Origin of the sequence: Maridesulfovibrio pacificus (SeqCode) (assembly GCF_048612815.1) — a bacterium.
Lineage (GTDB): Bacteria > Desulfobacterota > Desulfovibrionia > Desulfovibrionales > Desulfovibrionaceae > Maridesulfovibrio > Maridesulfovibrio pacificus.
On the sequence record NZ_JBLZNE010000001.1, the window covers coordinates 971,101 to 1,028,771 of the forward strand.

The 57,671-nt window shown below is 46.8% G+C and carries 52 protein-coding genes (2 of these 52 only partly in view); 41 read left to right on the forward strand and 11 right to left on the reverse strand.

The genetic code is table 11. The annotated features are described in order from the left end of the window. The 10 genes from tsaD to ACNI23_RS04700 all read left to right on the forward strand — a co-directional run. On the forward strand, positions 1-334 hold the end of the coding sequence (gene tsaD / locus ACNI23_RS04655) for a tRNA (adenosine(37)-N6)-threonylcarbamoyltransferase complex transferase subunit TsaD (protein WP_420247047.1). It extends 737 nt beyond the left edge of the window; only the last 334 of its 1,071 coding nucleotides appear in the window; its start codon lies beyond the left edge, outside the window; it ends in the stop codon at positions 332-334. A gap of 215 nt (positions 335-549) precedes the next feature. After that, a complete protein-coding gene (trxA, locus tag ACNI23_RS04660; RefSeq protein ID WP_015851695.1) occupies positions 550-870 on the forward strand; it encodes a thioredoxin in 321 nt (106 codons plus the stop codon). Between the two features lie 3 nt (positions 871-873). After that, on the forward strand, positions 874-1,794 hold the full coding sequence (gene trxB, locus ACNI23_RS04665; protein WP_420247048.1) for a thioredoxin-disulfide reductase: 921 nt from the start codon (positions 874-876) through the stop codon (positions 1,792-1,794). Then, positions 1,794-2,525, forward strand: coding sequence for an outer membrane protein assembly factor BamD (locus ACNI23_RS04670; RefSeq protein ID WP_420247049.1), 732 nt, complete (start codon positions 1,794-1,796; stop codon positions 2,523-2,525). Before trxB ends, ACNI23_RS04670 begins: the two co-directional genes overlap by 1 nt. Positions 2,526-2,608: 83 nt before the next feature. After that, positions 2,609-3,409, forward strand: coding sequence for a hypothetical protein (locus ACNI23_RS04675; RefSeq protein ID WP_420247050.1), 801 nt, complete (start codon positions 2,609-2,611; stop codon positions 3,407-3,409). Between the two features lie 26 nt (positions 3,410-3,435). Then, positions 3,436-5,484 carry an elongation factor G gene (gene fusA / locus ACNI23_RS04680; RefSeq protein WP_420247051.1) on the forward strand — a complete coding sequence of 683 codons (2,049 nt, stop codon included), beginning with the start codon at positions 3,436-3,438 and terminating at the stop codon, positions 5,482-5,484. 19 nt (positions 5,485-5,503) lie between these two features. After that, the gene (locus ACNI23_RS04685) at positions 5,504-6,007 is read left to right on the forward strand and encodes a DUF2062 domain-containing protein (protein ID WP_420247052.1); all 504 of its coding nucleotides are present in this window, start codon (positions 5,504-5,506) and stop codon (positions 6,005-6,007) included. A 204-nt stretch (positions 6,008-6,211) separates the two neighbouring features. Continuing rightward, positions 6,212-8,407, forward strand: a complete 2,196-nt coding sequence (locus ACNI23_RS04690) for a chemotaxis protein CheA (RefSeq protein ID WP_420247053.1) — start codon at positions 6,212-6,214, stop codon at positions 8,405-8,407. Next, the gene (locus ACNI23_RS04695; RefSeq protein ID WP_420247054.1) at positions 8,407-9,294 is read left to right on the forward strand and encodes a CheR family methyltransferase; all 888 of its coding nucleotides are present in this window, start codon (positions 8,407-8,409) and stop codon (positions 9,292-9,294) included. The genes ACNI23_RS04690 and ACNI23_RS04695 overlap by 1 nt, the downstream gene beginning before the upstream one ends. Positions 9,295-9,296: 2 nt before the next feature. Then, positions 9,297-10,367 (forward strand): protein-glutamate methylesterase/protein-glutamine glutaminase, encoded by a 1,071-nt coding sequence (locus ACNI23_RS04700; RefSeq protein WP_420247055.1) that lies wholly within the window; start codon positions 9,297-9,299, stop codon positions 10,365-10,367. Positions 10,368-10,375: 8 nt separating this feature from the next. Here the strand turns inward: ACNI23_RS04700 and ACNI23_RS04705 are convergent, their stop codons facing one another. Next, entirely contained in the window at positions 10,376-10,723 is a 348-nt protein-coding gene (locus ACNI23_RS04705; RefSeq protein WP_420247056.1) for a DUF190 domain-containing protein, read from the reverse strand. A 33-nt stretch (positions 10,724-10,756) separates the two neighbouring features. Beyond that, a complete protein-coding gene (crcB, locus tag ACNI23_RS04710; protein ID WP_420247057.1) occupies positions 10,757-11,137 on the reverse strand; it encodes a fluoride efflux transporter CrcB in 381 nt (126 codons plus the stop codon). A gap of 69 nt (positions 11,138-11,206) precedes the next feature. Here crcB and ACNI23_RS04715 point away from each other — a divergent pair, with 69 nt between their 5' ends. The 4 genes from ACNI23_RS04715 to aat all read left to right on the forward strand — a co-directional run bounded on the left by ACNI23_RS04715 (position 11,207) and on the right by aat (position 15,421). Beyond that, a complete protein-coding gene (locus ACNI23_RS04715) occupies positions 11,207-11,782 on the forward strand; it encodes a class IV adenylate cyclase (protein ID WP_420247058.1) in 576 nt (191 codons plus the stop codon). Positions 11,783-11,907: 125 nt separating this feature from the next. Further along, on the forward strand, positions 11,908-12,216 hold the full coding sequence (gene clpS / locus ACNI23_RS04720) for an ATP-dependent Clp protease adapter ClpS (protein ID WP_015851707.1): 309 nt from the start codon (positions 11,908-11,910) through the stop codon (positions 12,214-12,216). A 1-nt stretch (position 12,217) separates the two neighbouring features. Continuing rightward, the gene (gene clpA / locus ACNI23_RS04725; protein WP_420247059.1) at positions 12,218-14,527 is read left to right on the forward strand and encodes an ATP-dependent Clp protease ATP-binding subunit ClpA; all 2,310 of its coding nucleotides are present in this window, start codon (positions 12,218-12,220) and stop codon (positions 14,525-14,527) included. Between the two features lie 171 nt (positions 14,528-14,698). After that, entirely contained in the window at positions 14,699-15,421 is a 723-nt protein-coding gene (aat, locus tag ACNI23_RS04730) for a leucyl/phenylalanyl-tRNA--protein transferase (RefSeq protein WP_420247060.1), read from the forward strand. Between the two features lie 86 nt (positions 15,422-15,507). Here the strand turns inward: aat and ACNI23_RS04735 are convergent, their stop codons facing one another. Next, entirely contained in the window at positions 15,508-16,005 is a 498-nt protein-coding gene (locus ACNI23_RS04735; RefSeq protein ID WP_420247061.1) for a hypothetical protein, read from the reverse strand. Positions 16,006-16,104: 99 nt separating this feature from the next. Between ACNI23_RS04735 and uvrB the strand changes: the two genes are divergently transcribed. From uvrB to ACNI23_RS04760, 5 genes are all read left to right on the forward strand, one after another. Further along, complete coding sequence (uvrB, locus tag ACNI23_RS04740) at positions 16,105-18,111, forward strand: excinuclease ABC subunit UvrB (RefSeq protein ID WP_420247062.1); 2,007 nt, start codon at positions 16,105-16,107, stop codon at positions 18,109-18,111. A 35-nt stretch (positions 18,112-18,146) separates the two neighbouring features. Beyond that, positions 18,147-19,184: a potassium channel family protein gene (locus ACNI23_RS04745; RefSeq protein WP_420247063.1), complete on the forward strand. Its 1,038-nt coding sequence runs from the start codon at positions 18,147-18,149 to the stop codon at positions 19,182-19,184. Positions 19,185-19,372: 188 nt separating this feature from the next. Further along, entirely contained in the window at positions 19,373-21,217 is a 1,845-nt protein-coding gene (locus ACNI23_RS04750; RefSeq protein ID WP_420247064.1) for a BRCT domain-containing protein, read from the forward strand. A 46-nt stretch (positions 21,218-21,263) separates the two neighbouring features. Further along, complete coding sequence (gene dapB / locus ACNI23_RS04755; RefSeq protein ID WP_420247065.1) at positions 21,264-22,046, forward strand: 4-hydroxy-tetrahydrodipicolinate reductase; 783 nt, start codon at positions 21,264-21,266, stop codon at positions 22,044-22,046. A gap of 232 nt (positions 22,047-22,278) precedes the next feature. Continuing rightward, positions 22,279-23,310 (forward strand): metallophosphoesterase, encoded by a 1,032-nt coding sequence (locus tag ACNI23_RS04760; protein ID WP_420247066.1) that lies wholly within the window; start codon positions 22,279-22,281, stop codon positions 23,308-23,310. 42 nt (positions 23,311-23,352) lie between these two features. On the opposite strand, the gene ACNI23_RS04765 is transcribed toward ACNI23_RS04760, so the two are convergent. Continuing rightward, positions 23,353-24,057 (reverse strand): SDR family NAD(P)-dependent oxidoreductase, encoded by a 705-nt coding sequence (locus tag ACNI23_RS04765; RefSeq protein WP_420247067.1) that lies wholly within the window; start codon positions 24,055-24,057, stop codon positions 23,353-23,355. 190 nt (positions 24,058-24,247) lie between these two features. On the opposite strand from ACNI23_RS04765, the gene ACNI23_RS04770 reads away from it, so the two are divergent. Next, positions 24,248-26,317, forward strand: a complete 2,070-nt coding sequence (locus ACNI23_RS04770) for a sensor histidine kinase (RefSeq protein ID WP_420247068.1) — start codon at positions 24,248-24,250, stop codon at positions 26,315-26,317. After that, a complete protein-coding gene (locus ACNI23_RS04775) occupies positions 26,310-26,963 on the forward strand; it encodes a response regulator (protein WP_420247070.1) in 654 nt (217 codons plus the stop codon). Before ACNI23_RS04770 ends, ACNI23_RS04775 begins: the two co-directional genes overlap by 8 nt. Before the next feature lie 42 nt (positions 26,964-27,005). Here the strand turns inward: ACNI23_RS04775 and ACNI23_RS04780 are convergent, their stop codons facing one another. Further along, positions 27,006-27,803, reverse strand: a complete 798-nt coding sequence (locus tag ACNI23_RS04780) for a substrate-binding periplasmic protein (protein WP_420247071.1) — start codon at positions 27,801-27,803, stop codon at positions 27,006-27,008. 271 nt (positions 27,804-28,074) lie between these two features. Here ACNI23_RS04780 and ACNI23_RS04785 point away from each other — a divergent pair, with 271 nt between their 5' ends. The 6 genes from ACNI23_RS04785 (at position 28,075) to ACNI23_RS04810 (ending at position 31,964) form a co-directional block, all read left to right on the forward strand. Then, positions 28,075-28,389 carry a putative quinol monooxygenase gene (locus ACNI23_RS04785; protein ID WP_420247072.1) on the forward strand — a complete coding sequence of 105 codons (315 nt, stop codon included), beginning with the start codon at positions 28,075-28,077 and terminating at the stop codon, positions 28,387-28,389. A 61-nt stretch (positions 28,390-28,450) separates the two neighbouring features. Continuing rightward, the gene (locus ACNI23_RS04790) at positions 28,451-29,023 is read left to right on the forward strand and encodes a flavin reductase family protein (RefSeq protein WP_420247073.1); all 573 of its coding nucleotides are present in this window, start codon (positions 28,451-28,453) and stop codon (positions 29,021-29,023) included. Positions 29,024-29,036: 13 nt separating this feature from the next. Beyond that, positions 29,037-29,528, forward strand: a complete 492-nt coding sequence (locus ACNI23_RS04795; protein WP_420247074.1) for a flavin reductase — start codon at positions 29,037-29,039, stop codon at positions 29,526-29,528. Between the two features lie 30 nt (positions 29,529-29,558). Then, positions 29,559-30,383 (forward strand): nitroreductase family protein, encoded by an 825-nt coding sequence (locus tag ACNI23_RS04800; RefSeq protein ID WP_420247075.1) that lies wholly within the window; start codon positions 29,559-29,561, stop codon positions 30,381-30,383. 195 nt (positions 30,384-30,578) lie between these two features. Next, positions 30,579-30,995 (forward strand): DUF5675 family protein, encoded by a 417-nt coding sequence (locus ACNI23_RS04805; protein ID WP_420247076.1) that lies wholly within the window; start codon positions 30,579-30,581, stop codon positions 30,993-30,995. Between the two features lie 75 nt (positions 30,996-31,070). Then, entirely contained in the window at positions 31,071-31,964 is an 894-nt protein-coding gene (locus ACNI23_RS04810; RefSeq protein WP_420247078.1) for a M14 family metallopeptidase, read from the forward strand. Positions 31,965-32,034: 70 nt separating this feature from the next. On the opposite strand, the gene ACNI23_RS04815 is transcribed toward ACNI23_RS04810, so the two are convergent. The 5 genes from ACNI23_RS04815 to ACNI23_RS04835 all read right to left on the reverse strand — a co-directional run bounded on the left by ACNI23_RS04815 (position 32,035) and on the right by ACNI23_RS04835 (position 39,569). After that, positions 32,035-33,054 (reverse strand): substrate-binding domain-containing protein, encoded by a 1,020-nt coding sequence (locus ACNI23_RS04815; RefSeq protein ID WP_420247080.1) that lies wholly within the window; start codon positions 33,052-33,054, stop codon positions 32,035-32,037. 59 nt (positions 33,055-33,113) lie between these two features. Beyond that, positions 33,114-34,946 carry an SLC13 family permease gene (locus tag ACNI23_RS04820; RefSeq protein WP_420247081.1) on the reverse strand — a complete coding sequence of 611 codons (1,833 nt, stop codon included), beginning with the start codon at positions 34,944-34,946 and terminating at the stop codon, positions 33,114-33,116. Between the two features lie 112 nt (positions 34,947-35,058). Next, the gene (locus tag ACNI23_RS04825; RefSeq protein ID WP_420247082.1) at positions 35,059-35,871 is read right to left on the reverse strand and encodes a ZIP family metal transporter; all 813 of its coding nucleotides are present in this window, start codon (positions 35,869-35,871) and stop codon (positions 35,059-35,061) included. Between the two features lie 343 nt (positions 35,872-36,214). After that, positions 36,215-36,823 (reverse strand): hypothetical protein, encoded by a 609-nt coding sequence (locus ACNI23_RS04830; RefSeq protein WP_420247083.1) that lies wholly within the window; start codon positions 36,821-36,823, stop codon positions 36,215-36,217. A 229-nt stretch (positions 36,824-37,052) separates the two neighbouring features. After that, positions 37,053-39,569: a sigma 54-interacting transcriptional regulator gene (locus ACNI23_RS04835; protein ID WP_420247084.1), complete on the reverse strand. Its 2,517-nt coding sequence runs from the start codon at positions 39,567-39,569 to the stop codon at positions 37,053-37,055. Between the two features lie 345 nt (positions 39,570-39,914). Between ACNI23_RS04835 and ACNI23_RS04840 the strand changes: the two genes are divergently transcribed. Further along, positions 39,915-41,453 carry a sensor histidine kinase gene (locus tag ACNI23_RS04840; protein WP_420247085.1) on the forward strand — a complete coding sequence of 513 codons (1,539 nt, stop codon included), beginning with the start codon at positions 39,915-39,917 and terminating at the stop codon, positions 41,451-41,453. A gap of 80 nt (positions 41,454-41,533) precedes the next feature. On the opposite strand, the gene ACNI23_RS04845 is transcribed toward ACNI23_RS04840, so the two are convergent. Further along, the gene (locus tag ACNI23_RS04845; protein ID WP_420247086.1) at positions 41,534-44,554 is read right to left on the reverse strand and encodes a hypothetical protein; all 3,021 of its coding nucleotides are present in this window, start codon (positions 44,552-44,554) and stop codon (positions 41,534-41,536) included. Between the two features lie 267 nt (positions 44,555-44,821). On the opposite strand from ACNI23_RS04845, the gene ACNI23_RS04850 reads away from it, so the two are divergent. The 13 genes from ACNI23_RS04850 to ACNI23_RS04910 form a co-directional block, all read left to right on the forward strand. Continuing rightward, the gene (locus ACNI23_RS04850) at positions 44,822-45,238 is read left to right on the forward strand and encodes a response regulator (protein ID WP_420247087.1); all 417 of its coding nucleotides are present in this window, start codon (positions 44,822-44,824) and stop codon (positions 45,236-45,238) included. Between the two features lie 42 nt (positions 45,239-45,280). Beyond that, entirely contained in the window at positions 45,281-46,180 is a 900-nt protein-coding gene (locus ACNI23_RS04855) for a response regulator (RefSeq protein ID WP_420247088.1), read from the forward strand. 32 nt (positions 46,181-46,212) lie between these two features. Then, the gene (locus ACNI23_RS04860; RefSeq protein ID WP_420247089.1) at positions 46,213-48,063 is read left to right on the forward strand and encodes an SLC13 family permease; all 1,851 of its coding nucleotides are present in this window, start codon (positions 46,213-46,215) and stop codon (positions 48,061-48,063) included. Positions 48,064-48,115: 52 nt separating this feature from the next. Continuing rightward, positions 48,116-48,268 carry a hypothetical protein gene (locus ACNI23_RS04865; RefSeq protein ID WP_420247090.1) on the forward strand — a complete coding sequence of 51 codons (153 nt, stop codon included), beginning with the start codon at positions 48,116-48,118 and terminating at the stop codon, positions 48,266-48,268. Positions 48,269-48,277: 9 nt separating this feature from the next. Further along, positions 48,278-48,829 carry a hypothetical protein gene (locus ACNI23_RS04870; protein ID WP_420247091.1) on the forward strand — a complete coding sequence of 184 codons (552 nt, stop codon included), beginning with the start codon at positions 48,278-48,280 and terminating at the stop codon, positions 48,827-48,829. Between the two features lie 106 nt (positions 48,830-48,935). Further along, a complete protein-coding gene (locus ACNI23_RS04875) occupies positions 48,936-49,319 on the forward strand; it encodes a response regulator (protein ID WP_420247092.1) in 384 nt (127 codons plus the stop codon). Between the two features lie 15 nt (positions 49,320-49,334). Further along, positions 49,335-51,905, forward strand: coding sequence for a PEP/pyruvate-binding domain-containing protein (locus ACNI23_RS04880; RefSeq protein WP_420247093.1), 2,571 nt, complete (start codon positions 49,335-49,337; stop codon positions 51,903-51,905). After that, positions 51,902-53,584, forward strand: coding sequence for a sensor histidine kinase (locus ACNI23_RS04885; RefSeq protein WP_420247094.1), 1,683 nt, complete (start codon positions 51,902-51,904; stop codon positions 53,582-53,584). Before ACNI23_RS04880 ends, ACNI23_RS04885 begins: the two co-directional genes overlap by 4 nt. Continuing rightward, positions 53,572-53,985, forward strand: a complete 414-nt coding sequence (locus ACNI23_RS04890; RefSeq protein WP_420247095.1) for a response regulator — start codon at positions 53,572-53,574, stop codon at positions 53,983-53,985. Before ACNI23_RS04885 ends, ACNI23_RS04890 begins: the two co-directional genes overlap by 13 nt. Further along, on the forward strand, positions 53,966-54,880 hold the full coding sequence (locus tag ACNI23_RS04895; protein ID WP_420247096.1) for a sensor histidine kinase: 915 nt from the start codon (positions 53,966-53,968) through the stop codon (positions 54,878-54,880). Before ACNI23_RS04890 ends, ACNI23_RS04895 begins: the two co-directional genes overlap by 20 nt. Continuing rightward, positions 54,877-55,302, forward strand: coding sequence for a response regulator (locus ACNI23_RS04900; RefSeq protein ID WP_420247097.1), 426 nt, complete (start codon positions 54,877-54,879; stop codon positions 55,300-55,302). The genes ACNI23_RS04895 and ACNI23_RS04900 overlap by 4 nt, the downstream gene beginning before the upstream one ends. A 52-nt stretch (positions 55,303-55,354) precedes the next feature. Then, complete coding sequence (locus ACNI23_RS04905; protein WP_420247098.1) at positions 55,355-57,325, forward strand: methyl-accepting chemotaxis protein; 1,971 nt, start codon at positions 55,355-55,357, stop codon at positions 57,323-57,325. 277 nt (positions 57,326-57,602) lie between these two features. Then, positions 57,603-57,671 carry the beginning of a methionyl-tRNA formyltransferase gene (locus tag ACNI23_RS04910; RefSeq protein ID WP_420247099.1) on the forward strand. 696 nt of this gene lie beyond the right edge of the window, so the window shows 69 of its 765 coding nt (coding positions 1-69); it begins with the start codon at positions 57,603-57,605; its stop codon lies off the right edge, out of view.

Consider the following 57,671-nt stretch of genomic DNA (forward strand, 5'->3'; position numbering starts at 1 on the left):
ACGCAAAAACATGCTGGCTTCCTTCAACTATACTGTCGGCCGGACTCTTGAGGTCAAGGTTGAGAGAGCTCTAAAGCGTCATAGGGGTGTTAAATCCCTAATCGTGGCAGGCGGGGTTGCCGCAAATTCAGTTGTGCGTTCTGTAATGGCTGATGTGGTTGCGAAATTTTCCATACCGCTGGTTTTGCCTTCCATGCACCTTTGTACTGATAATGGCGCTATGATCGCTTATGCCGGTTATCTCATGGCTAGTGCCGGATGCAGGCATGATCTTGACCTTGATGCAATTCCCCGGGGCAGAGTAGTGCCTTCGGATTGGATTTGTGAAGGTTAATTTAGTCAAGCGGGTGTTGCCTTTGCCCGTAAGGGTAGGTAGTATCTATTTTAATAGTTGCTAAACCGTTGTGTCTGTTCATCTTGACACATGGAGCAACCGGAATTAAATTTTAAAAATTGAACTCCACCCACAGGGTGGACTCCGGACGAAGACAATTTGATGTGTCATGTTAAATGGCACAGCTACCTGAATACTGTAACAAGGAGAAAAACATGGCTTTGCAGGTTACCGATTCCAATTTTCAAGAAGAAGTTCTCAATAGTGATAAGCCTGTTCTGGTTGACTTCTGGGCTCCGTGGTGCGGACCCTGTCGTGCAATGGGCCCTGTGATTGACGAGCTTGCTGAAGAATTCTCCGGCCAGATTAAGATCTGCAAGATGAATGTAGATGATAACCCTGCGTCTCCCGGAAAGTATGGCATCCGTGCTATCCCGACCCTCATCCTCTTCAAGGATGGCGAAGTTGTAGACCAGACCACTGGTGCAGTTTCCAAGAGCAGCATTAAGGAAATGATCAGCAGCAAGGCTCTGTAAATAATGAAGTCTTATGACGCCGTTGTAATTGGGGGCGGCCCTGCCGGAATGGCGGCCGCCCTTTATCTCGCGAGGGCAGGAGTTAATTTTCTTGCCGTCGAAAAGTTGTCCCATGGCGGACAGATGCTCTTGACTGATGAGCTGGAAAACTTCCCCGGGTTTCCTGATGGAATCAAGGGGTACGAGTTAGCCGACAGAATGGACAAGCACGTTAAACATTACAAGTTTGACCATGTCTATGATGAGGTGCTGCAGATCATTCCCGGTGAAGAGTTTCACGAGGTCGTAGTTGCAAGCGGTGATCATATACAAACCCAGGTGGTCATAATTACATCTGGTGTTACTTTCAGGAAATTAAAGGTTCCTAACGAGGAAAAACTGCTTGGGCGCGGTGTGTCTTACTGTGCCCTGTGTGACGGTCATTTTTACCGGGATAAGGTAGTGGCTGTTATTGGCGGCGGTAATTCTGCGCTTGAGGAAGCTATTTATCTTTCCAGGCTTGTAAAGAAGCTTTACCTTGTGCATCGCAGGGATGAATTCAGGGCGGACAGGGTTTATCAGGATAAATGTCTTGCTAACCCGGTGATTGAGCCTGTCCTTAATTCTGTTGTTTCAAAGATTGTCGGTGATACCGAAGTTTCCGGTGTTGAACTTAAGAATATGACAACCGGAGAGTATTCCGTCCTTGACGTGGACGGAGTTTTTATTTTTGTCGGTTTTGATGCCGTGTGCAGCTTTTTTCCCGAAGAGCTGGCACTTGATAAGTATGGATTTATAAAAACAACCTGCGAAATGGAATCAAGTATTCCCGGAATATACGCTGCAGGTGACATCCGCTCTAAGAAATGCAGGCAGGTTGTCACTGCCGTAGGTGACGGCGCTACTGCCGCCACGGCTGCGTATGCGTATCTGGAACATAAATAATGCGAAATAAATTTCTTTCTATTTTTTTAGCTTCTTTTCTATTTATCAGCCTCTCCGGCTGTGGTGTTATTGACTACTATTTCCTTCCCAAGCCTGAAGATACAGCGCAGGAGCTTTTCGAAGCCGGTGTGCAGGCTATGAAGGATAAAGAATATTTCGATGCTACAGAGTTCTTTTCGAAGTTGAAAGACCGTTATCCTTTCAGCCCCTATACTGTGAAAGCTGAGATCAGCCTTGGAGATGCGTATTTTCTTGATAAGAAATATTTTGATGCATCTGAAGCATACAAGGAATTTGCCGCTCTGCATCCCGGAAACGATGAAATCCCCTATGTCCTCTACCAAATTGGCTTAAGTAACTTTAATCTCTTCAGTTCAATTGATAGGCCGCAGAGTAACGTCACGGAAGCCCTTGAATACTTTTACAGGGTTGAGGAAGCTTATCCTGACACCCAGTATGCAAAATCTGCCAAGGAATATATTGTAAAGTGCCGCCGTTCATTGGCTGACCATGAACTTTATATCGCGGATTTTTTCTGGCGTTCTTCAAAATTCGGCTCTGCATGGAAGCGTTATGCCTACGTGGTCAGGAACTTTAAGGATCTGCCGGAAGTTCGTAAGTATGCCATGAAGCAGGCGGAAATGTCCTACTACGAATACCAGAAAACTCTATCACAGGAAGAGCGTGAGCGTCTTCAGGGAAGCTGGAAAGAGTTGGTCGATTGGCTCTAATATTTATCACATGTTAACAGTAAAGCCCGGTAGACATAGGTCTGCCGGGCTTTTATATAGTGAAGTTGGTTCTGGAGGCAAATATGTTTGAATTTCCACTTTGGTTACAGGATTACCAGATTGACGATGAGATTTTCGGCGAAGCTTACGAAGCTACTTTGCCACCCCAGCGCGCTTGGCTGAAGAAAACCATTGCGCAAGTCTACGGGATTAATTCCCCGGAAGCTCCAAGCAAGACATGGAATGTAAATACTTGGCGCGGCGGTTTTGAAACGGAAGTTTCTACTGCCCCGCTGGAGTGGACTGTACTGTTACTGGATGACAGATCTGTTTCTCCGGTCAGGATTCTGGCTGCATTGGTTCCGGCACTTGCTGCCGGGGTTAAGAATATTCTGGTTGCATACCGCGGAGAGGCAGGAATTTCACAGGCTATACTGGCAGGGTTTGAACTTGCAGGTCAGGAAGATGTCGTCCACCTGCCACAGGATAAGGTTGAAGAATTACTTGAGCACCTCATGCAGAGTGGGGTTGACGGTGCTATTATTGATTTGCGTGCAAAGCTTGCGCTTCTGCCATGCGGGCCTTGCGTACGTTACTGGCGTGCGCCGGAAATTTCCAGTATATCAGTTTGTAAGGAAGATGAATTCCCTGATATGGATATTCTGACTTTCGTTCATCCTGATGTTGAATTTGTTGAAGTGGATGAGGATTCCCTTGAAGAAATCCGTACTGATGCCGCTGTCGTTCCTGCTGAAATTGTCGGTGATGCGCTGATGAATTTTAACATAGTGCTGGCTCATGGACAGGAAGGCTGCTGGCTCTGGAACGGCTTCAACAGTTCTTTTTTCAAGCGTGAATCTGTAGCTCTCGCTGTAGCTGAATAAGTTCTTTTTTACTTGGAAGGTGACCTGTGAATGCAAAGCCTGATTTCTCTGCAAAAGGTATTGGAAAGATTCGCAATATTGGAATTATTGCCCATATTGACGCCGGTAAGACCACTGTTACCGAGCGCATGCTCTATTTTTCAGGAAGAATTCACAGACTGGGAGAGGTTCATGAAGGAACCGCTACCATGGATTATATGCCGGAAGAACAAGAGCGCGGGATTACTATTACATCGGCTGTAACCACGTGTTACTGGGGCGATAAAACAGTCAATATTATCGATACCCCGGGGCATGTGGATTTTACCATTGAGGTGGAGCGTTCCTTGCGAGTTCTGGATGGCGCAGTAGGTGTTTTTTGCGCTGTCGGCGGAGTAGAACCTCAGTCGGAAACTGTCTGGCGCCAGAGTGAATCTTACAGTGTTCCCAAGCTTGTGTTCATAAACAAAATGGATCGTTTGGGTGCAGATTTCGAAGCTGTGCTCGAATCCATGGCTGACAAGCTTTCCATAAAAAGTCTTCCGGTACAGATTCCAGACGGAGCCGGAGATGAGTTCTCCGCTGTTTATGATCTTATCCGTATGAAAAAGCTGGTCTTTGATCAGGATAGCAACGGTGAAGAATTTGAAGTTCTCGACTTGAATGATCAAGCTGAAGAGTTTGTTTCACCGTGGCGGGAGCGTATGTGCGAGATTCTTTCCGAAGTGGATGATGAATTCATGGAAAAGTATCTGGAGGACGACATCGATCCTGAATATATTGATGAAGTCATACGCAAAGCAACTCTTGAGCTTAAGCTGGTACCAGTCTTTTCCGGTTCAGCATTGAAGAATGTAGGTGTTCAGCCGCTGATGGACGGGGTTGTAAAATATCTGCCCAGTCCTTTGGAAGCCCCTAAAGTGACCGGAATCAATCCGCAGACCGGTGCGGGGCAGGAAGTTGAGCCGTCTGCAAACGGCCCGTTTCAGGCCCTTGCATTTAAGGTGCTCATGGATTCCGGGCGTAAGATGGTGCTTATGCGTATTTATTCCGGCAAGATTGAGGCCGGGGATATGGTAAGAAATTTTACGCAGGGTAAGGATGAACGTGTTGCCCGTCTTTTCAGGATTCACGCAGGGCGTAAGGAACGTCTCGATGTAGCCGGGATCGGCGATATCGTAGGGGCTGCCGGACTAAAGGATACCCGTACCGGCGATACTTTATCCACTGCTGAAGTACCGCTTGTGCTGGAACAGATCGAAATGTACAAACCCGTTATTTCTATGGCAATCGAGCCGCGCAATGTGGATGAATCTGAGAAACTGGAAGAAGTTCTGGATAAATATTTACAGGAAGACCCGACTCTTGCTTTGAGAACCGACGAGGATACCGGACAGATTATTCTTTCAGGCATGGGCGAACTTCATCTTGAGGTTGTACTTGACCGCATGCGTAGGGAATACAAGCTTGAGCCCAGATCAGGCAAGCCGCAGGTTGTTTATCAGGAAGTTCCCGGCGGTAATGCAGAAGCTGAGGAAGAGTTTGATAAGATTCTTGGTGAAGACAAGCATTACGGTTATGTTCGTTTGTCCGTTGAGCCTCAGGAAAGAGGGGGCGGTCGGGATGTTGTATTTGAAATTGATACGAGTGAATGGTCTTCCGACTGGATGGACGCTGTTGCAGAAGGTGTTGATGACGGCTTGCAGAGCGGTGTCATAAAGGGATTTCCGGTTCAGGACGTGAAAGTGCGTATTCTTGAACTGCGTAAACGGGACGGGGAATCAAGCGTTCCGGGGTATCATATGGCGGCTGGCAAGGCTTTAAAGGCAGCATTGGCGGCATCTTCACCGAAGCTGATGGAACCGATCATGGATGTGGAGATATCGGTTCCTGAAGAATTTGTCGGTGATGTTATCGGGTTGCTTGGAGCTAAGGGCGCGCGTATCGAGAATATGCTTGACCGTAACAGTCAGAAGATTGTGCAGGCATTGTCTCCGTTGCGGAATATGTTCGGTTTTTTAACCGATTTAAGATCGGCTACCCAGGGAAGGGCCGGTTTTGCCATGAAGTTCCATAGCTTTGACGTATTGGACTAAATTCAGCAAAGGGAAGTTGATGCAGAGGAATTTCAGTAGATGGGAGAAGCTTAAAAGACTTCTTAAGTTATATTATTTAAAGTTGATGCGTATTAACGCATCGCCGCATAACATCGCAATGGGGGTCGCCTGTGGTGTTTTCGGAGGTTGTTTTCCGGTTATCCCGGGGCTTCCTCTGCAAACTGTCATTGCTGTTGTAATGGCTTTCTTTACCCGCAGCAGCAAGATTGCCGCTGCTATTGCTACATGGATATCCAATCCGTTCAACTGGCTGCTTTTTTATTATGTGCAGTTCAAGATCGGCACATTTCTGCTGCCGATTGAAGTGCAGTTTGATCCGGCCAAGTGGCAGGTTTCAGATTTTATGGAAATCGGCTGGCAGGGGGTAACCATCCTTATTTTTGGTGGATTTGTTCTCGGTGTTCCCCTGGCGATAATTGCCTATTTTATTGCTCTGTATTTTATACGGCGCTATCGCAGGCGTAAAACTTTGCGGATGCTTGCTCGCAGAAATAAATTATAGAGTTGTTTATCCCAAAGTCTTACGTAAACAAAAGTTGCTTTTTTTTGTGAGATTTCGTGATAATTATGAAAGGTCCTTTGGCTGCAAAGGGCCTTTTTTGCATTTTTCACGTCCTTTAATAATTATACTACTTGATTGAAATTAATTAAATGTTTAAAAATAGAAGTGTTTATCAGCCTATTCAAATGACTTGGAGAATTTTTTATGTCTGATGATATGACAACTCAAGTTTTCAAGGAAGAAGCGTACGAACTACTGGGTGAGCTTGAAACCTCTTTGCTTGAACTTGAAGATGTTCCTGATGATATGGATATAATCAACCGTGTTTTCAGAGCATTGCATACGATTAAAGGTTCCGGGTCTATGTTTGGCTTTGAAGCCATTGCTGAATTTACCCATGAAGTGGAGACCGTATTTGATAAGGTCAGAAATGGGGAGCTTGAGATATCTAAGAATCTGTTGAGCCTTTCTCTTGCTGCGCGTGACCATATTTATTCTATGCTTGAATCTTCGACCGGAGAAGGTGACAGCAGTGTCGGAAACGGCATTCTTGAGGGTTTAAAGGATGTGGCCGCAGACGGATTGGAAGCCGAGCAGGAAGCAGAGGATAAGGCTTCTATTGAACCTGTTGAGGAAATAAAAACTGTCGAAGATGTAGCGGTGGCGATTGATGAATCTTCAGCCGGTCAGTCTTTGAAAAGCCTGTATCAGATTGTGATCAAGGTTGCTGCGGGCAATGATGTTGAAGAAGAAAATCTTGATCCGCTTCTGGATGAGCTTGGAAAGATAGGGTTAGTGCAGTCAAAAGTCTTGCACAGGGATGATGAAATCTGGTGGGATGTCATTTTTGAGAGTGATGCGGATTCTATGTCGATTGAGGAAATTTTCTTTTTCACCGACATCCCTGTAACTGTGAATGTTCGTGAAGTCGCACGTGAGGATGTAGCGGATGTTCTTGACCTGACGCACGATGATGACGATGAAGATATTTCTACTGAACCTGTACAGTCCAAAAAGATTGGTGAAATCCTTGTAGAAAGGGGCGTTGTCGATTCTGAGGACGTTGATGAGGCTTTGGCTGTCCAGAAGCCTTTAGCAGATCAGAAGCCATTGGGTGAGTTGCTCACCGAAAAGGGTGTGGTCAGCAGGCAGAAGGTGGAAAGTGCTCTTGCAGAGCAGACTGCGACAAAAGAATTTAAATCAGCAGCTAAGAAATCACGTAAGAAGGTGGATACGGCTTCTTCAATTAGAGTCTCTGCTGAAAAATTAGATTATCTTGTGGATCTTGTGGGTGAGTTGGTCATAGTTCAGGCCCAGATCAGTCAGGTGGTCAGTTCCAAGGCCGATCCATCTCTTACTGTTCTTTCTGAGGAACTGGAGCGTCTTTCTGATGAGCTCAGGGATAGTACCCTCGGAATCAGAATGCTGCCCATCGGAACAACTTTCAGTAAGTTCCGGCGTCTTGTCCGCGATCTTTCCGAAGACCTTGGTAAAGAGATAGATCTCAATACTAATGGAGCGGAAACCGAATTGGACAAGACTGTTATCGAGCGACTCGGCGACCCTCTTGTGCATCTCTTACGCAACTCCATTGATCACGGAATTGAAGGCCCTGAAAAGCGTACTGCGACAGGCAAACCCCGTCGGGGAACCATTACACTTTCTGCAGAACATTCAGGTGGCGATGTAATGATTCTCATTGAGGACGATGGTAAGGGCATGTCCAGAGAAGTCATTAGGGCTAAGGCTATTGAAAAAGGGCTTATTTCCGCAGATCAGGATCTTAGCGATAAGGAAGTCTTTAATCTTATTTTTGAACCGGGATTTTCCACCGCCCAGAGTGTTACCAATGTTTCCGGGCGCGGTGTGGGAATGGACGTTGTAAAACGGGCCATTGATTCCCTGCGCGGCAGCATTGATATCACAAGTAAAGAGGGCAAGGGGACAATCATAACCATCAGATTACCGCTTACACTTGCTATTATTGATGGTTTACAGGTCCGTGTTAGTGGTGATTATTTTGTAATTCCTCTCTCTCTGGTTGAAGAGTGCGTCGAACTCACCCGCAAAGATGTGGAAGAGGCTAATGGGCAGCAGTTCGTGAATCTGCGTGGCGAAATTGTTCCTTATATCAGGATTCGGGAATGGTTTGAGGTTGAGGGAGAGTCTCCGCCGATTGAACAGATTGTCATCACCGGGCTTGATGGTAGTAGAATCGGTGTTGTTGTGGATACTGTCATTGGTGAGCATCAGACTGTAATTAAGAGTCTGGGGCGTGTTTACCGTGATGTGGAAGGTATTTCCGGCGCAACTATCAAAGGAGATGGAACTCTCGCATTAATTCTCGATATTCCTAAATTGTTCAGGACTGTTCTTACAGAAATCAAGGCGGCTGGCTGATGGTTTTCAAGAAGGATAAGAAGGACAAGAAAAAGTCCAAGAATCGGGAGCAAGCTCCGGTAGCGCTGACTCCGAAGATGACTGACTCTGATTTTGGAAAATTCAGTAAATTGATCAAGGAGGAGTTCGGAATTAAGATGCCGCCCTCCAAGAAGACAATGCTGGAGGCCCGTCTTCAGAAAAGGTTACGTGCTCTCGGTTTCAGTTGTCATTCCCAGTATTGTGATTTTCTCTTCAGCCCCGGAGGGTTTGAAAGGGAATTGGCTTCACTCATAGATGTGGTTACAACTAATACCACGGATTTTTTTCGGGAGCCTAAGCATTTTGAATTATTGCTGAGTACTGTGTTGCCTGACCTGTGTCAGCGTAATAGCAGACCGCTGAAAGTATGGTCTGCGGGCTGCTCCAGCGGTGAAGAACCTTACACATTGTGCATGGTCCTTAATGAATTTGCTGAAAAGAATCCCAGTTTCAAATTTTCTTTGATGGCTACGGATATTTCTACTGATATATTGCGCAAGGCAATCAACGCCGTTTATCCAATGAGCAAGGTGGATGTGGTTCCAATGGTCTTGAAGAAAAAGTACCTGCTCAAAAGTAAAGACAGGTCTAAACCGTTGGTCCGGGTGGTTCCTGCATTGCGAAATAAAGTAGATTTCCGGCGGCTTAATTTCATGGAGCCTTTTCCGTTCAAGGATCAAAAAGATATAATTTTTTGTCGCAACGTAGTCATATATTTTGACAGGGCTACACAATACACTTTGTTTAAAAAGTTTTGTTCTACTTTATCCAAAGGCGGATACTTGTTTATCGGGCACTCTGAAAGTATTTCAGGGATGGAACTTCCAGTAAGGCAGATTGCTCCCACTGTTTATCAAAAGGTTTAGTTATGAAAAAGACCAAGGTGTTGATCGTAGATGATTCTGCTCTGGTTCGTCAGGCGTTGCAGCAGCTTTTCGCTACTGATTCCAGTATAGAGATAGTAGGCAGTGCCGGTGACCCTTTTGCTGCTGCAGAAATAATGAAAAGGGTTGTTCCTGATGTAATTACTCTTGATATAGAAATGCCTAAAATGGATGGGCTCACTTTTCTCCGTAAGTTAATGACACAGCATCCCGTGCCGGTTGTTATTTGTTCTACACTTACAGAACAAGGATCGGATGCCTATATGAAAGCTCTTGAATATGGGGCGGTGGACGTGATTACCAAACCGAAAATAGGTACCAAGAAGTTTTTTGAGGAATCCAGCATACGGGTTTGTGATGTGGTTAAAGCTGCAGCACTGACCCGGCCCAGCAAGCTTTCCGCTCGTCCAATGACAGTTCAGCCGAAGCTTACAGCTGATGCGGTCCTGCCTAAATCCAGACCTCGAACAACAACTTTGCAGACCACTGAGAAAGTCGTACTTGTTGGAGCTTCCACCGGAGGAACCGAGGCGATTCAAGGCTTTCTGCAAAGCATGCCCCTTGATTGTCCGGGGATTGCAATTGTGCAGCATATGCCGGAAAAATTTACTGCTGCTTTTGCTTCAAGGTTGGATACAATCTGCCGCATTACGGTGAAAGAAGCCAGAGATGGTGACAGTATTTTGAGAGGGCAGGCTTTGATCGCTCCGGGGAATAAGCATATGCTGCTCAAGCGTTCAGGAGCACGTTACTATGTTGAAATTAAAGACGGTCCTCTGGTAAGTCGCCACAGACCTTCAGTGGATGTTTTATTCCGTTCAGGGGCAGCAAGTGCCGGGAAGAATGCTGTTGGAGTAATTATGACCGGGATGGGCGATGATGGGGCAAAAGGCATGAGGGAAATGCATGATGCCGGAACATATTGCATAGCGCAGGATGAGGCCTCCTGCGTTGTCTTCGGTATGCCGCAGGAAGCCATCAAGCTAGGCGGAGTTGATAAGATTATGCCGCTTAAGAATATTCCCGGAGCGGTGGTTAATTTCTGCAACCGTTAGCGGTTTCATTACTGCTTTTCGCCTTTATTATGTTTATGAACGACAATGTTTACTTCTTCGGTGGTGACCAGTCCTTCAGTCATGTTCTCATTGAGAAATTCTGTGAATTTTTCAATTTTTTCGGGCCTGTCAATAATCTCAATGATTAGGGGCAGGTCTTCGGAAAGTCTGAGTATGGAAGTTGTGCGAACCTGACTGTTAGCACCGTAGCCCATCACCCCGCGGTACACCGATGCGCCCGCAATACCTTGTTTTCGGGCTTCTTCTACTATTACTTCGTAAAGAGGGCGGTGCTTGATTCTATTTTCCTCTCCAGTGAAGATTTTGAGTCTTATAGCTTTTTCCGGTAGGGTCATGACGAGTTCTCCGTATTAAATGGTTGCTTGAAATCAGGAAACAATCAATCTGCCCAGTGCCAGCCCGCCGATAATGCAGGCGAACCCCAGTATACTCTGGCCTCCAATATTCAGAGCGGTCATAGCCCATTGGCCTGATTTGATCAGGTTGGTTGATTCAAACATATAGGTTGAAAAAGTGGTGAATGCTCCCATGAATCCAGTCAGGATAAGGAGACGCATCTCCGGGGGTAAGCCGAGGCGTTCTTCAAATAGTCCGGTTACCAGTCCGAAAAAAAGGCAGCCAATCATATTCACTGAAAATGTTCCTATGGGGAAGGATGTGGCAAACATTCGTTGTGTTATGCCGGAAACAAGGTAACGGCACAGACTTCCGGCTGCTCCGCCTGCCGCTATGTATAAATATTTATGCATTTCAGAATCCTTCAGTGACGTTCATTTATTAATGTTTTGTAGCACTTCAAGCTAAGAGAGAAAAGGAAAATGGCCCTAGAAACCGAATTGAAATATCTCAATGCCGATCACGACAAAGCTCGGAAGATTATGAAAGAGCAGGGTGCTAAGATGCTTACCCGTCATTACGAACGTAATGTTGTGCTCGATGATCCGGGCCGTACGCTATACAAGAGATCGGCTTTGTTGCGGGTACGTCAGGCGGAAAAGGTGACTATGACTGTTAAGCGTATCCCTGCTGATCCGGTTTCCGGAAAGGCAAAGGTTTATATAGAGCACGAAACTGAAGTCTCGAATTTTGATGAGACCGTGGCTGCATTGCAGGTTTTGGGGTATTCTCCTGTTTTCAGCTATGAAAAGATACGCGAGGAATGGGAGTTTGCAGGTTGTCATATCTGCCTGGACCAGCTTCCTTTTGGCCCATTTATTGAAATTGAAGGATCAGAGGACGGAATTTTGTCCTGTGCTGATAAGTTGGGATTGAGTTCTGATGATGCCTGCAAGAAAACGTACCACGAGTTAAACCGGGACCATAGAATGAATTGTGGTTTGGAAGCTGATGAAAATTTTGTGTTTACTTCTGAAGAAGTTCAAGAGTTACTTTAAGGTTTTGATTTATAGTGATTTAAGTTTTTTATAGCACAAAAATAAATAAATCTTCCTCGACAGGTGGGGAAATTGTTCTTATTGTTAACTATAGTAGAACATAAAAATATTTGAAGTTTAAAAAAATGGCTGAATATAAAGAAAATTTTGAGTCCGATGTACTGCTGGAGGACGAGCTCAAGGAACCTAGGAAGTTCCGCGTGCTGCTGCACAATGATGATTACACTTCCATGGAATTTGTTGTGGCCGTGCTCATGCAGGTTTTCAGGAAAACAGAAGAGGAATCCACGAAAATAATGCTCCAAGTCCATAATGACGGAGTCGGGGTGTGTGGAGTTTACACGGCAGAAGTTGCTGAAACTCGCGTTGAAATGGTCAAGCAGCTTGCGCAGCAGGCAGGCTATCCGCTGAAATGCACAATCGAAGAGGTCTAGTATGCTCAGTAAGGCATTGGAACAGGCACTGACTTCTGCGGTTAACGAAGTCAGGTTCAGAAATCACGAATTCCTCACTCTTGAACATCTGCTTTATGCGATACTTCAGGAGGAGATGGGTGCAGACATTCTTGCCGGGTGCGGGGCAGAGCTTACCAAGCTTCGCAGTCAGCTGGAACGTTTTTTCGATGAAAACCTCGAACCTCTGCCCACTGGTGTGGATACCGAAGTTATCCAGACTTTGGGTGTAAGACGTGTCCTGCAGCGTGCCATTTGGCAGAAGAAGGCAGCAGGAAAGGATGTTGTGGAAGTTGGCGACGTTGTAGCCGCCATGTTTGAGGAAGAAGACTCTTATGCAGTTTACTTCTTGAAGACTCACGACATTTCACGTCTTGATATCCTAGAATATATTTCCCATTCAATGACTGAAAACGATTGGAGTGAAGGGTTGGATATCAGTCCCAATCCTCAGCAGGGTGGAAGCGGTGCTTCCCCTGAAGGCAGACCCTCAGGCGGTAAGGATGAGAAAAAGTCCCCGCTGGAAGAGTTTACTACCAATCTCACTCAACGCGCCCGGGATGGTAAGATCGATCCGCTCATCGGACGCGATAGCGAAGTAGAGCGGACTTTGCAGGTTCTTTCCCGCAGGCGCAAGAATAATCCTATCTTCGTTGGTGACCCCGGCGTAGGTAAGACTGCTATGGCTGAAGGTCTGGCTCTTGCTATCGCCAAGGATACTGTTCCGCCGTCTTTTGCTGACACAGATGTGTATGCCCTCGATATGGGGGCTTTGTTGGCCGGAACCAAGTATCGCGGTGATTTTGAATCACGCCTCAAAGGTGTATTGGCTCAGCTTAAGCATAAGGAAGGAGCCATCCTTTTTGTGGATGAAATCCATACCATCGTAGGAGCCGGAGCTGTAAGCGGGGGGTCTATGGATGCTTCAAATATCCTCAAGCCGTTCCTTGCATCAGGTGAAATCCGCTGTATAGGTGCCACCACCTATGAAGAATACAAGAATCATTTTGAAAAGGACCGTGCGCTTTCCCGCCGGTTCCAGAAGATTGATATCAGTGAACCCTCTGTTGAAGAGACCATAGAAATTCTCAAGGGCCTCAAGCCTTATTACGAAGAACATCACAACGTGCTTTATGCCCCTTCGGCAATCAAGGCCGCTGCAGAGCTTTCCGGCCGGCATATTAATGAACGTTTTCTGCCGGACAAGGCCATTGATGTCATTGATGAGGCCGGGGCTTATTACAATCTCAGCCAGCGTAAGCGTAAGGACAATCGCATTGTGGTTTCCGATGTGGAAAAGGTCATCTCCAAGATGGCCCGCATTCCCACAAGGCGTATTACCATGTCTGACCGTTCCCGCTTGCAGGAACTGGACATCAACCTCAAGTCCGTTGTTTTCGGACAAGACGAGGCAGTAGACATTATCACCAAGGCAATCCTGCGCTCCCGTGCAGGCATGAAGCAGGTCGGCAGGCCTACCGGTTCCTTCCTGCTTACCGGGCCCACCGGGGTTGGTAAGACAGAACTGGCCCGTCAGCTGGCTTCCACCATGGGCGTTCATTTCATGCGTTTTGACATGAGTGAGTACATGGAGAAGCATGCGGTGGCCCGCTTGATCGGTGCGCCTCCGGGCTATGTGGGATTTGATCAGGGTGGCCTGCTCACCGAAGGCGTGCGTAAGAACCCGCATTGCGTGATTCTTTTTGATGAAATTGAAAAGGCTCACCCGGATGTATTCAACATCCTTTTGCAGGTCATGGACTACGCAACCCTGACCGATAACAATGGTCGCAAGGCTGATTTCAGACATGTTGTCCTGCTCATGACCTCCAATGCCGGAGCGCGTGAAATGGCCAAGGGTGGAATCGGTTTTGGTGCCAGCGTGAAGGGCGGCGAAGACAAGGGCCGCGGACTCAAGGCGGTTGAAAAGATATTCAGCCCCGAATTCCGCAACAGGCTTGATGGAATCGTGCCGTTCAACTCCCTGCAGATTGATGTAATGGAGCTTATCGTTGAGAAGTTCATCAAGGAACTCAACGGTCAGCTTCTCGATAATAGGGTCACCATCGAGCTGGACAAGAAGTCCCGCCGCTGGTTGGCCGAAAAGGGGCACGATCCTGCTTATGGTGCAAGGCCGATGGCTCGCCTGATTCAGACTTCCATTAAGGATGAAATCGCTGATGAAATCCTCTTCGGAAAGCTGGTTAAGGGCGGAACTGTTGCAGTCTCCACCAAGGGCAAGGGCGACGATGAAAAGCTCAGCTTTAAGTTCAAAACATCTACTAAGAAGTAGGGTTGTTAAGCTGAATTAATAAGTTGAATTCCAAGGGGAAGTTCTTGTCAGAGCTTCCCCTTTTTTGTTGTTCTGGCTATAAGACTCATAAGCAATATAATAGCTAGAACTCTATTGCCAAATCATAATAATCAGTTATTATTTAGGATAGGCGGAAACCAAAGGATTATTATGGTTGTTTACAGATTAATAGAAGACCCCATTTTTCCTCATCCCGATGAAGCGGAGCCGGATGGCCTGCTCGCGGTGGGAGGTGATTTGAGCCCGGAAAGGCTGCTCTCTGCCTATGCTTCGGGGATTTTTCCGTGGTATGATGAGCGTTCGCCGATTCTGTGGTGGTCGCTCGATCCCCGTTTGATATTGAATTTTGATAAGCTGCATGTTTCCCGCCGAGTAAAGCGTAAAGTCAGGAAAAGGGAATATACAGTTACCTTTGATCGTGCTTTTGAAAGCGTTATTGCCAACTGTGCCCGCAAATTTCGTCCGGGGCAGGCCGGAACATGGATTCTGCCCGAAATGATCGAAGCTTATTTGAAGCTGCATAAGCTCGGCTTTGTGCATAGTGTGGAAGTCTGGAACCGGGAAGGCAATCTTGCCGGTGGGCTTTATGGCGTTTCACTCGGTAAGGTTTTTTCCGGTGAATCCATGTTTTTCCTTGAGCCTGATGCATCCAAGGTAGGCTTTTCATACCTCGTGCAATGGCTGAAAAATCGTGAATTTCATTTTGTGGATTGCCAGCAGCCGACAGATCATCTCAAATCCTTAGGAGCTGAAGAAGTCAGCCGAGAGCTTTTTCTGGATATGCTTGATGAGGCTCTGGAACACCCGGCCTTGCGGGGAAGGTGGGAGTTCATTGAAGGGGAGTATGATATGATAACGGAAGTTTTAAGCTAAAAAGATTAAAGCGGAGGACTCTTAAAGAATCCTCCGCTTTTTAAATTTAGATAAAATATTGATGCGCTTTCAACTAGCGAATCCTACTAATTATCATCACCTTCGCGGGTTTCAACCAGCGGGCGGTGTGCGCCGAGATTATAAAGTCCGCGCAGGGCGAATGGCAGGTCGAAGTGGGGTACTTTTTCAAATTTGATCAGCCCGATATCTTTGCCTTCGGTGATGGAAGAAAGCGGCGGCAGACCTGAGGGTACGGGAAATTCCATGGGTGTGGAGAAGATGGATTCAAGTCTTGATGAGTAGTGCTCCTTGAGATATTCAACAACCTGATCGCGCTCTTCCATGGTGAATGATTCGAGGACTACCTTACGGTCCTTCTTTTCATCAGGAATGGCATCGAGAGTGGCAGGGCTGCCGAAAAGGTTATCCCATTTAATCGCGCCTTCATCCGCTTCATCCCATTCAGGACGAAAAAGATGCACTTCAACATCGCGGCGGCCTTTGAAGCTCTTAATGACCATAGATACTGCGTATCCGCGCGGACTGGGTATATCACCGTTTTCAATTTGGATTATAGGAATCATTGCTACCTCGCAAAATGAATGTTTTAATGAGCTTGTCAGCTTGTTACTTTCTTCTCATAACTATTTTAATTTAACAGCACAAGTCGGGAACCTATCATAATGGCGAACAATTTTGAGCTTGTAAGTGACTACACCCTCAAGGGCGACCAGCCTGAAGCGGTGAAGCAACTGGTCGAAAATATTAAGCACGGCGTACAGGATCAGATCCTGCTTGGAGCTACCGGTACGGGTAAAACTTTTGCTATGGCCAATGTGATCAAGGAGCTTAATCGCCCCACACTGGTCATGGCTCCCAACAAGACTCTTGCGGCCCAGCTTTTTAATGAATTCAAAGCCTTATTTCCGAATAATGCTGTTGAGTATTTTGTCAGTTATTATGATTACTACCAGCCAGAAGCATACCTGCCGCATTCCGATACTTATATCGAAAAAGATTCATCAATCAACGATGATATTGATAAACTCCGTCACTCCGCCACCCATGCTTTGCTGACTAGGCGTGATGTACTGATCGTGGCTTCTGTTTCCTGCATCTACGGTCTTGGTTCTCCTGAATTCTACGCCAAGATGATCATTCCGGTTGAAGAGGGACAGGAACTTTCCATGGAAAAGCTCATGGATAAGCTGGTTGAAGTACAATACGAGCGTAACGACTACGATTTTCACCGCGGGACATTTCGAGTGCGCGGCGATGTAATTGAGATCATCCCGGCTTATGCCCGTGAGCAGGCTTTGCGTATTGAATTTTTTGGTGACGAGATTGACTCTATCCTTGAAACAGATCCGTTGACCGGGGAAGTTACCGGGCGTAGACGCAAGACAGTTATCTATCCGGCCAGTCACTTTGTCTCTGATCAGGATAACCTTGAACGCGCACGGGAAGATATCCGCAACGAACTTGCCGAGACTCTGACTCTCTATAAGAAAGAGAACAAGCTGATCGAAGCGCAGCGCATTGAGCAGCGCACTATGTATGATCTGGAGATGATTGAGGAGATCGGCTACTGCAACGGGATCGAGAACTATTCCCGGCACTTGGACGGTCGTAAGGAAGGTGAACCCCCGGCAACCCTGATCCATTATTTCCCGGACGATTTTCTGCTTTTCATGGATGAATCACATATCGCCGTGCCGCAGGTGGGAGCCATGTACAATGGCGACCGTTCGCGTAAAACCACATTGGTAAATTTCGGTTTCAGGCTTCCTTCAGCACTTGATAACAGGCCGTTATGCTTTGATGAATTTCTCGACAAAATAGGACAGACCGTCTATGTTTCCGCGACTCCCGGGCCGTGGGAAATGGAGCGGGCGCAGGGACTTGTGGTTGAGCAGATTATCCGGCCCACCGGATTGCTCGATCCTGAGATTGAAGTCCGTCCGGTAAAAGGGCAGATGGACGACCTGCTTGCAGAGTGCAAAGAGCGTGAGAAGCGCGGTGAGCGGGTGTTGATTACTACCCTGACCAAACGTATGTCTGAAGATCTGACTGAATATTTCAATCAGATGGGAGTGGAAGCCAAATATCTGCATTCAGACATCGACACCATGGAGCGTATGGCTATTATTCAGTCCTTGCGCGCCGGGGAATTCGTGGCCCTAGTAGGTATTAACCTTCTGCGAGAAGGCCTTGATATTCCTGAGGTTTCACTTGTCGCTATTTTGGATGCGGACAAGGAAGGATTCTTGCGCTCAACTCGATCTCTGATCCAGACCTTCGGTCGTGCGGCTCGTAACGCTGAAGGGCGGGTTATACTTTATGCAGATAATGTGACCAAATCCATGCACACAGCCATAGACGAAACTTATCGCCGCCGTGCCAAGCAGATGGAGTACAACGAGGCTCACGGTATAGTGCCCCAGACCATCGCTAAATCACTGGATAATATGCTGGGAACATTGTACTCTGATAACTGGTCGGGTGGTGAGGTCAAGATCGCTGCTGAAGAAGCGGCTGAGTATGGACTTGATCCCGCAAAAATGGAAAAAGAAGTTCGCAAGCTTGAGAAAGATATGCGTAAGTACGCAGCAGAGCTTGAGTTTGAAAAAGCCGCCGAACTGCGTGACCGCATTCAGGTTTTGCGGGATAAGATTCTCAGTCTCGGATAATATCGTCGGTTAACAATCAACCTGGACTGTCAGGAATGAAATCCAAATCCATATTCGTAAAGCTGCTCCGCTTAAGGCGTGATTTCGGAATGTTCTGGGGGCTTATCTCCGGCTTCATTTATATGACGCTTGTTTTTATCGGTGGAATTGTCGGCTATATGTGGATTGAGGGATGGAATTTACTGAACAGCTTTTACATGGTTGTCATCACTCTTTCCACTGTGGGATTCATGGAAGTATTGCCTTTGTCCGATCAGGGCAGGCTTTTTACCTCCATTCTGATCCTTGGCGGTGTGGGTGGTTTTGCATATTTGATCGGTGCTTTTTCACAATTGTTGGTGGAAGGGCGTTTGCAGGCAATTCTAGGGAGACGCAGGATGCAGAAGACAATTGGAAAACTCAAGGATCATATTATTGTCTGCGGTTATGGCCGAATCGGGGCCATTGTAACCAAAGAGGTCATGGATGAGGGTCTTGAAATTGTTGTAATCGAAAGTAATCCAGAGCTTATTGCTCAGATGGAAGCAGCAGGGATTGCCTGCATCGAAGGTGATGCCACCAGTGATGAAATCCTGAAGCTGGCCGGTTTGCAAAATGCCAAGACCCTGATTGCCGCACTTTCCGATGAAGCAGCCAACGTTTATGTTACCCTGATCGCCCGCCAGTCTAATGTTAACGTTAATATTATTGCCCGAGGTAATGATACTGCCAGCATTTCCCGGCTTGAATTTGCCGGAGCTGACCGAGTTGTCCTGCCGCACACAATTGGTGGAATACGTATGGCCCAGTCAGTACTTAGGCCTACAGTGACAAACTTTCTCGATATTGCCATGCGCGGTAAAATCGACTTGCAGATGGAAGAACTTTTCGTTACCGATTCTTCCGAGCTCGTAGGGATGGATTTGATTGAATCCAAGATTCGTCCCCGGTTCAATCTGATCATCATTGCCATTCGTAAAGGTAGTGGCGAAATGGTCTTTAATCCCGGACCTAAAGAAGTCATCGAAGCGGGTGATACTCTGCTTACAGTCGGTAAACTTTCCGACCTTTCCGCTATTAGTAAAATTCTTTAAGAATGCCTCCGGCGGCTCTCCGAGAGCCAGCGCTGCTCTCTGTATCCGTAAGGCTCGAGCAGGAAGCTCTCGCCTAACGGCTATAGGTAAGAAGCTTTTTGGAAAAAGTTTCTCTGGACTCTTTAAAAACTTGAGTAGGGCTTCGCCTTTGTGTTCGCAAAATTCCTTTTTAAAATATAAAGTTTACAGTGAAGAATAAAAACAAAGAAATTAAAGATTTAGTTGCGCTTCTTGAGAAGCATAACGAAGCATACCGCCGTGGCATGCCTACTATCAGTGATGCTCGTTATGATGAACTTACTGAGCAGCTGCGTGACCTTGATCCTGAAAACCCTTTCCTGACTAACGTAGAACCTGAGAATTTCAGCGAAAAGGTTGAGGTACGTCATCCCCGGCCTATGCTATCTACCGAGAAAGCGTACACAACTGAAGAGCTTGAGCGATTTGTTTCCCGTGTTGAGAAGGAAGCAAAAGCTATGGGTATCAAGGAAGTTACTTACCGGATCACTCCCAAGCTTGATGGCCTTGCCGCCCGTGATGACGGGAAGGTTTTTGCTACTCGCGGTAACGGTGAGGTGGGCTATGAAATCTCTAGTGCTTTTGCCAAGGGCGTGGTTGCTGTAGGTGGACGCGGACAGGGTGTTGGGGAGATTGTTTGCAGTCTTGAATATTTCGATGAGCATTTGGCAAATTCTTTCGAACACCCGCGCAATATGGTCGTTGGCATCATTACCTCAGATAAGGTGAATGAGGCTTCCAAGCAGGCTTTGCAGGATGAGGCTGTACGCTTTGTGCCATACAGTACCCTGCCTAAGAAGGTTGTGAACGGTGAAGAATTGGTCAGCCGTGTCTGGGAAATCACCGATGAACTCTGGGAAGCAGCTGATTATCCGCTGGACGGCATGGTTGCGGAAGTTACTGATACCGCTTTGCAGGAGCGTCTCGGCGCTACAGCCCATCATTATCGCTGGCAGATTGCCATCAAGAAGAAGGGTGAGTCTGCGGTAACGGAAGTTGAAGCTATCCGCTGGCAGGTAGGCCGCATGGGTGCTGTTACTCCGGTCATGGAAGTTAAGCCAGTCTCAGTTTCCGGTGCTACTATCCGTAACGTTACCGCTCATAATGCCGGAATGCTGCGCGACCAGTCTATCGGCATTGGCGCGACTATTCGCATCATTCGTAGCGGTGAGGTTATTCCCAAACTTGAGGAAGTGATCAAACCTGCACAGGATGTGGAACTGCCTGCTGAATGTCCTTCATGCGGTGCAGAACTTTTCTGGCAGAATGATTTTTTGAAGTGTCCTGATTTCAGCTGTCCGGCACGCGTAGAGCAGCGTTTGGAATACTGGTTCAAGACTCTCGGTAATGCTGACTGGTTTGGCAAGAAAACCATCGCCAAGCTGGTTAAGGCCGGGCATAATTCTCTTGAATCCGTTTATACCATGGCGGAAGATGATTTCCAGAAGCTGGGGTTCGGTCCGGTGCAGTCCACCAACCTTGCGGAAGCACTGTACATAAGCAAGACCAAGGAAACCGATGATTGGCGTTTTCTGGCTGCTTTCGGGATTCCCGATCTCGGCAAGGCGGACAGTCGTAAGCTTTTGGGTCACTTTAAGCTTGAAGACGTTGTTAACGTCAAACAGGAACAGCTCCTCGAGTTGCACGGTTTCGGCGATATCACCAGCCATTCGGTGACCGAGGGAATCGCTGCGATTAAAGAAACCATCCTGCATATGCTGGAGTTTGATTTCAACCTTCGCCGTACCCCGCTGATTTCCGAAACTGAATCCATGGAAAGCCCCATCACAGGTAAAGGTATCGTCTTTACCGGAAAAATGGAGCAGGGCAGCCGCGAAGACATGCAGGCCATGGCAAGACGAATGGGCGCAAAGGTACAGACTTCAGTAACCGGCAAGACAGACTTTCTTGTCTGTGGTAGCAAGGTCGGGGCTAAGAAGATCGAATCCGCCAAAGCCAAGGGCGTTGAGATCATGACCGAAGCCGAATTTATGGATATTGTTAATAGCAATTAAAGCCTTCCCCAGCCGCCGGAGGCAAAAAAAATATTAGGAGCTAAATATGACTGATGTAGTAATTATTGGAGCGAAGGGTCGCATGGGCGATACACTGGTTCGCTGCGTACAGCAGAGTGATGATTTGAAACTTGCAGCAGTCATGGAACGTTCCGGCTGCGAAGAGGGGCTTGATTCTTTGGGCTGCGTTTGCGGCACTGATGCTCAGGAAGTACTGACCAAGGTTCCCGGTGCTGTCGTGGTTGACTTCACTTCCCCTGCTGCGACTTTGAAACTGCTCGAAATTGCTTCTGTTACCGGCAACCCGGTTGTCATCGGTACTACCGGCATGACCAATGAAGAACTTGCACAGGTAGAAGAATTCGCTAAGAAAGTTCCGGTTTTCCTCGCTCCGAACATGAGTGTCGGCGTGAACGTGCTGCTCAAGGTTCTGCCCGAACTGGTGCGTATGCTCGGACCTGCTTATGATATGGAAATGACCGAAATTCATCATAACAAGAAAGTGGACTCCCCCAGTGGAACCGCTCTTAAGCTGGCTCAGTGCATGGCTGAAGCGCGCGGCCTTGTTTATGATGAAGTTAAAAAGCACTCCCGCGACGGTATTATCGGTGCCAGAACCAAAGATGAGCTTGGCGTAATGGCAGTTCGCGGCGGTGACGTTGTGGGCGACCATACTGCTTATTTCCTCGGACCCGGTGAGCGCATCGAAGTTACCCACCGTGCGCACTCCCGTGAAACTTTCGCTCAGGGCGCACTCCGTGCCGCACGTTGGCTCTCCGAGCAAAAGCCCGGTAAGCTCTACGATATGGCTGACGTGCTGGATGTCTAGTAGACTAGATTGCTGATTAGTTGATTTTAAGAGGCTGTACCATTCCGGTGCAGCCTTTTTTATTTTTACGAGCAAAGTCTGATGTTTTTACAGCGGCCCATCCTTAGTATAAAGTTGGTTTAGTCTAACAATGTAAAAACTGATTATCGGGCTTAATATGTCTTTTTATGTAAGAGCTACAATTACTTATATACTGTTTTATCTGTATATCCGGCTTTGGATCTGCAGGCTGTTGGTTGATAACCCCAAAATCAAACGTGTGGTGATCATTGCTACCGATCTGATGACCCTTGTCATGCCGATCACTGTCTTTTTCCCGGAGCACTTACCGTATTTGCTCAAAATTTTCATGCAGGGGGCTGGTTACAGCTGGGCAGCTATTATCGCCTGTATGGTTCCGGTAGGGCTATGCTTTGAGCCGATCCGTTGGGGCGTGAAGCTTCTCGGCAACGGTATTAAGGTACCGAAACTGAAAGTCTTCGGAGTTCTTTGCCTTATCTCTATTGTGATGACTGTTGGAGGGTATATTAATGCTACTTCGCCGACGGTTAAGGAAATTGATTTTGATCTTACTAACGGTAGTAAAGAGGCCAAAGAATACCGTGTGGCGATGTTTTCAGACCTGCATGCCGGAAAGCTGATGACCCGTGACCGTGTTGCTGCGGTTGTAAGTCTGGTTAATTCGCTGAAACCGGATATAGTGTTTATGGTCGGTGATGTCTTGGATGATCACGACAGTGAACTCACTGGGGCGGTAGAAGAACTTGCTCTGATTAAGGCCCCTCTGGGTAAGTTCGCAGTTTTGGGCAATCATGAATTTTATCTCGGCAACAATTGGTCCCGGAGTATGTTGGAAAAGCAGGGAATAAAAGTGCTGGGCGATAGCTCTGCTGTGATTGATGACCAATTCTTATTGGTGGGCCGCAACGATTTCGCAAACATTCGTGGCGGAGGACTTGTCCGTGGTGCATTAAAGAATGTGATCCCCAAGGGAAATAAACTGCCGATTATTCTTATGGATCATACTCCGCATGAGCTTGAAGAAGCTGAACAGAATAATGTGGCCTTGCAGCTTTCAGGGCATACCCATAATGGGCAGCTGTTTCCTTTTAATCTGGTTGTGAAGCGTATTTATGAAGAAGAGTACGGAACTTATCAGAGAGGCGACACTCGTTATTATATAAGTTGCGGTGTCGGAATCTGGGGGCCGCCGTTGCGGACTACAGCCAGACCGGAAGTGGTGCTGATGAAGATTCGGATTTAGATGGATAAGGTCCGGGGAGATTTAAATCTCCCCGGATTTTAATTATCTGGGGAATGAACCGTTGTTGATATCAATGCAGGTGCCGTTGATGTATTCGGGGCAGTCTGTTGCCAGCCAGTGCATGGCGGAAGCGACTTCTTCCGGTTTACCGAAACGTCCGGTGTAGACTGCAGCTTGGATTGCGTCACGGCGGGCTTGGGGAATTGTGTGCAGCATGTCGGTTTCAATGGGGCCGGGAGCAACCGCATTGATCACGATTCCGTGAGGACCAAGGATTTTGGCAAAGCTCTTGGTCATGTTGATGACTCCGGCTTTGGTAATTCCATACCATACATCGGGGTGTCCGATCTGTCCGGCAATGGATGCGTTGTTGACAATACGACCATATTTTTTGTCTTTCATTGATTTGGAAACAGCGGTAATCAGGGCCACCGGAGCCTCAATGTTGATCTTGAGGACTTGGTCTACGCTTTCAGCTGTGTATTCGTCATACGGGGTTGCGTACATAACTCCGGCATTGTTTACCAGCACGTCGATTGCAGGCAGTCCGGCGATAAATTCCGGTATTCCTGCTACGTTTTGAAAGTCGAATTTTTCGGTTCTCACCTGCGGGTGCTGGTTGTATTTGAAGTTTGAGAAGTCACGGGCCGCGACGATTACGTTGGCTCCGTCTGCGATGAACATTTCGGTTAGCTCAAGGCCGATTCCCTTGTTTCCGCCGGTAATTAATACAGTTTTATTTTCCATTATGAGTTTCCTTTTGAGTTTTTGAAGTAATACTTTAAGTTTGGGCGAGTTAGTAAACCCTAAAGAAAGTCGGAAATCAAGGGTTCATCCATTTGTCTGATTCTTTCATCATTTGACTCTGCTATCAGATAAATTAAGAATTGAATTTCAGGGCCGGTACAGAGGAAACGGAATCGGCCGGAGATTAACTATGAAGAATGATAGATTAAAAGAAATCGGTGAATACTTGCAGGAAAATCTTGATCTTGCAGTAATCAGATTTGCCGAATTAATGATAGCGCACCAGCCGCGTTGGTATGCGGGGCTTGGTCTGGACGAGTGCAAAAGGATCGCCGCAAATGGTGTGAGTATGAGCCTCGAATGTTTTATCCGCGGTGATTTGGAGCCCTTGGGGAGTTATTTCAATAGCTGCGCTGAGATAAAGCTTGATCGCGGTGTAGGGATTCGTGATGTGGTAGAAGGAACCCTGCTCGGTAAGCAGGCTTTTATTGCTGCAGGAACGGAATTTTATACTGAGCAGGCTGATCAGCTCGAGTTTCTTGCTGAGCTCGAGGATTATTATGTTCAGGTCCTTACCCTGACTACGGACCGCTATTCAGGAATGCTTCTTTCCCGTTTGAATGCGGAACATGTACGCAATAAGCTTTTGCTTGAAGCTTCTCGAACTGTAACCAGTGCCCTTGATCCTGATGAAGTTCTGAGCAGGCTGGCAGAGGTTCTGGCCGGAACTGTGGGCGAGGGCTGCTGTACTATTTTTCTGGTCAACCCTGAAACAGGCGGACTCGCTCCCTGCGCCGGATTTGGGTACGGTTCCAAGGAGTGCCAGAGCGCTTTGCAGGGCTTAAGACTTTGTCCCTCCGGTAGCACTCTCAGCAGTGTGGACGGTAAAAGCTACGGTTTCTGTTCATCCAACAAAGCCAGCTCAACTTTTGCAGATATTCTCCCTGAGGCGGTTCGTTCCGGCAGCGCATCTCTATTTCATATCACTAACAGTGATCGTATGGTCGGCGTTGCGCTTGTTTCTTCGGAAAAGCCCGGGTTTACATTTGATGATGCCACTACTGAATTGATCGGCGGTATTCTGAATACTGTTGCGGTTGCCATTGAAAGCGCCGCCACCGCGCGTCAGACAAAGCGTCAGCTTTTGGAAAGTGAAAGCCTGCGCCGGGTGGCTAACGTGCTTTTACAGAGTCCTGAAGGCAAGAATGGCAGTGTTCTAAGCCTCATTTCTGATGAAGCCAGGACGATTGTTAACGGTATGGGCAGTGTATTGATGCTGCTTGAGGGCGATTCTTTGCATTGTGTTTGCGGTTCCGGTGCCCCCAGATGTCCTATGGAGTTTTACCCTGTGGACTCTACCTACTATGGCAGCGCTTTTCAGGCCGGGGAAACTATCATTGTTCGTGATGCCCAGAGTGAAATTCCTGAAGCCGAGCGTAGTGATGAACTTCGCACACTGATAGTTGTGCCTTTGCTGGAAGGGGATAAGAAGCTTGGTTTGCTTATGGTCTCCAACAAGAGCGGCGGGTTCGACCATGCTGATAAGCGCATTATGGAAATGTTTGCGGCGCAGGCGGTTCTGGCATTACGCAACAGTCGTATGTTTGAGCAGAGTGAAAAGCTGGTAGTGCAGGGAGAACGTCAGCGTTTGGCCCGAGAGCTCCACGATTCTGTAACTCAGGCTCTTTACGCAATCACTTTTTGTTCAGATGCTGCTGTACGTTCCCTTGAATCAGGCAAGGGTGATGCGGCTATTGAGCAACTCAAGGCTCTGCAAGGCATGGCTCAGCAGGGAATGCGTGATATGCGCTCCCTTATTTTTGATCTTCATCCGCCGGAACTGGAAAGCGAAGGTCTGGTTGGGGCGATTCAGGCCCGCTTGAATTCCGTTGAAATACGTTCCGGCCTTGGTGCCGATCTATTTGTGGAAGGCGATGAAAGGCGTTTGCCTCTGCGCGTAGAGGAGGAGCTCTTTCGTATTGCCATCGAGGCCTTGAATAATTCCACCAAGCATTCCAAGGCGGAATCTGTTACTGTGAATGTTGATTTTGCTGAGGGCAAAACCGTTATCCAGATAATTGATGATGGTTCGGGATTTGATATTGCAACATTGCCTACGGGCGGTATGGGCTTGCGCGGAATTCGTGAAAGGGTCGAGCGTATCAATGCCCATCTTGATATAAGAAGTGAGCCCGGTAAGGGTACTGTGTTGACTGTAAAAGTTTTTGATGTTGAAGGGACTGGAGGCGGAGATGAGTGATGTGATTAAGGTTTTGCTGGTTGATGACCACGATATCGTACGTATCGGTGTGCGCAGTTTTCTGGGTAGTTTTGATGATATCAATGTTGTCGGCGAGGCCGCTAACGGTCAGGAAGCCGTGGAAATGACCGCTGAACTTTCCCCGGATATTATTCTAATGGATATGCTGATGCCGGTTATGGACGGGATTCAGGCTATTCGCGAGATACGGGACCGTAAGCTTGCAGGCCGGATAATCGCGCTGACCAGCTTTGCAACAGACGATAAGCTTTTTCCGGCCATTAAAGCCGGGGCTATGGGCTATCTGCTTAAGGATTCCACCCCGGATGAATTGCTGGAAGCCATCCGCCGTGTGCATCGTGGAGAGCCTTCCCTTGCTCCTGATATCGCCCGTAAGGTGCTTTCCGAGCTTTCTCAGCCCGGAGAAAATTCTGAAACGCCTACTCCTGATCCTCTTACTCCGCGTGAGCTTGATACCCTCAAGCTGGTAGCCAAAGGTAAGAGCAACAAGGCCATTGCTGAGGATATGTTTGTCAGTGAAGCTACTGTTCGTACTCACATGACCAGCATCCTTTCCAAGCTGCATCTGGCAAATCGCGTGGAAGCCACTCTGTATGCCCTGCGCGAGGGTATTGCTTCGCTTTAAGCTTTAAATATGTGATCCGGTACGAAGAAAATTCGTGCCGGATTATTCGCCTTGCCGTACCATCTGCATGTATTTTCTGATGATACTGTCTATTCTTCCATTCTTTGTCATAGTCTGAACAGCTTTCTCGAATTTAGGCAGTATTCCGACATATTTGCTTTGTTTACTGATCAGTAGGTGGAAGGGTATGCTGTCGACTGTGCCATTTGTCTGCACTATTTTATGAGAAAGATTCATTTTTTTGATTTCAATCCATGCTGAAACAGGCCACTCAATTGCAATCTCGCCTCTTTTGTATGCCAGCATTGGCCAAACATTATCAGGATTTGAGGCTTCATGCGTCATTATTCCAAGGTCTTGAATATTATTTTTGTTCCACCCATTTCCGACATAGGTGATTACTGAGAGTTTTGCTTTTTTTATGTCTTCCGGTGTTTTTACCTTATCAATCAATGTTTTTTGGGGATTATCAGTGTAGGTGAACAGCTGGAGATGCTGATGATAGAATGGAGTGGAATGGGTTACGGTATATTCTGACCTTTTATCAGTGCGAACAGTCATAATTGCATCGGCCTTTCCTGTTCTTACGTAGTTTTGGCATCTAGCCCAAGGATATGATTCCCACTTAATCTCTACGTTTATGCTGCTCATAGCCTCAGATACAATTTCATAAAAAATGCCTGATCTGGTTCCGTCTTTTTCAGTTCTGAAAAGTGGCCAGTAATCACTGTATGTTATGATTATAGGATCATTTCCTGCGTAACATAGTTGTGTGGGCGTTATGGAAATAGCACAGATTAAAAGTAATATTTTTAGAACGTTATTAAAATAGATCGTCATTTATTTCTCCATTTCAAAGAAACAATAGCAATAATGACAGTAATAGCAACTGTTAATGTATAAAAGTTGTTCTGTATCGGGCTGTTTTTGTTTGGGAATATTCAGTTTTCAAGGTCTCTACGACAAATGTCGTGGAAAATGAAGTTGTACGTTCATCATTCCAGTGGATGTGTGTTGCTGGTTTTTTTGATTATATAATTGGGAATGGATAAGGGTTCCCTAAAACCCCCCAGATTAAATAATAATTAACCAAGCTATATAAAGGAATGTCATGTTTTGCAGGGATAATTTTATTCTGACTGCCCGCTTAAAGGCGCGGCCAGATACCGAGACCGAGCTAAAGGCTATTCTGGAAAGAGGAGTGCGCCAATGTTCCGGTCAGGAAGGTTTGCTTATATACAATTTGCATCAGGATAAGGATGATCCTTCCGTGTTTTTACTTTATGGTCATTTCACTTCTGAAGCATCGTACCGTATGCATATGGATAGCGAACCTATCCGCAAGATTTATGATGCTGTTGTCGGCTTTATTGAAGAAGGTCCCGAAATTAAGTTCTGGAATATACTTGAAAAAGTCGGGCAATAATTGTGATGGTCAATGCTTTTTCAGAAGCTGAGTACACTAATTAAAATAAGAGGACGATCAAATGAAACAATCACTCAAGCCTAACACCATTGCTATGCCTACTCCGGCCTGGTGCGTCGGCAGCTACGATAAAGATGATAAGCCGAATGTGATGACTATCGCCTGGGGCGGAATCTGCTGTTCTTCCCCACCCATGCTGACTGTCTCCCTGCGCAAAGCCACTTATACTTACGGATCAATCATGGAACGTCGTGCATATACTGTTTCCATTCCTTCCATCGAGTATGCTGCGGAAGCAGACTACTTTGGAATGGCCAGCGGCAGGGACGCGGATAAATTCGCTGCTTCCGGTCTGACTCCGGTTCGCTCCGATGTAGTGGATGCTCCTTATGTAGATGAATTCCCTTTTATCTTTGAGTGCAAAGTTGTCGAAACTGTTGAGCTCGGTTTGCACACCCAGTTTGTTGGTGAAATTGTCGGCATCAAAGCTGACGAGAGCATACTTGATGAGAAGGGAAAGCCTATGATCAGCAAGGTAAATCCTTTTGTCTTTGATCCTAACAGTCGTGATTATCTGGCCATTGGCGAAGTTCTTGGACGAGGATTTAATATTGGTAAAAAATTTATGGAATAATTGGTGAGTTAAAATGGGAATTGCTCATACCCTACTTGGCGTCCGTTTGGACGGTCGCCCTGATTACCTTCCTCTGGTTGCAAAACCGCGCATTAACAGCAAGCTGTCCCTTGTCGCAATAGAAATTGAAAAAGGCAGTGAATTGCATGCCCGGATTATGGAAGATGCAGAATTCAGCCTGAATATATTTTCCGGTAAGGTTCTGGATTGTCTGGGGCTTGCAACTGCTTTGTCTGATAATAACAAGTGCTGTGACGGACATTGTGTCAGTTTCTATGGGGAATTTGGTGCCGCTCCCATGTTGGAGGTTGCGCCGCTCGCACTTGAATGCAGGATTTACGAAACTATTGATTTAAAGAAATCTTCCTTTGTCATGGCTGAGATAACAAGCAGCTGGAGCAAAGGGATTTGGTTGAAAGAAAATTGTACGCCGCCTACTGTTGAAGCTCAGCCGATTCTTTTGTCTGACATGAAAGGGCGGATGGATATTGTTCCTGTTGTCTAAATATAACTAGTTAAAATCTGCGGAGTAGGTATGTTGAATTTCACCGTAAATGAAGAGCTTTGCATAAAATGCGGTCTTTGCGCACAGGATTGTTTTCCCGGAATTATTGAGCTGGATGAGTATCCTAAGATCACAGATGAACAGAAATGTTTCAAATGTCAGCATTGTTTGGCTGTCTGTCCCACTGGGGCAATCTCAATCTTCGGTATTGAACCTGAAGCCTGCCTTCCGCTTAAGGGCAATCTTGCTGATGAAGATGCGCTGGCATCACTGATCAAAGGGCGCCGTTCAGTTCGTGCATATAAGCCGGAACCGTTGGAGCCTGAAAGGATTCAGAAGCTGCTTGATGTCGCATGGCATGCCCCAACAGGCGTAAACTCCCGCTGCGTGCATATTACTCTCATGGATGATCCTGATTCGGTGAAAAGATTCCGCGATGAAATATATGATCGTCTTGAAGATGCCCTTGAAAAGGGTGTTTCCGAAATCCCGTATGTGGCCAATTTGTTCAAGATGGTCTGTCAGCAGATGAAGGAAAACAATGTTGATGTGCTTTTCCGCGATGCACCGCATTTTATAGTTGTTTCTGCTCCGCAGAGTGCACCCAGCCGGGCCGCAGATATGACGATCTTTCTTTCTTATTTTGAACTCATGGCCCAATCCATGAAAATTGGTACTCTTTGGAATGGGATACTCAAGCGTGTCATCGAGTCTGTTCTTCCGGACTTGAAAGAACGGCTCGGTATTCCTGAAGATCACGAACTCGGCTATGCAATGCTTTTCGGTAATCCTGCTGTGAAGTATCAGCGAACTGCGGAGCGCGGTGCTGCGCGGGTAAGAAGAGTTGAGTGGTAGCAGGCTTTACCAAATGGATTTTAATGGCCCGGTATTTCGGAATGAAATGCCGGGCTTTATTATGTACGAATATGTTTGTCAGGACACTGTCAAGCTGGGCAATGACCGCATTTTTCTCAAAGATAAAGATAAGCTTGAAAGTATATAAATACGATTTGTTCAAGTTTAACTTTAACTTTTTTAGGGAGTGTTTTTATGCGGAAAGTAGAATTGATACGTGTGGAATCAACTGATGAAGCTACTCTTGGAGGGCTGCTGGTCGATGGAAAATCCATATGCTGGACTCTGGAGGAACCGTGGCGTGAAAATAAGCAGAATATATCGTGCATACCCGTAGGGCGTTACCCGATCAAGCTTGAGTATTCACCCTCAAAGCGATGCGAATTGTGGACTGTTAAAGATGTTCCGGGGCGGTCTTATGTCCGAATTCATAAGGGCAATACAGTGGATGATACTGAAGGATGTCCGCTGACAGGAATTAAGCCGGGGTACTTGGAAGGAAAACGGGCAGTGCTTGGCAGCCGGGAAGCCTTCAAGGAGTTTATGGATGCTATGAACGGGAGCAGTGAAGGGATTATTGAAATCTCATATTCATCGTTTATGAATTCCTAGGAAAATATGCAGCATAATTATCCTTGATTTACAACATGATAAGTTAGAAGATAGTTCTTAAATACAGGGGGAGTTATGAATAAAATTAAGTGGGGACCGGAAGAAAAGAAACAATGGCTGGATCAGGCAGTCATTGAAAAGAATTATCAACATGATGTTTTGGATAGGATTTTCGCACTGTCTGATACATATCGCTTAGAGCAATACGGTCAGCTCTCATATGATCCAGAACGTTATCCATTATATGCACTTCTTTCCAAGGATTGGGTCGAGGGCAAGCGCACTGCCTTAATCACTGCCGGTGTTCATGGGTATGAAGTCGGTGGCATATACGCAGCTCTTAAATTTTTGGAAACAACTGCTTCGGAGTACATGGATAAGTTTAATCTTGTGGTTGTCCCGTGTGTTAGCCCTTGGGGATATGAGACTAATAACCGCTGGAATCCCTACACTGTTGATCCTAACAGGTCTTTCTGCGGTGAGAATAAAGCTGAAGAATCCACTTTGCTGAAACAGTTTGTAGCAACGATTCCCAGCGAGATTGTCGTTCACATTGACCTGCATGAAACAACAGACCGGGATAAAACTGTGTTCCGTCCGGCACTGGCAGCAAGAGACGGGGTGGAATGCGTTATCGGAGATATCCCGCAGGGTTTCTATCTTGTTGCGGATGTGGATAGGCCGGAACTTCCATTTCAGGAAGCTGTTGTCCGTTCGGTAGAAGCGGTTACTCCCATTGCCGAGAAGGACGCAGAAGGCAATCTTCTTGGTGATACTGCCGTGGCTCATGGAATTATTTACTACCCCATGCGTGATTTAGGATTAAGCGGAACTCTTACCAATGCTCGCTTTCATACTACTACTGAAATATATCCTGACGGTGACTGGATGACTCCAGAGTCAAGCATTGAAGGACAGATTGCAGCCATTCGTGGCGGTTTGGATTATGTAACTAAGAATCAGGTTTAGGCGTCCTGCGGGACTATTTTAAATAAGAAATCCCCTTGTCATGTTGATTCTGACAAGGGGATCATAATTTTTACTGATTCCGTTCCTTCAAGCCTAACACCTCTTGAATTTTGGGGTCTGAGACATTCTCTTTGGTTATCAGGTAGACATCAGCCACTGTTTCATCAGGTATTTTCAGTCCTCTGGCTACCATTGCCGCTTGGTTAACCGCAATTCTCCCTATTTCATACGGATCCTGTGCTACACCTGCGCTGATTTTGCCATCCTTGATCCCTTGAATCATTTCCGGGTCAGGGTTGAATGCAATAAACTTAAGTCCCTTAAGTTTATTTAATTCCTCTAGTGTCTTAAGCAATATTTCACTGCTGCTTTCATTAAAGCCGACAACGGCATTGATTTTCTTTTTCTTGTTCGGGTTGTCGTTGCCGTACATTGCTACACGAATCTTGGAAGAGCCTCTTTTGTGCTCTTCTCCCACATAGATGGTTTTGCCGATTTTAAGCTTTGATCCCGAATTCTTAAGTTGGGCCTTAAATCCATCAACCCTGCTGTTTACAGGGGAATTGCCTTTGATAAACATACCCAGAACTATAGTTCCGGAATCCTGCATTTCTTTTTGCAGAAATTCTGCCGCGAGCTTTCCACCCTTGAAGTTGTCGGAGTGTACGTATCCTGTCTTCGCATTTCCGTGTACTTTCGAAACCATTTGGATAACGGGAATTCCGCTGTGCATGGCTTTTTTTATAGATTTTTTCATCCTCAAGCTATGTACCGGAGAGATTACAATCGCATCCACTTTGTGTTCGGTGCACCAGTCAATTTCAAGTTTCTGTTCCTTAAAGTCTCCAAGTCCTGAAGGGATAAGCCAGTAGATTTTGATGTTGCCATCATCTGTAGCAGCTTTGACCGCACCTTTTTTTAACAGATGCCAGAAATCAAGATCGCCTCGTTCCGGTATTACCGCGATTTTGAGTTTTCGGGAGTCTGATATGTCCGCAGCACTCACGGGATACGCAAAGAGCAGGGCGGAAAAAAGTAAAATCAATAAAGTAGCTATTCTGGCTGGTCGAAAAGTATTGCGTAATTTCATTTGATATCCTTGTATTATCTAAAAGGGATGGTCATCTTGCGAAGAGTGTTGTTGCAAGTCTAGAGATAAATCATCGGCAGTACAATTGATAGTGTGATCCACATAATCAACACCAGCGGGGTTCCAACCTTCAAGAAATCCGAAAATGAATACTCCCCGGCGTTCATTACCAATAAATTGGTTTTATAGGCCATAGGGGTGGCAAAACTCATGTTTGCCCCGAACAGGACCGCCAGAACAAATGGTTCAGGTTGAAGGTTCAACTGCTGGGCAATGGATAGGGCAATGGGAGTGCCGATTACGGCTGTTGCATTGTTGGAGATGATGTTGGTGAAAACGGCCATCAGCAGCATGAGGCCACTGATAATGACGGCTGCCGGAGCATCACCGTTCACTGCTACATATAATCGCCCCAGAAATTCCGCACCGCCGGTTATAATCATGGCTTTACCCAGAGCTAAACTGGTCACAACGATCAGAACAACCTGTGCGTTCAAAGCTCTTGTAGCATCCCTCCATGTTATACATCCGGTCAGGATCATGAGCAGTGCTCCGCATGGTGCACTGATGGCTATGGGAAGAAAGCCGAAAGCTGCGGTAAGTATTATTCCCAGCATTATGCCCATTGCAAGGTGAGCCTTCTGAGAATACGGAAGATCCATTGTGGAATCCAGAATCAGAACATCTGTGTCTTTTTTGAGTTCCGATATCTTTTGCCTTGGTCCCTGAATCAGCAGGATATCCCCTACCTTGAGTTTTAAATCGCTGATTTTGTCTAAGTAGCGTTTAAGTTTTTTGCCGGATCGGTGAATGGCCAGCGGTGTCATGCCGGTTTTTTCTGCAAAATTATAATCTTTTAAGGTAGTTCCACTCAGCGATGATCCTTGGTAGATCACTATTTCGGCGATTTGCTGGTCTGCCGCTTCAAATGGATGCTCGGTGTCATATGGAACCGCTGATCCCACAGGATACAAAGTGCCTTGCAGAATCTTCTCAAATTCTTTCAGTTGCTCCGGTGTGTCGTTTATAACCAGATGGTCACCTGCCTGAAGGATGGCACCCGGATGCAGGTATATCGGTTTGCCCTCCCCACGTTCTATGGTGGAAATCTTCATTGCATTGTCAGTCAGTTCAAATGCCTTTGAAAGAGGGCTTCCTTCCAAAACGCTGCCCTCGGTGACCTCCAAGTGGGCGGTAAATATACGCGGAGAACTGTCTGTAAGGGTTATATCTATTTTCGGGATGATGCGCGGGGCTATCTGCCAGAGATAAAAAATACCAACACTTCCGGCGATAACTGCCGGTAATACGAAATCAAACATTTCAATGCGTTTGAATCCCATATCCGCTGCGACCGATACAACCAGCAGGTTGGTAGATGTGCCGATGGTTGTGGCGGTTCCGCCAAGGAGGGTGGAAAAGCCCATAGGCATCAGTACGGATGAAGCCGGATAACCTGTTTTTAAGGATACACTTATCAGGACCGGCAGCAACAGAACTACCACAGGAACATTGTTGATAAAGGCGCTGATGAATGCTCCCAGCAGCAGCGTCAGTAAAAATGAAATAGAAGGGCTTTTCTTCCATGCCCGGGCCAGAAGACGGCCCATCGGGTCCAGTGATCCTGTTCGCAGAATCCCTTGTCCGGCAATCATGAGCGCGCATACCGCAATTAAGGCTTCATTACCGAAACCGTAAAAGAAATTGACGGCGGGGAAGATCTCCCCATCATATTCATAGGGAAAGATTTCAAATCCAACCGTCAGGATTAGAAATATAAGCAGACTTGATGTTTCGAGTGGAATTTTCTTTTTGCTGAACAATAGCAATGCAACAGCCGTCAATGCCAGAACAGCCAAGGCATGAAGATTCGGAAGTGGAGGTATGTTCATGGGAATTCTCCAGTAGCAGGATGAATATGGTTCACATGTTTACAGCATTCTAATGGAAAATTGATGGAACGACAGTATCTTTCACCGGGACCCGGCGAGAAAAAGGATCATCCTATCCCAGTGCAACATCAAGGGTCATCATCACTGCAAACCCGAGAATACAGCCCATGGTAGCCTGATCTCCGTACCCTGAAGCCTGCGATTCCGGCACAACTTCCTCCACCACAACAAAAATCATGGCTCCGGCGGCAAAGGCCAGCGCATATGGCAGAATGGGCTTAGCAAAAATGACTGCCGCCGCACCTATAACCCCGGCTATGGGCTCCACAATCCCTGAAGCCTGACCGTAGAAAAAGCTTTTCATTCGTGAAAAACCAATTCGGCGCAAAGGAACTGAAACCGCGGTACCTTCCGGGAAATTCTGGATTCCGATCCCCACGGCAAGCGCGATGGCTCCGCCGATGGATGCCGTATCGTATCCCGCGCCGACGGCTCCGAATGCCACCCCCACTGCCAGTCCTTCCGGGATGTTATGCAGGGTGATGGCGAGCACCAGCAGTATGGAGCTATTCCAGTTGGTTTCAACCCCTTCCGCATCCGAGCGTGGAGCGTTGATATGCAGGTGCGGTAAAAATTTATCCACCAGCCGCAAAAACACCGCGCCCATCACAAATCCCACTGCAGCAGGCATAAATTTAAGTGGCCCCAGATGCTCACTCATTTCTATAGCCGGTGCAAGCAGAGACCAGTAACTGGCTGCAATCATCACCCCGGCGGCAAAACCGAGCATAATGTCTAGCGTTCGTTTACTGATATCCTTACCGATGAATACCACCGCTGCCCCAAGGGCAGTCAGTCCCCAGGTAAATAAGGTGGCTAGCAGAGCCTGCATAACGGGCGAAAGGGTCATAAAATAATTCACCATCAACCTCCTGAAAGGAATACTGTAAACAATGCGGTGTTTTTTGATAGTACCATGATTCAATTTAGCTTCAAGTATAAACTATCCAATCTTTATATCGCTACAATCAAGTTCTGCCTGTTTGGGGCAGAGTTCTTGCCCTGCCTTGTGGGCGACAAAGTCGATTTGAAGTTTATCACTATAGCGCAAAAGGTGATGTAAAAGTCAAGTAGCCCTTGAGCTCTAACTGTACGGAAGGGGGGGGGCTTATAGACGGTAGATCATGGTTGAAAGTATGGTGAAATTTAGGCGGGGCTGACACTTTTTCATGCCAGCCCCGGAGAGTAGGGTAGAGCTGGAAAGCTTCTTAGAGGGGATTGATAGAAGGCGAAGGAAAGGGGTTTCCTTGGTGGGCCAGCTCTCCACGTTCAGCAAATTCGTGTCTTACTTGTTCAAGATCAATAATTTTGGGTTCGACTAGAGTAAATCCCTGAGCTTCGCACCAGTCATTGCGGTCAGCGAATTCTCCATTATACCTTGCATCATCGAGGATGAAATAGTCGTCTTCGCCCATGATGCGGTCCCATTGGTGGAGCATGAATTCAAAATTTTCAGGGTTGAATTCTGTTACATTGTCCCATTCCCATGAGAATTTGCATATTTCGTTGTCATAGCCAAGCACCGCAAGATACTTTGCGTTGCTGTCAAGAAAGATACGTCGTCTGATCTGCACCGGGCTTTTGGTGATAATGCCGTAGTCAAATTTAACCGGTTTGTCATCGAGAGTTATTCTTAAAGAGCAGTCCGAATCAATCTTCATACCCCATGTGGTGGTTTTGCCTTTACGCCACCAGTTCATGATTTTCATGGAATAGACTTTCTGACCGTATTCATTGATGGTCTTTGCGGTTTTCTCAGATACAGGATGCAGGGCTAAATCGCACGAGCGTCCATGAGCGGAAATCTTTAGTTTCATCGTATTGTCCTCCTGAAAGTTAGCTTTGCGCTTATTTTTTTATGAGGACTTATTTTGCATAGCCTATGCCATAATTTTTGGAGCTGTTTTATTGTTGTTTTGGGCCAGTATTTCAGTTGGTTATATCTTTTGCCAGTTGTTGATGATCTGGCAAAAGAGGTCTTTTGCGCAATTGTGTGTTGCATGGGAAAGGCTCTTCCCCGGCAATACGGCTGGCGCCATTTAAGCTCTATTCGTCGACTATGTAGCGGGTTGACGGTCCACGACCTGTTTTGTGAAGTTTTCCGGCTTTGACCAGAATCTGTAAGTCATAGATGGCTGTTCGGGACGGAAGTCTTCCTCCTACAATTTTTTGATATTCATTGCGGGATACGGAATCCATTGTGCGAATGACTTTCCATGCCTGGAGCTGGCGGTCATTAAGGGGAGTGCTCTGGGATTGATCTGAATCCATGTTTTTTTCGAGCGTGTCCTCATTAGGGAAAATCGTTTCATCGGAGGCAAGGGGCTGTTCTACACTCTCAGGGTACTGGTCTTCTGCATAGGCCCAGCTTTCACCTTCAAGTCTGATTTCATCAGCCTGAATGAGCTTGTTGTTCGCCATAACCACAGCTCTAGTAATGCTGTTGACCAGTTCGCGTACGTTTCCCGGCCATTGGTAACCCTTAAGCTTGGCAACAGCTCCACGGCTGAGGGCAATATCTTTTTTGTCGGTGAGGTTTTCGGCCTGTTTCATGTAGTACAGGCTTAACAGGGGAATGCTTTCCGGATGTTCACGCAGCGCAGGAGTCTGGATCATGAGAACTTTGAGCCGGTAGTACAGGTCTTCCCTGAAAAGTTTTTCTTTAATAAGGGTGGTCAGGTCCGCGTTGGTAGCGACGATGATTCTGATATCAAAGCTTATTTCCTTGTCGCTGCCCAGTGGCTTGAGTCGGCGTGATGCAATTGCCCGTAACAGGGATTGCTGAACTTTCAGCGAGGCTGACTGAATTTCATCAAGGAACAATGTGCCGCCATGGGCTTCGATGAAAGCTCCGTTACGGTCGGTCTTTGCATCCGAAAATGCTCCTTTGACATGTCCAAAGAGAGCATCAAGGAGTAGGTTTTCGTCCAGTGCCCCGCAGTTAACTGAAATAAAGGGCTTCTCACGGCGGGCACTGTTGTTGTGAACAGCTTCAGCCACCAGCTGTTTGCCTGTTCCGGTTTCGCCGTAAATAAGGACATCAACGTCCACTTCGGCGGCTTTGAGGATTTCATTCTTAAGAGTGTTGATCTGTTTGCCATAGCCGATAATTTCCGGAATGACAGTGACATCAAGATTTGCAAGAGCCTGAGTTTCCTTTTTCAGATCGGCCTTTTCCTGACTGTTAATAGCTACAAGCTTATCATCTTTGGCTTTCATCAAAATATACTGACTGTTAACGTGTCGTATGATTCTGTTAAAAGCCTTTTGCAACACCTGCAGATCATTGTCTTTGTATGGCAGATCGACTTCTTTAAGTTGATCCAGTGAAGTCTGCTCCGACATTACCGCAGCGAATTCCCGTATGGGTCTGGTCAGCGACCTGCCGAAGAAAAGAACCACCAGAATTGTTGCAGCAACTGCGATACCGGAAACTACAAGCAGAATACTCACGAAGTCATAGCCCGCTACTTTTGGCAGAACACTGCGGTCTGTATAGATAATGGCTCCGTACACTTCAGCTTCTCCGCCGGGGTTTTTTTTGAAGCATACCGGGGCATATGCAAGGGTGGGTATTGTCGATGAATGTTGGCCGGATTCGTGAAATAGAAACTCCAGTCCTTTTTCTTTCTTCTGTATTTTGCCGATTCTTTCCCAGTAGTCCGCGTGAATTTCACTTGGCCGGAAGGCTATGTTGTGTTCTGCCTTGCCCAGAGTTCCCTGATAGCCCTGCCTTGCGAGGAATGATGTAAGTTCAGAGCTGTCGTTCTCCTTAGGAATTGACTGGAAGAGTATCCATCCTTGCGGGTCGACAAAATAACTGAACCGCAATTCGTCGCTTCGCTGGAAGGACCATAGCGGAGATTCTTCCGAGTCATATAAGGTTAGAAAATTACGTAGTTTTTCAGCTTTAACTGAGAGAAACATTATTCCGTCAGGGTGCCCCTTACTGTCCGAAGTCTTGATGTAAAAGCGGATAACTTTCTCTTTGATCAGCATATTTTCGTTTATTCCGTTCTGTACCGGATAGGTAACTTCACGGATGTAGGAAGGCTGGACTTCTGTGTCCTTCAATGATGACAGCTTTTCAAGCTCCAGCAGCGGGTTGGGGCTGACCCTGCCTAGCGCCGTGTCATCAAGTTCAGTCACCACACCGTTTTTGTTGATTAGTATCTGAGGCTTTCCCGTGGAGGCCGGAATATACGCTAATTCATAATATGGAACTCCCCCTGCCATAATCATATTTTGAAATTGTATGCTGATGTCTTCGTTTTTCTTTTTGCTTAGGGCGAAATAGCGGAGATCCGTTGCGCAATTACTCATGAACATTTCTATATCATGGACAATTGCAAGGTTTTGCATGGCCACTGTTCTGCCGAGAGCTATCCTGATGTAATCCTTAGATACTTTATACGATGCGGCCCCCACGATAAGAATGATGATCATGATTGCCGGCAGCAATGACAGCAGCAGCTTACCGCGCAGACCGGTCCTGTTCCAAAGTCTCTTGGGAGAGATCATACTGCCATTCTCTTGATCAGTGGGCTGAGCATTTTCGGACATAGCATTTATTCCATATTGGTATTTTAAATTAAAATTTAAGTGTCACTGTTATTAGCGTTAGAGTTCCACCCCGGTACTTGTCAAGGCAATTCGGCATGGTGATTGCTTTTCTTTTGCTTGTAGTTGTATGCGGAATTTATACCAGAACTATATATGATTTAAGATTTTGAAATAATGAAATTAAATCTAGCAAAGAAGGTGGGTGGTCACGTGGAAAAAACGCGCAAGTATCATGGAATAAGAAGGGTGCTACTGTTATCGATGATCGTTGTTCCCTTTGTCCCTTTAATTGTAGCGGCAACTATCGGTTATTATTCTCATGTAAAGTCGACGGAGCAGTTGGCGATGTCCGCAATCAGGTTGGCAGCCGTAGACCATGCTGAAATGGTTTCCTTTTTTTTGAATGAACGCAGGGCCGACTTAATGGAATCATTGGATCTGCTAGGAGGTGAGATCAAGGATACTGTTAAAGTCAGGGATATACTGGGAGAGTTGCGGAGTTTAAGGCGGGATATGTATTCAGATCTGGGTTTGATTGACCCTGAGGGCAACCAAGTGGCTTATGTCGGAGAATATCCGCTTGAAAATAAGAATTACCTGGATTCAAGGTGGTATAAAGAGACGGTCAGCAAAGGATACAACATCAGCGATATTTATCTCGGATTAAGGGGAGTGCCGCATTTGAATGTGTCTGTATCAAAATTGATTAATAATAAAGAGTGGGTATTGCGAGCCACTTTGCGTCCTGCGGCGTTAAGAAGGATCGTGGAAAAGGTCAATATTGGCGTGTCCGGGGAAGCATACATCATCAACAGCGCTAATAGATTACAGACTTCCCGTCGCAGTGGGGGGGACATTTTCGACCGGGACAGCTACTTTTATCCGGATCAGAAGGATGGGGTTATAACTTTCGACGGTTTAGAGAATGATGAAGCATATATCTTTGCCACGACCAGTCTTAATAACGGAAAATGGCGGCTAGTAGTTCGTCAAAAACATTCCGATGCTTTCCGCTCCAGCAGCAGTGCCCTGTACCTGATCCTTGCCATATTGATTTGTGGCGGTTCGGTTTTGGTCCTGTTGGCGGTTGTTGCCAGTAACAAGGTTTATGACATGCTAACCAGACAGGCAGATACCGTATGTGCCCTTGAAGCGCAGTTTCTGCGTGCGGCCAAGCTTGCTGAACTAGGGGAGATGTCAGCAGGGTTCGCTCATGAAATAAACAATCCTTTGCAGATAATGAAAAGTGATCTGACCCTGCTTGAGATGTTGTTGCATGAGGAAATTGACAGAATTGGCGAAGGCGAAAACAGTGCTGAAATCGCAGAAATTAATAAGCAATTGAAGCTGCAGATTGACCGTTGCGCAGGGATTACTCGTCAAATCCTTAATTTTGGGCGTCAGAATAAGCCGGAATTTATAAAGATAAATATGGTGGACTATCTTCCGCAGGTCGCCAAGATGGTGGAAAAAAAAGCTGAGCTGGAAGGAATCCGGTTTATCATGGATGTGGACAGTCGTACGCCTCCTGTCCTCGCGGATCAGGGGCTTCTACAGCAGGTTATGGTTAATTTGTTGAACAATGCCATTCATGCTGTTGTGGATGAACATGGTTCCAAGAACGGCGAAATAGTAATTGCGGCTGGTGAAGATCAAAACGGAAATGCTTTGATTAAAGTGTGCGACAATGGTGTGGGCATTCACGAAAAAGATATGGAGCGTATTTTCCTGCCTTTCTACTCCACGAAGAAAAACAGTGACGGGACCGGACTAGGGCTTGCCGTATGCCATACTGTAATAGATTCACTTGGCGGGACGATGAGGGTTAAGAGTGAGCGGCATAAGGGTACTGAATTCAGCATTATTCTGCCTGCTGCCGGTTAGCTGTTGATCAATGGCTAAAAGGCCGGAACCTGCCCTTTTAATCTGTGCAGGTTCCGGCTTTTGTTTTTGGATGATGCTTCTTACGACGCTTTTGCTGGAGCAATGATTCTATCCAGTTCAAGGAGATAACCTTCATGTCTCCGCAGGTAAAAGGATAGTGGTTTCGAAAAGTTGTTGCCAATCAAGCCGTCTACTATAATGTGTGAGACTGATTTCTTTTCGTTGAGAATCTGTTGGGATGATCTGAAAATTTCTTTTTCATCCTTTGACATACCTCTGATAGCTTGTTGCAGAGCTTCTTTGGCCCTTGGCTGGTACATGCGCAGATAGAGCAGGTCCAAAGCGTTTGCCATTAATATGGAATCGTCATTAACACCTCGGCTGCGGCAGAGCTTAATGAATTCGGCAGGACTTTCGAGTAGTGAAAGCAGGTCTTTGTTTGGGAATCTGACTTCCATTTCAGAGAAGAAATTCAGAACCTGACGTATTTTTTCTTCGTAATCCCATGAGCGGGCTATTATGTTTTCTTTGCGGTCTGCCATACCTTCAAGAAATCCGGCAGCAAAGTCAGAGGCCAGCTTTGATATGACAGCCGCCCATTGCTGAATGAGCATGTCTATTTCCGGTACTCCGCATATATATAGAATTGCGGAAATGGTGTAACTGAAAACAATTGCAATGGGGATTGAAATTATGCTGCGAAAGAAATTACCGAAGGCCGCCTCTTTGGGCAGTTCCCGCATGATATTGTGACCTGTTATGTATATGCCGTTGGTTATTGCCATGATGGTGTAAAGCATGGTCGGGTTGTTAGCTATATTGATGTTGAACATTCCATCCAGCACCACGGATTTACATAACCAGTCCAACAGCGGCACAGAGAAACCTGTGAAGAGAAGGGAATCGGCAATGCGATTCCAGTTTATAAAGTCACTCCAGACCAGATAAGGAGATCGTTTGAGGCCGCCTCCACCAAGTATGGATTGAATGATGTTGCGGAATCCGGTGATGGAAAACCAGATCAGGCCGCCCAGCCACGCCAGAACCCACCAGTCTTTGGTGAGGTAAAAAGTCAGAAAGGCCGGAATGAAGCCGATGATAATTTTAAATATGTTCTTGAGCGTACTGTTTATGTACTGAGGTTCGGTCTTATTCTCGGCATCCGGTTTTTGCCTGATCAATGAGAGCCCGTTTCCGGTATTTTGCGATAATCCTCCCAGAGGGCTGATGTTACCGCACTGTCCATGTTCGATTTGATAGTTGGAAATTTCCCATTTTTTTTCTTTGCGCTGTAATATTTCGCGCAATAGAAAGGCATCTTTTACGTGGCTCATGAAGTTGCTTGAAATCAGCGGAATGTTGCGCTGCGACATATATTTGATAACCAGAGACAAGTTTGCCGAAACAGGTAGACATTTTCTGTCTGGATTTTCTTTGATTTCCTTTCGCGCCCGTGGTGGCAGTGTATCGGCAACAGCGAATCCCATACCGATGGCCCGCAATGAGCCCCCGGTAGAACCGCTTCCGATTCTTGTCCTGATTTTGCGATGTTTATAGCTGTTTTTCAGTTCCTCAATATGCTGTTGAATATGAATGAGCTTTGCGAGTTGCTCATTCTGCTGAGGTTCTTTTCTTCTTTTCAATTTATCAACACAGCTGCGAACAATCTTTTTCAGTCCTATAGAGTTGCCTGTGTTCAGCGCCTGTTGCAACCTGTTGAACGGTACGCGGTTCGGGAAGTTTTTTTCTGTGATATTTTTGAGATTTATCAATTCAAAGTGCGTAATTCGTCCTTTGCAGTCGTAAACAAATTCCACCGCATCTTCCAATTCCATATTTTCCAGAATCAGGGTTACTCTACTGGAAGGGCTCGCAATGAGTAGCTTCTCAGTCAGTCTGTCCGGTGAGAAAATTAAGGGGGCAGGTGCCTCCTTTGAAGCTGGCGGTCGATTAGGGTTCGGCAGTTCCGAGTTGGCTTGCGGCGAAAGGTAACGGACCGTGATCGTATCCGGATCAAGCAGATTGATGGAGTCCACCTGTTTATCAATTCTGCTTTTTTCTTCAATACTTGCAAGAAGGTATACAGCGGCAAGCTCATTCACTCTCTGTTTGAAGTGGGGGAGTGAAATCTCATGAATATACTTTCCGAGATGGGTCAGGGTTGGTGCTATGGATTTAAGGCTGTTCTGAAATTCCGTGTAATCAATTTCAGGAATTTTCACCCCGACTTCCCGTTCAATGGATTGCCGGTGCACAGAGTTAAATTTTGCAGTCACACGGCGAATATATTCAGCATGTATTATTTGCGATGTTTTCCCGAATTGCATGATTTCCTGAACCTTGGCGTTCTCAAAAAATTCCGCAATGTCTTTTTGATCTATAATATTTTTTGGGGTCCAAACAAATTTAACGTATCGGTTGCGGACCACCGCCCTTAATTCAATTCCGAATTCTACTTTAATGTCCAGAAGTTGCGCTGCGGAATACAGTTCGATTGCCACTTCCGGGGATAGGAAATCGTAGTAAACAACCCGCAGCCTGCGAATGCCCTTAATCCATGCATCCATAACCAGATGTGAAGCGGATTTCCGTCCTTTGCTGTTCGCATCGTGCACCCGATCATCAAATGTCAGCTGATTCCATTCCTCCGGCATTTCCAGAAGATGGTATTTTTTTAATTGTTCACGGATGAAGCTGCTTTTTCCAAATGAAACACTTCTGAAATCATGGGCCAGCCTCAGTTGCTTCTGTTCATCGTTCCCGGATCTGATGATTTCCTTTGCGATCTGAATAAGAACCCGTGCTCTGTTGTTGCGCAGGGTGGTCTTTGATGTGGCCATAACCTCATTTTTAAGGGCGGATAAAGCGTGCAGCCTTTCATTAACTTCATCAGATTCAAGAGAACTCAACAGGTTAAAAACAGCATAGGCAATTCTGATGCCGTAGGGAGCGGCCAGTTCTTTAATTCCATGCGGTTTTAGATATGGACTGAGTAGTGACCTGAAGCGGGCCTGATCCGTTTTGCGGGAAAGAATGTTGTTGAAAAGTTCTACCAGCAGATGGTCGTTATGATCGAAGTAGATGAAATTGTAACTAAGCATATCGTCTCCTGTTCATAATTTTGCGCATTAAATATTGCATTTCCGATGCCACCCAGCCCTCCTTTTTTTCATCACTTATTTTTGTTCCTTTCTTTTCGCTCCTCGTTGCTTAAAAGAGCCTTTGTTTTGCGTTTTGCTAGATGGTTTTGCGCTTATTTAATAAATTAAATTGGATTGTTATTGCTTGGCATGTCGTCTGCATTAGTGAGGCTGGTTTCATTGGTTTGCTCTGTGCAACCGTAATCAATTTAAAAGGATGAACTCAAAATGAGGAACACAAGAATCATGCTTGTAGACGACGAGGAGCGTCTGCTTTGCACTACCAAGAAGCTTTTCGAGAAATTGGGATTTGAAGTCTTGACCTGTTCGTCAGGGAAAGAAGCTCTCGAATTGCTGGAGCAGACAGATGTTCACGTTGTCTTTCTTGACATCAAAATGCCGGGCATGGACGGCATCGAAACTTTGCAGCGAATCAAAAAAAAGTTCCCGTTTGTGGAAGTGGTTATCCTGACAGGGCACGCCTCAATGGAGGCGGCGGTAGAAGGCTTGAAATTAGGTGCATTCGATTTCTTGATCAAACCGGTGAGTATGAAGGAGCTGCTTGAAAATGTAGAGGAGGCATCGGCAAAAATACGCAGACAGAAGCAACGATTTCTTTCGGCCCGGAAGGAAAATACGGAATAGGTTTTCCTTCCGGTTAAAGTTGAAATTAAAGGAGGTTACATAATGGAAATTATTAAAGTCCTCATGGTTGATGATGAGGAACGTTTTCGCGAGACAACTGCAAAAATCCTTACCCGTAAGGGCTTCGAAACGATGCTTGCGGCTAGTGGAGAAGTGGCTCTGGATATGCTGTCTCATTCACCGGATGTCATCATTCTTGATGTCAGAATGGGTGGAATGAGCGGTCATGAAACCCTTGAAAGAATCAGGGAAAAGGACCCGGACATTCCTATCATAATGCTTACAGGGCATGGCGATATTTCGGGGGCTAAAAAGGCCTATTCCGCAGGTGCTTATGACTATCTGGCAAAGCCCTGCGATATCGACCTGCTAGCAGCCAAAATCAATGATGCCTTTCACAGTGTGGCCAAAGTGAAGCTGCCGGAAAAGTCGGTCGGAAGTGTGATGATTCCCCTTGATGAGTACACGGAGATCGAAGCGGACAGCACCATAAGTGAAGCCATTGCTGCTTTGCGGAAGTCGATGCAGGGGCTGGTTGCGACAAACAGGCTCATGGAGTCCGGGCATCGCTCTGTAATCGCACGGAACGCGGACGGCAGCACTGCCGGTATCCTCAGTCCCCGCGACCTGCTTTATGCGGTTCTTCCTGAATACCTTTCAGCACCGAAGCCTTCCACCGCGGACAGTCTTCAATATTCGGCAATGTTTTGGGATGGCCAATTCACAACTCTTGCAGAGAAGCTTGCGGGCAGGACTGTTCGCTCTCTGCTGTCTGGAGAGTTCCTGACTATCGAATCCTCGGCGAACCTTATGGATGCGACTAATGCCCTTATCACCTCAGGCAAGAGACGCATAATCGTTCAAGAGAACGGCATAGATGTAGGCATCGTCAGGGAGCAGGAACTCTTTTACGAAATAGCTAGAATTATTTCGTCCAGATAATCACAGCAGATTTGCAATACAGGGGTAAACATATGTCAAACTCAAAGAGAAAAGCAACCGGATACGATAAGTTTGTCAACTGGAGGCTGCTGATTATTCCGGTCGTTCTGTTTTTTATTATTCTGGCTTTGCCCACACCACAGGGGATGAAAAAAGTCGGGATGCAATATTCAGTAGGTCCGAAGGTTGTAACAAATTACATTAGCGAACAGCTTTTCGGTGCTGGAAGTGCTGCTGTGGAACAGTGGCAGGTGCTTACGGCGCGCATGATGGAACAGAACATGCGTATGGGCGCTTTAAGCAAGAAACGCTTCATGAGCCGCGATCAAAAGTGGGTCAAGAAATATAAGATTCCGGTTGATTCAGCCAACCTCGTTAAGGCTAGAGACTATGTGGAAAAGAACATCTCTGATGAAGTCTTTTTGAATATTATGAAAAGTGCGTACAACCTGCGCATAAAGAATTTGAATTATTCCGACCTTTCCCAAAACGATAAAAAGAACGCTGATGGCGGGGCATGGAAAATCAAAGTTGCCATTGCCATGGTCGTATTTGTCGTCTTCTGTTTTATGACCGAGTGCATGCCTCTACCGGGGGTTGCCTTCTGCATCGGGCTGATTCTGGTGTTCTCGGGAGTTGTTACCCGAAGTCAGGTGGCCGGTTTGTATTGGAGTGATGCGGTCTGGTTTATCATGGGGTCGCTTATGTTCGCAGCTGCTTTCGTTAAAACGGGAGTGGACAAGCGCATGTGCATGCTCATGTTCAAAAAACTGGCTGTGCCTAATGTGCGCTGGATCACGCTTATCTTCTTCGTGGTAATCAGCCCCCTTGCGGCTTTTATTTCCGACCACGCCCTTGCCGCGATGTTCCTGCCCATCGGTATGCTGCTCTATCAGAACAGCCTGACCGACGAAGTTCCTGAGGACAAGGAACTGGCTAAAATGCTCATGATATCCATTGCCATGGCCTGTAACATCGGTGGTCCCGGTGCTCCTTCAGGCGGTGCGCGTAACGTAATCATGATGACTTACCTTACTGATATGTTCGGTATGGACATCGGTTATGCTCAGTGGATCATGTACTGCATGCCCTTTGTTGTAGTTATGATTCCGTTGACCTGGATTGTCTGCAACATGCTTTTCAAACCCCGGATTACTTCTTTGGCTCCGGCTATGCGTCATCTTGAAAGCGAAATCAATAAGATGGGCCGCTGGAACAGGGATCAGATCTGGGCCATGGTTATTTTCCTCGTCATGGTTTTCGGCTGGTTCACAGAAAAAGCTTTCTACAACATCGGCATCTACCCGATTCGCCTCGGTATCGGTGTAATCGCGGTTGCCGGTGCGGTGGCCTACCTGCTGGCCGGAGTTGTTAACTGGCGCGATTATCAGGAAAAAGTGGACTGGGGTGTTGTCTGGCTCTACGCCGGTGCAATCATCTTCGGTAGAACTCTTGACCAGACCGGTGCGGCGTATTGGCTGGCCCAATCCTGCATCGATATGCTGGCCCCGCTGGGTATGAGTGAAGGGCTTCCCCTCATGCTTACCTCCAATGGTCTTACCGCGGTGCTGACCAACCTGATGGCTGACGGCCCTGCCGCCGCCGCAGTCGGTCCTATCACCCTGAATATGGCCAGTATCGTGCATCCCGGCACAACATTCCTTCCCTTTATGGCTATGTCCACCGCAGTGGCATCATCATTTGCATACTGCCTGATTATCGGAACTCCCCCCAACGCGATTGTCTACGCTTCCGGCTATCTGGAACCGAAGGACTACCTGCGGGTGGGGATTCCCATGTGGTTTGTTGCGAATATTCTCATCATCCTGCTCACAGCGGTTTACTGGAGCGGAATAGGTTTCGGCAGCCTGCCATCCTTCTAAACCGGAAAAAACGCGGCCGGCCCCGGTCGGCCGCACCTTAAGGGGATAGCCAATGAAAACGGAAAAACAAGTTGAAAAGAAATTTATTCATAAAAACGGAACCACATATTTTTCAAAAAGAACAGAACAGCAGATCCTTTTTGTGCTGACCTCAGTCATGCTGCTCTGGGGACTGGTCGAAGGGATCAGCAGCTATCTGAATTAGGAGTATGTCATGACGAATACACAGGCACCGGCGGTAAAGATGGGAGTGCGGGAATATCTGGAATCTCTGATCTCCATTATACGTTCCCCGGTTTCATTTTTTGAGAGCGCTAACGGTGAAACAGGCAGTAGGCGTGCTCTCCTTTTCCTGATGATTTCAGGCCTGTTCTACTGTTCGGTCAGTATGACCTATTTTTTTGAAAATTCACTGGTAATGGGTGTGGTTATGATGATCAATGCCGTGTTCATGCCTGCCTTGGGAGCCTGTTTCTCGTTCTGCATTATGAGGATGATGACCTCGTCTATGGCTTCTTACTCCAGTGTGTTTAATGTTTATGCCTATTCCAGCGGAGCGGTGATGGTCATTTCATGGATACCGGGACTGGCTGTTGTAATGGAGCCGGTCCGGGCCATCCTTGTGGGGGTGGGGCTCTATAAAACCGGAAAACTGGGTCGATTCCAATCTTTCATAACTGTGGTGCTTACAGCAGTTCTGCTCTTGTTGTTTTTCTGGACGGTTGCGCCACTTGTTATTGCCATTCGGGATTTTCAAGTAAGTTAGTCTACCATGTTTTTGTGACCGCATAATGCTGATCACCACCCCCCTCACCAGCAGGCCGGGAAACTCCCGTCCCGGCCTGCGCCCGGGAGGATCAAGGAGAAAGAGAATGAAAAGTATCCATGTTCTTCTAGTCGATGATGAAAATGATTTCCTTATTGCTTACAAGCGCCGTCTTATTCGCCGCAATGTTGAAGTCAGTGTTGCCTCTAGCGGTTTAGCAGCCTTGCGGATGGTCGAGGATGCTGATTTTGACGCAATTGTGCTGGATATCCTGATGCCTGAAATGAACGGGATTGAAACATTGAAGCGCTTAAGAGCCATTAAGCCCGAAATACCGGTAATTATTTTGACCGGACACGCGAACATGGAAGCCCTTTCACAAGTCTCGGGAGGAGGGGCTTTTGACTACCTGCTTAAGCCTGTCAGTACCGAAGAATTGTACTTCAAGATTATGGATGCTGTTCGAGAAGCCAGAATCAGAATCCGTTGATGCAGGAGGCAGAATATGCGTACCTTCATAAATGCAATTTCCCGTATATTGAGAAATCCTTCTGCTGATGATCGCAATTCTTCAGCACGTTTCCTTGAGCGATGTGAAAATTTCCGTCTTCTGCTTTCCGCCAATAACAGTGCCCTCAAAAGGATGGCGGAACTGACTGAAGCCTCCCGCAGCGTTAAGCCTGTGGGGATGACCTATATCCGGGCTGAAAATATCAGGATATCAGCTGATGTGCGCAATATGATCGAGCGGCTGTGCCGTATTGCCCCCGGCAGGTACGAAGGGCTGAAGGATGCTTTCAACAGGATTCTGATGTTGATGAATAAGGAGCTTGCAGCAGATGTGGAGAGGGCTTCGGGCCCAAACATCATCAATCTTCAAGAATTGAATTCCGGCCTGATATCAGAAGTCGGATCAAAGATGGCCTTGCTGGGTGAGGTGGCATCTATCCCCGGAATTCGCGTTCCTGAAGGTTTTTCCATTACCGCTTCTGCTTTCAGAGCCTTGCTGCAGGAAACCGGACTGGGTGAGGAATTAAAAAGGGTGGCTCAGATTTGCGGTGAAGAGAACTATGCAACTCTCAGGGTTCTGGAAAGAAATGTCCGCGATGCCATCAGCCTTTGTCAGTTTCCTCAGGATCTTGAAAATGAAATTTCTGAAGCAGCAGAGCAACTGGCTGCCGGACGAAGAGTTTCCTATGCCGTGCGCAGCAGTGCTCTTTGCGAAGACAGTTTGGAAACAAGTTTTGCAGGACAATTCCATACGGAGTTGGGCGTTGCTGCTGATGAGATAGTGGAGGCGTTCCGCAATGTAATTGCCAGCATGTACACTGCCTCCGCTGTTACCTATCGCCTGAATCACGGAATACGTGATGATGAGATGGTTATGTGCGTCGGGTGTGTGGAAATGATTGATGCCGTGGCAGGCGGGGTGGCCTACAGTAGTGATCCTTCCGGTCTTCATGAAGGGCAGATAGTTGTTTCAGCTGTTCATGGCCTTCCCAGCAGTATTGTCGACGGGGTTACCAGAAGTGATCTTTGGCGGTTGGACAGGGATTCTCTTGCAGTAATCTATGAGGAGATAGTTGATCAGGAGTGGGGCCGCTTTATGGCTTTTGACGGAAGTGTTGTCCGCCGGAGACTTGGACTGGATCAGGTAAACCGGCCTGCGATTGATCATGATGTGCTTGTCCGCATAGCCCAGACAGTACTGAACCTCGAAGATCACTTTAATTGTCCTCAGGATATGGAATGGGCTTTGACCGGCGATGGGATACTGTACGTTCTGCAATGCCGTCCCTTGGGGATAATGGCGCAGCAGAATGCACAGGGAAGTATTAATGACGATCAGAATTTTCCAGTCATTGTGGATTCCTGCCAGCCCGCCAGCTCAGGAATTGCATCAGGAATTACCTACTACATCGAACATGCCCACGACATGATCGATTTCCCCTTCGGGGGAGTCCTCCTTACCAGAGTCGCCGGTCCCGAACTGGCGGCTCTGCTCCCGGATGCCGCAGCTGTGATAGCTGAATTCGGTAGTTGTACCGGACATCTGGCAAATGTGGCCCGTGAATATGATATCCCAGCTTTGATTGGTGTTCCCGATGCAGTTGAGAAGTTGAAGGGAGCAGGAGAGGTCATAGTTGACGCTGTTCAGGGCCGCATCCTTTCAGGAAGTCTTGGCAATAATGATAAGCCGCGCAAAGCCTTTAATACGGAGACTCCGGTACGCAAAGCTCTCTGTTCAGTACTCAAGCTGATTACCCCCCTGACTTTGACCGATCCCCGCAGCCCGGATTTTCTTCCGGAAAGATGTAAAACCCTGCACGACATAACCCGTTTCTGCCATGAAAAAGCCGTCGCAGAAATGTTTAAGAAGCGTGCCGGAATTGATGATTCCGCAAGGCAGATGGTGGATGGAGACAGGCTGCAATACTGGATTATTGATCTTGGGGGAGGAGTTTCAGAGAGCAACGATTCCAATGATGACGGATATGTGCGTTTCGAGGATATCCGTTCCAATGCAATGAAGTCCCTATGGGCTGGAATGGCCGGTTTCCCATGGGAAGGCCCTCCAGATGTATGTGCTGATGGATTTGCATCGGTTCTTTTCGGGGCCACCTGCAATCCTGCTCTGGTTCCGGGAGTTCGCAACAGTATGGGGGAACGCAGCTATTTCATCGTGGGTCGGAATTATTGCAGCTTACAGTCCCGATTGGGTTTTCATTATTGCACGATTGAAGGCTTTGCCGCTGATGATGCTGAAATGAATTACGTCCTTTTTCAGTTTAAGGGCGGAGCTGCGGATATGGGCAGGAGGTCTTTGCGGTTGCAGTTGGTGGCCGAAATACTGGCGGAGCATGGATTTCATACCTCTGTCCGTGATGATGTGCTGTTTGCCCGTATGGAAGGTATTTCTTTGGAAATGGCCGAGCGAGGGTTAGTTGTCGCCGGATACCTGCTTGTGCAGACCCGACAGTTGGACATGATTATGAAGGACGGTCCCGCCGTTGAGAACTATAGGAATAAATTCCGTAGTGAAATTGAAGTCCTGCTCTCCGGGGGTGGAAAATGAAGGCTTTCCACTATCTTCAGCTAAAATGGAAATTGACTGCAACAGCTCTGTCTTTTTCGCTTATCCCCTTATTTCTGTTAGGTTTTGTCCTGCACGGTCAGTTCAGTGAATCTTATGAGGATAAGTTACGCAGCAATCTGCGGCTGACTGTACTCAACAAGGCTGATGCCATTGATATGTTTCTGGAGGAACGTGTCGTTCAATTACAGAACATTGCCAATACCAATTTCTTTCCTGAAATTTCAAATCAGGAAAAGCTGAATAGTCTTTTTGATGCCATTTACAGCACATCGAACTCCTTTATCGATCTTGGCGTTTTCGATCAGCAGGGCAACCATGTTGCTTATTGCGGCCCTTACGATTTGAAGAACATCAACTATCAGGATCAGCGCTGGTTTAATCAGGCCATGCTCAAAGGGGTTTTCATCAGTGATGTCTTCATGGGGTACAGGAATTTTCCGCATTTCGTAATAGCCGTTAAGCGCAGGGAACAGGGGCGGACATGGATACTGCGCGCTACCATTGACTCAGATGTATTCAATTCATTGGTAAGTAATGTTCGGACCGGTCAGCTCGGTGATGCTTATCTGATCAATTCCAACCTGTTGCTGCAAACATCATCCAGACGCGGCGGCGATGTTCTTTCCAAGGCAATCCTTCCTGAGTTTTCCCCCGGCGGTAATGTAGAGATAATTAAATGGAATGATCACGGAATCGGAATGGTGGCCGGGATAATGCAATTAAACATGGTTGATTGGAGCCTCGTTGTTCTTGAGAATCCTGAGGAGGAGCTTTCTCCGGTCATTCGGGACCAGTCACTTGTATTTGTTCTGCTTTTTGTCTGCGCCCTGATGATTTCCATCGGGACATATTTCGTTATCACTTCCATTGTCCGCAAATTGATGACTGCGGATAAAGAAAAATCCCTTATGGATGCCACGGTCATGCAATCCTCCAAGATGGCTTCGCTTGGAAAGATGGCAGCCGGAGTAGCGCATGAAGTCAACAATCCTCTTTCCATTATCAGGGAAAGTGCCGGATGGATCAGGGACATGATCTCCGATGGCGGTTTTGAAGGGGTTAAAGATCTTCCTAATCTGGAAGAGGCTCTTGGGGATATTGAACGCCATGTGGAACGGGCCCGTTCTGTAACACACAGAATGCTTGGTTTCGCGCGCAGTATGGAACCGGCGCAGGATGATGTCGATCTTAATCAACTTGTCCGGGAGACTGTCTCTTTTCTCGATAATGAAATTTTATACCGGACCATCTGGGTCACCTACGATCTCAGTCCGGACCTTCCTTCTATTTCCACAGATTTCAATCAGGTTCAGCAGGTTGTTTTGAACCTCATGGAGAATGCAATTGATGCTGTAGGAAATGACGGCTCTATCAAGCTTTCAACCCGTAGTAACGGTGATTTCGTTGAGCTTGAGATTGCTGATTCCGGTCCGGGAATTCCACCGGAGCTTCTCAGTAAGGTCTTTGATCCTTTCTTTACCACCAAGTCAGCCGGGGAAGGTACCGGACTAGGACTTTCCATTATTTATACGATCCTCAAAAGAGTTGGAGGAAGCGTTAAGGCTAGAAATTTGCCTGAAGGCGGAGCTCAATTCATTGTACGGTTGCCGGTGGTGAACAGGAATACCTGCATACAGGAGGAAGTATGTCCAGAATAAAGCTGCTCGTGGTGGATGACGAAGCTGATTTCTTGAAGCTTGTCAAAAGAAGGCTTGAAAGAAGGAATTTTGATGTTGAAGTGGCTTCCGGTGGTGCTGAGGCTTTACGCTTCCTTTCCGCCAATCCTGTGGATGTAGTTATTCTCGATGTGAGGATGCCCGGTATGAGCGGAATGGATGCTCTGAAGCATATGCGCCGCAAGCACAGTGAAGTGGAAGTGATCATGCTCACGGGCCATAGCTCGGTTGCTTCCGGGTTGGAGGGAATAAGCCACGGGGCCTATGATTATATTCTTAAACCTTTTGAAATCGATGATCTTATCGAAAGGATTCGAAGCGCTCATGAGCATGCAGTACTTAAGCGTGGAGGCGGAGGCGGGAATGTCAGCTCTGGAAGTTAAAGATTTTAATGTCCTACGTCACGTATTCTTAGGTCTTGCATTGATTGGCGTTGCAGGATCGTTGATCAATGCAGGGTACGGCACCTGCGTTGAGATTATAGCTGCTGTGGCAGGTTTTTCGTTGCTTGGGTTTATTTTGCAGGAATTGCGGCGTGCGAGGCGTAAAAGTCTTGAGCTGGAAGGTCAGCTTGTTCAGCTCAAGCGTATGAATTCTTTTGACGAGATGTCTGCCGGGATAGCCCATGAAATTAACAATCCTCTGAATATAATCATGCAAGAGGCTGAAATTATAAGGGTTAATATTGAATTTTCAGAGAGTTGCCTGCTCACAGACGAGATTGATGAGAGTATTGGTGTCATCAGGGCGCAGGTAAGGCGCTGTTCGGAAGTTACTCGTAAATTACTGGATATGGGACGAAAAAGACTGCCGGTAACCCAGCAGGTGGACATCAATAAATTACTGAAGGGATTGCTCGCGCTGGTGGATGAAGAAGTGGGCGGTAATAAAATAAAAGTAGTCCGGGACATTCCTTCCGGTGCGCTTTCAGTCAATACAGATCCTCCGCTGCTGCGGCAGGTTTTCTTGAATCTCCTTAAAAATGCAATTCAGGCTGTCGGTCACAAGGGTGAGATTGTCATTTCCAGCAGGCGGGAAGCCGGAAAGGTTGTTGTCCGTGTTGCGGATAACGGTTGCGGAATAGCTGAAGATAAGCTTCCGCATATATTTACTCCCTTTTTCACGACCAAAAGTCCTGAAGAGGGTACAGGAATCGGTCTCGCCGTAAGTCTTCGTATTATCAATCAACTGGGAGGAACCATCGATGTAGAGTCTTCTGTCGGCAAGGGGACGGTCTTTTCGGTGGCGATTCCCGTAAATGGAGCAAGGTCGTCATGAACAGCAAAGGACGGATTCTGATTGTCGATGATGAGGATCGGTTCAGGGAAAGTCTGAAACGTATTCTTGAACAGTCCGGATTTGATGCTGTGGCCGTTGCTGACGGAATGGCTGCCCTGCATGTGCTTGAAAGGGGGGAGGTCGATGTTGTCCTGCTGGACAGCAATATGCCCAACCTTCCGGGAGAGGATGTTTTCACGATTATCAAGGAACATGGAATCGCTGTGGAAATAATTCTCCTGACGGGTTTTCCGGTTATTGAAAATGCTCTCAGGATGATGCGCAACGGCGTCTTTGATTATCTGGCAAAGCCGGTGTCAATCGAGCAGCTTTTATCTGTGATCGGGTTGGCGGTGGAAAACAAGCGAATCAGGAATTGGGATACGGGTGCTGTAGATATTCTCAACAATAATGTTGACTGACGTTGTCCTTTTTCCCGGTTAAACAACGTAAAGTATGGCGCATGGAGTCATTATGAGTATCAAAGCAAAATTAATGTTGGTGTTTATGACATCATTTTTGGGCCTTGTTGCTATTTTCGGCGTTAACTATTGGGGTGACAGGGTCATTGAAAACAGCCGTAAGGTTGAAATGCTTGCAAATGAAGGGGTTGAATTGTTTCTGCAAGCTAGGAGGCAGGAGAAGAATTTCCTGTTGCGTATGGATTCTTCCTCTTTTGAAAAGGCCATTAAGCATGCAGATGATTCTGTGAAGAAAGTCAAAGAGGTTGAGGCCCTTTCATCTGAATTGAAAGAGCCCTGCGTCAAGGTTGTTAGCTTTATTGATGCCTATGAGAAATATCTGACTGAAGTGCATAATCATTATGTCTCAAAAGGTCTTACCATGAATGAAGGGCTGCGTTGGAATTTCATCAATGCGGCAAGAAACATGGAGGAAGCTTTCAAGGAAGGCACAATCAACTCCGAACTGTTGATTCTGGTTCTTCAGATGCGCAGACAGGAGAAGAACTATATAATCCGAGGTGGTGAAACCCCGGTTAAGCGTGTTGATTCCATGATCCTGCGGATCAGGGATGAAGTGCGTGCTGCCTTTCCCGAAGAGCGTGCCAAGACTCTGCTGACTGCTCTGGATGATTACAGCGAAGCATTTCATGAATACATTACGCTGGAGAATTCCATAATCAAGCTTAAAGCTGAGCTTATTATGTCCGCTCGGGCTGTTGAGCCTTTATATGATAAAATTCTGACGATCAGCTCCGAAAGGCTGGAGCATGATTCTGCCGTAATCGGATACACGGTTATAGCCATAGAAGTGGCTGTGGGTGTTGCGGTCCTGTTCATACTGCTTTGGGTCATGCTGACGGTTTCATCTTCGTTGAAACGGCTGGGAGGATACGCCAAGTCTGTGGCTGGCGGAGATCTCGATTGCGAGCCGGAAGGTCGGTTTGTTGCCGAATTACAGGAACTGCGTGACGTTCTAGTCGGTATGGTTGGCCAACTCAAGGCTGGTATTGATGAGGCCCGTGCACTTGAACAGGATGCCGTAAATCAGGCTGTTCTTGCGGAGAAAGCCAGAGATGAAGCAGTTGAGCAGCAGAACTATACCTTGTCGCTCATGGAGAAAATTACCGGAGCATCTAACCGGGCCGAAGCAATTGTTCTTAGGCTGACCGAAGCGTCCGCTGATTTAAAAGTAAGGACTCAGGCAATTGCTGACGGGGCTTTGGAGCAGCAGGGGCATATGAATGCTTCAGCAACCGCCGTAGAGCAAATGCATCTCACCGCCAGAGAAGTTGCGGAAAACGCGGAAGGGGTTTCTTCCACCGCTAATGATGCCAGAAAGGAAGCCGGTGGCGGAATTGAAGTCGTTTTTAGGGCAAGAGATGCCATGAGTATGGTCTCCGGGACGGTTTCAAGCCTTGAGAGCGATATGGTCAGTCTCGGAACCGAGATCGAGTCTATCGGTGAAGTTGTCGGTGTAATTAATGAGATCGCCGATCAGACAAACCTGCTGGCCCTTAACGCCGCCATCGAAGCTGCCCGTGCCGGGGAAGCCGGAAAAGGCTTTGCCGTGGTCGCTGACGAAGTTCGCAAACTGGCCGAAAAGACTATGGTTGCCACCAAGGAAGTCGATAAATGCATTTCCAGCATCCAGGACCGGACTCACGAAAATATTGAGGGGGTCAAGAAGGCTCTCGCCTTTGCGTGTTCGGCTGATAGTGAGGTCAACAATTCCGTGGATGTATTCAAGCATATTCAGGGGTTGTCTGACCATGTGGCTGAAAAAATCGAGGGCATAGCTCTCGCAGCCACTCAGCAGTCTGTCGCATCCAAAGATATTGAGAAAACGGTTTCACATATTGCACAGCTGGCGGAAGGTTCAACAGACAGCGCGCAGCAGTCAGCATGCTCAATTGCCGACCTGGCAATGATGGCAGAAGAGTTACAGGATGCCATTGTGCAGCTGAATTCAGGTAGTAATTAGGGGTATCCGTATTCAGATAGAGCCTTAAAGTGTAAAAATTAAAAACAGCCCTTGCTACTTAACTGGATAGCAAGGGCTGTTTTGGTTGTGAAACTGTATGGGATGGTGCTTGCTAAGGAAGTTGAAAGATGATTTTACACCTTTTTGTTTTTGAACTATGCCCGTAATAAGCTTATAATTAGGGATAAATTGTTTTAAATTTGTATGCATACGTCGACGCCTTGGTGCTAGCGCAGCAAATATTATGCGTCCTTGACCGGACATGGGAGGTGCTGAGATGTCAATCGTATTTTTTGTCGATGAAGTTGGTGCGCGGGTTATCGAAAACACTCGCCACCAGCTTCAA

Bases quoted from the DNA above. Each gene is read 5' to 3' on its own strand.
- ACNI23_RS04770 (WP_420247068.1), top strand. From the start codon at position 24,248: ATGAAGAATGATAGATTAAAAGAAATCGGTGAATACTTGCAGGAAAAT.
- ACNI23_RS04895 (WP_420247096.1), top strand. From the start codon at position 53,966: ATGTCAGCTCTGGAAGTTAAAGATTTTAATGTCCTACGTCACGTATTC.
- ACNI23_RS04855 (WP_420247088.1), top strand. From the start codon at position 45,281: ATGGAAATTATTAAAGTCCTCATGGTTGATGATGAGGAACGTTTTCGC.
- clpS (WP_015851707.1), top strand. From the start codon at position 11,908: ATGGCTGAATATAAAGAAAATTTTGAGTCCGATGTACTGCTGGAGGAC.
- crcB (WP_420247057.1), bottom strand. From the start codon at position 11,137: ATGCATAAATATTTATACATAGCGGCAGGCGGAGCAGCCGGAAGTCTG.
- ACNI23_RS04805 (WP_420247076.1), top strand. From the start codon at position 30,579: ATGCGGAAAGTAGAATTGATACGTGTGGAATCAACTGATGAAGCTACT.
- ACNI23_RS04780 (WP_420247071.1), bottom strand. From the start codon at position 27,803: ATGACGATCTATTTTAATAACGTTCTAAAAATATTACTTTTAATCTGT.
- ACNI23_RS04835 (WP_420247084.1), bottom strand. From the start codon at position 39,569: ATGTCCGAAAATGCTCAGCCCACTGATCAAGAGAATGGCAGTATGATC.
- ACNI23_RS04900 (WP_420247097.1), top strand. From the start codon at position 54,877: ATGAACAGCAAAGGACGGATTCTGATTGTCGATGATGAGGATCGGTTC.
- ACNI23_RS04815 (WP_420247080.1), bottom strand. From the start codon at position 33,054: ATGAAATTACGCAATACTTTTCGACCAGCCAGAATAGCTACTTTATTG.
- ACNI23_RS04735 (WP_420247061.1), bottom strand. From the start codon at position 16,005: ATGATTCCTATAATCCAAATTGAAAACGGTGATATACCCAGTCCGCGC.
- ACNI23_RS04700 (WP_420247055.1), top strand. From the start codon at position 9,297: ATGAAAAAGACCAAGGTGTTGATCGTAGATGATTCTGCTCTGGTTCGT.
- ACNI23_RS04690 (WP_420247053.1), top strand. From the start codon at position 6,212: ATGTCTGATGATATGACAACTCAAGTTTTCAAGGAAGAAGCGTACGAA.
- ACNI23_RS04715 (WP_420247058.1), top strand. From the start codon at position 11,207: ATGGCCCTAGAAACCGAATTGAAATATCTCAATGCCGATCACGACAAA.
- ACNI23_RS04825 (WP_420247082.1), bottom strand. From the start codon at position 35,871: ATGGTGAATTATTTTATGACCCTTTCGCCCGTTATGCAGGCTCTGCTA.
- ACNI23_RS04830 (WP_420247083.1), bottom strand. From the start codon at position 36,823: ATGAAACTAAAGATTTCCGCTCATGGACGCTCGTGCGATTTAGCCCTG.
- ACNI23_RS04870 (WP_420247091.1), top strand. From the start codon at position 48,278: ATGACGAATACACAGGCACCGGCGGTAAAGATGGGAGTGCGGGAATAT.
- ACNI23_RS04885 (WP_420247094.1), top strand. From the start codon at position 51,902: ATGAAGGCTTTCCACTATCTTCAGCTAAAATGGAAATTGACTGCAACA.
- trxA (WP_015851695.1), top strand. From the start codon at position 550: ATGGCTTTGCAGGTTACCGATTCCAATTTTCAAGAAGAAGTTCTCAAT.
- ACNI23_RS04705 (WP_420247056.1), bottom strand. From the start codon at position 10,723: ATGACCCTACCGGAAAAAGCTATAAGACTCAAAATCTTCACTGGAGAG.
- ACNI23_RS04845 (WP_420247086.1), bottom strand. From the start codon at position 44,554: ATGCTTAGTTACAATTTCATCTACTTCGATCATAACGACCATCTGCTG.
- ACNI23_RS04745 (WP_420247063.1), top strand. From the start codon at position 18,147: ATGAAATCCAAATCCATATTCGTAAAGCTGCTCCGCTTAAGGCGTGAT.
- uvrB (WP_420247062.1), top strand. From the start codon at position 16,105: ATGGCGAACAATTTTGAGCTTGTAAGTGACTACACCCTCAAGGGCGAC.
- ACNI23_RS04820 (WP_420247081.1), bottom strand. From the start codon at position 34,946: ATGAACATACCTCCACTTCCGAATCTTCATGCCTTGGCTGTTCTGGCA.
- ACNI23_RS04775 (WP_420247070.1), top strand. From the start codon at position 26,310: ATGAGTGATGTGATTAAGGTTTTGCTGGTTGATGACCACGATATCGTA.
- ACNI23_RS04790 (WP_420247073.1), top strand. From the start codon at position 28,451: ATGAAACAATCACTCAAGCCTAACACCATTGCTATGCCTACTCCGGCC.
- aat (WP_420247060.1), top strand. From the start codon at position 14,699: ATGGTTGTTTACAGATTAATAGAAGACCCCATTTTTCCTCATCCCGAT.
- ACNI23_RS04840 (WP_420247085.1), top strand. From the start codon at position 39,915: ATGTCCGCAATCAGGTTGGCAGCCGTAGACCATGCTGAAATGGTTTCC.
- ACNI23_RS04685 (WP_420247052.1), top strand. From the start codon at position 5,504: ATGCAGAGGAATTTCAGTAGATGGGAGAAGCTTAAAAGACTTCTTAAG.
- dapB (WP_420247065.1), top strand. From the start codon at position 21,264: ATGACTGATGTAGTAATTATTGGAGCGAAGGGTCGCATGGGCGATACA.
- ACNI23_RS04850 (WP_420247087.1), top strand. From the start codon at position 44,822: ATGAGGAACACAAGAATCATGCTTGTAGACGACGAGGAGCGTCTGCTT.
- ACNI23_RS04890 (WP_420247095.1), top strand. From the start codon at position 53,572: ATGTCCAGAATAAAGCTGCTCGTGGTGGATGACGAAGCTGATTTCTTG.
- clpA (WP_420247059.1), top strand. From the start codon at position 12,218: ATGCTCAGTAAGGCATTGGAACAGGCACTGACTTCTGCGGTTAACGAA.
- ACNI23_RS04880 (WP_420247093.1), top strand. From the start codon at position 49,335: ATGCGTACCTTCATAAATGCAATTTCCCGTATATTGAGAAATCCTTCT.
- ACNI23_RS04875 (WP_420247092.1), top strand. From the start codon at position 48,936: ATGAAAAGTATCCATGTTCTTCTAGTCGATGATGAAAATGATTTCCTT.
- ACNI23_RS04675 (WP_420247050.1), top strand. From the start codon at position 2,609: ATGTTTGAATTTCCACTTTGGTTACAGGATTACCAGATTGACGATGAG.
- ACNI23_RS04860 (WP_420247089.1), top strand. From the start codon at position 46,213: ATGTCAAACTCAAAGAGAAAAGCAACCGGATACGATAAGTTTGTCAAC.
- ACNI23_RS04670 (WP_420247049.1), top strand. From the start codon at position 1,794: ATGCGAAATAAATTTCTTTCTATTTTTTTAGCTTCTTTTCTATTTATC.
- ACNI23_RS04765 (WP_420247067.1), bottom strand. From the start codon at position 24,057: ATGGAAAATAAAACTGTATTAATTACCGGCGGAAACAAGGGAATCGGC.
- ACNI23_RS04800 (WP_420247075.1), top strand. From the start codon at position 29,559: ATGTTGAATTTCACCGTAAATGAAGAGCTTTGCATAAAATGCGGTCTT.
- ACNI23_RS04865 (WP_420247090.1), top strand. From the start codon at position 48,116: ATGAAAACGGAAAAACAAGTTGAAAAGAAATTTATTCATAAAAACGGA.
- trxB (WP_420247048.1), top strand. From the start codon at position 874: ATGAAGTCTTATGACGCCGTTGTAATTGGGGGCGGCCCTGCCGGAATG.
- ACNI23_RS04810 (WP_420247078.1), top strand. From the start codon at position 31,071: ATGAATAAAATTAAGTGGGGACCGGAAGAAAAGAAACAATGGCTGGAT.
- ACNI23_RS04905 (WP_420247098.1), top strand. From the start codon at position 55,355: ATGAGTATCAAAGCAAAATTAATGTTGGTGTTTATGACATCATTTTTG.
- ACNI23_RS04695 (WP_420247054.1), top strand. From the start codon at position 8,407: ATGGTTTTCAAGAAGGATAAGAAGGACAAGAAAAAGTCCAAGAATCGG.
- ACNI23_RS04785 (WP_420247072.1), top strand. From the start codon at position 28,075: ATGTTTTGCAGGGATAATTTTATTCTGACTGCCCGCTTAAAGGCGCGG.
- ACNI23_RS04795 (WP_420247074.1), top strand. From the start codon at position 29,037: ATGGGAATTGCTCATACCCTACTTGGCGTCCGTTTGGACGGTCGCCCT.